At 63.5% G+C, this 56,796-nt stretch carries 56 protein-coding genes (1 of these 56 only partly in view); 18 read left to right on the plus strand and 38 right to left on the minus strand.

All coding sequences use genetic code 11. From position 1 onward, the window contains the following. Nucleotides 1–228 precede the first annotated feature (228 nt). The 16 genes from EZI54_RS12230 to EZI54_RS12305 all read right to left on the minus strand — a co-directional run bounded on the left by EZI54_RS12230 (nt 229) and on the right by EZI54_RS12305 (nt 20,687). Nucleotides 229–516, minus strand: coding sequence for a type VI secretion system PAAR protein (locus EZI54_RS12230; RefSeq protein ID WP_131482177.1), 288 nt, complete (start codon nt 514–516; stop codon nt 229–231). A 107-nt stretch (nt 517–623) separates the two neighbouring features. Further along, nucleotides 624–4,220 carry a type VI secretion system membrane subunit TssM gene (gene tssM / locus EZI54_RS12235; RefSeq protein ID WP_131482178.1) on the minus strand — a complete coding sequence of 1,199 codons (3,597 nt, stop codon included), beginning with the start codon at nt 4,218–4,220 and terminating at the stop codon, nt 624–626. An 81-nt stretch (nt 4,221–4,301) separates the two neighbouring features. Then, nucleotides 4,302–5,735: a type VI secretion system protein TssA gene (gene tssA, locus EZI54_RS12240; RefSeq protein ID WP_131482179.1), complete on the minus strand. Its 1,434-nt coding sequence runs from the start codon at nt 5,733–5,735 to the stop codon at nt 4,302–4,304. Nucleotides 5,736–5,767: 32 nt separating this feature from the next. Beyond that, entirely contained in the window at nt 5,768–6,412 is a 645-nt protein-coding gene (gene vasI / locus EZI54_RS12245; protein WP_242674447.1) for a type VI secretion system-associated protein VasI, read from the minus strand. Nucleotides 6,413–6,414: 2 nt separating this feature from the next. Then, entirely contained in the window at nt 6,415–7,995 is a 1,581-nt protein-coding gene (locus EZI54_RS12250) for a sigma-54-dependent Fis family transcriptional regulator (protein WP_242674448.1), read from the minus strand. A gap of 9 nt (nt 7,996–8,004) precedes the next feature. Continuing rightward, nucleotides 8,005–10,656: a type VI secretion system ATPase TssH gene (gene tssH / locus EZI54_RS12255; protein WP_131482180.1), complete on the minus strand. Its 2,652-nt coding sequence runs from the start codon at nt 10,654–10,656 to the stop codon at nt 8,005–8,007. A gap of 14 nt (nt 10,657–10,670) precedes the next feature. Further along, on the minus strand, nt 10,671–11,465 hold the full coding sequence (gene icmH / locus EZI54_RS12260) for a type IVB secretion system protein IcmH/DotU (protein WP_131482181.1): 795 nt from the start codon (nt 11,463–11,465) through the stop codon (nt 10,671–10,673). A gap of 3 nt (nt 11,466–11,468) precedes the next feature. Next, the gene (gene tssK / locus EZI54_RS12265) at nt 11,469–12,803 is read right to left on the minus strand and encodes a type VI secretion system baseplate subunit TssK (RefSeq protein WP_131482182.1); all 1,335 of its coding nucleotides are present in this window, start codon (nt 12,801–12,803) and stop codon (nt 11,469–11,471) included. Nucleotides 12,804–12,805: 2 nt separating this feature from the next. After that, complete coding sequence (gene tssJ / locus EZI54_RS12270) at nt 12,806–13,336, minus strand: type VI secretion system lipoprotein TssJ (RefSeq protein ID WP_131482183.1); 531 nt, start codon at nt 13,334–13,336, stop codon at nt 12,806–12,808. Beyond that, nucleotides 13,333–14,646, minus strand: coding sequence for a type VI secretion system-associated FHA domain protein TagH (gene tagH / locus EZI54_RS12275; RefSeq protein ID WP_131482184.1), 1,314 nt, complete (start codon nt 14,644–14,646; stop codon nt 13,333–13,335). The genes tssJ and tagH overlap by 4 nt, the downstream gene beginning before the upstream one ends. 3 nt (nt 14,647–14,649) lie before the next feature. Then, on the minus strand, nt 14,650–15,666 hold the full coding sequence (gene tssG, locus EZI54_RS12280; protein ID WP_131482185.1) for a type VI secretion system baseplate subunit TssG: 1,017 nt from the start codon (nt 15,664–15,666) through the stop codon (nt 14,650–14,652). Further along, on the minus strand, nt 15,630–17,408 hold the full coding sequence (gene tssF / locus EZI54_RS12285; protein WP_131482186.1) for a type VI secretion system baseplate subunit TssF: 1,779 nt from the start codon (nt 17,406–17,408) through the stop codon (nt 15,630–15,632). The genes tssG and tssF overlap by 37 nt, the downstream gene beginning before the upstream one ends. Before the next feature lie 4 nt (nt 17,409–17,412). Next, nucleotides 17,413–17,853: a type VI secretion system baseplate subunit TssE gene (gene tssE / locus EZI54_RS12290; protein WP_131482187.1), complete on the minus strand. Its 441-nt coding sequence runs from the start codon at nt 17,851–17,853 to the stop codon at nt 17,413–17,415. Nucleotides 17,854–17,856: 3 nt separating this feature from the next. Continuing rightward, nucleotides 17,857–19,335 carry a type VI secretion system contractile sheath large subunit gene (tssC, locus tag EZI54_RS12295; RefSeq protein ID WP_131482188.1) on the minus strand — a complete coding sequence of 493 codons (1,479 nt, stop codon included), beginning with the start codon at nt 19,333–19,335 and terminating at the stop codon, nt 17,857–17,859. Between the two features lie 120 nt (nt 19,336–19,455). Continuing rightward, entirely contained in the window at nt 19,456–19,962 is a 507-nt protein-coding gene (tssB, locus tag EZI54_RS12300; protein WP_131482189.1) for a type VI secretion system contractile sheath small subunit, read from the minus strand. A 230-nt stretch (nt 19,963–20,192) separates the two neighbouring features. Then, a complete protein-coding gene (locus tag EZI54_RS12305; RefSeq protein WP_131482190.1) occupies nt 20,193–20,687 on the minus strand; it encodes a DUF4442 domain-containing protein in 495 nt (164 codons plus the stop codon). A 206-nt stretch (nt 20,688–20,893) separates the two neighbouring features. Here EZI54_RS12305 and EZI54_RS12310 point away from each other — a divergent pair, with 206 nt between their 5' ends. Further along, nucleotides 20,894–21,160 carry an acyl-CoA-binding protein gene (locus EZI54_RS12310; protein WP_123636586.1) on the plus strand — a complete coding sequence of 89 codons (267 nt, stop codon included), beginning with the start codon at nt 20,894–20,896 and terminating at the stop codon, nt 21,158–21,160. A gap of 147 nt (nt 21,161–21,307) precedes the next feature. Continuing rightward, nucleotides 21,308–21,616: a site-specific integrase gene (locus tag EZI54_RS12315; RefSeq protein ID WP_131482191.1), complete on the plus strand. Its 309-nt coding sequence runs from the start codon at nt 21,308–21,310 to the stop codon at nt 21,614–21,616. Between the two features lie 12 nt (nt 21,617–21,628). Here EZI54_RS12315 and EZI54_RS12320 read toward each other — a convergent pair whose 3' ends face one another. Next, nucleotides 21,629–22,081, minus strand: coding sequence for a hypothetical protein (locus EZI54_RS12320; protein ID WP_223808053.1), 453 nt, complete (start codon nt 22,079–22,081; stop codon nt 21,629–21,631). 237 nt (nt 22,082–22,318) lie between these two features. On the opposite strand from EZI54_RS12320, the gene EZI54_RS24435 reads away from it, so the two are divergent. The 3 genes from EZI54_RS24435 to EZI54_RS12330 all read left to right on the plus strand — a co-directional run bounded on the left by EZI54_RS24435 (nt 22,319) and on the right by EZI54_RS12330 (nt 23,882). After that, on the plus strand, nt 22,319–22,462 hold the full coding sequence (locus EZI54_RS24435) for a hypothetical protein (RefSeq protein ID WP_165495745.1): 144 nt from the start codon (nt 22,319–22,321) through the stop codon (nt 22,460–22,462). 47 nt (nt 22,463–22,509) lie between these two features. Continuing rightward, nucleotides 22,510–22,992 carry a transcription elongation factor GreB gene (gene greB / locus EZI54_RS12325; RefSeq protein WP_131482192.1) on the plus strand — a complete coding sequence of 161 codons (483 nt, stop codon included), beginning with the start codon at nt 22,510–22,512 and terminating at the stop codon, nt 22,990–22,992. A gap of 656 nt (nt 22,993–23,648) precedes the next feature. After that, nucleotides 23,649–23,882 carry a hypothetical protein gene (locus tag EZI54_RS12330; RefSeq protein WP_131482193.1) on the plus strand — a complete coding sequence of 78 codons (234 nt, stop codon included), beginning with the start codon at nt 23,649–23,651 and terminating at the stop codon, nt 23,880–23,882. 25 nt (nt 23,883–23,907) lie between these two features. On the opposite strand, the gene EZI54_RS12335 is transcribed toward EZI54_RS12330, so the two are convergent. The 8 genes from EZI54_RS12335 to ftsY all read right to left on the minus strand — a co-directional run bounded on the left by EZI54_RS12335 (nt 23,908) and on the right by ftsY (nt 32,080). After that, complete coding sequence (locus EZI54_RS12335) at nt 23,908–25,401, minus strand: HAMP domain-containing sensor histidine kinase (RefSeq protein WP_131482194.1); 1,494 nt, start codon at nt 25,399–25,401, stop codon at nt 23,908–23,910. After that, nucleotides 25,388–26,068, minus strand: a complete 681-nt coding sequence (locus tag EZI54_RS12340) for a winged helix-turn-helix domain-containing protein (protein WP_123633755.1) — start codon at nt 26,066–26,068, stop codon at nt 25,388–25,390. Before EZI54_RS12340 ends, EZI54_RS12335 begins: the two co-directional genes overlap by 14 nt. 110 nt (nt 26,069–26,178) lie before the next feature. Next, the gene (hyi, locus tag EZI54_RS12345; RefSeq protein WP_131482195.1) at nt 26,179–26,958 is read right to left on the minus strand and encodes a hydroxypyruvate isomerase; all 780 of its coding nucleotides are present in this window, start codon (nt 26,956–26,958) and stop codon (nt 26,179–26,181) included. 3 nt (nt 26,959–26,961) lie between these two features. Further along, nucleotides 26,962–27,882, minus strand: a complete 921-nt coding sequence (locus EZI54_RS12350; RefSeq protein ID WP_131482196.1) for an NAD(P)-dependent oxidoreductase — start codon at nt 27,880–27,882, stop codon at nt 26,962–26,964. 146 nt (nt 27,883–28,028) lie between these two features. After that, complete coding sequence (gene rpoH / locus EZI54_RS12355) at nt 28,029–28,895, minus strand: RNA polymerase sigma factor RpoH (protein ID WP_131482197.1); 867 nt, start codon at nt 28,893–28,895, stop codon at nt 28,029–28,031. A gap of 229 nt (nt 28,896–29,124) precedes the next feature. Next, on the minus strand, nt 29,125–30,126 hold the full coding sequence (gene ftsX, locus EZI54_RS12360) for a permease-like cell division protein FtsX (protein ID WP_131482198.1): 1,002 nt from the start codon (nt 30,124–30,126) through the stop codon (nt 29,125–29,127). Then, nucleotides 30,116–30,808, minus strand: a complete 693-nt coding sequence (ftsE, locus tag EZI54_RS12365; RefSeq protein ID WP_131482199.1) for a cell division ATP-binding protein FtsE — start codon at nt 30,806–30,808, stop codon at nt 30,116–30,118. The genes ftsX and ftsE overlap by 11 nt, the downstream gene beginning before the upstream one ends. A gap of 75 nt (nt 30,809–30,883) precedes the next feature. Further along, nucleotides 30,884–32,080, minus strand: coding sequence for a signal recognition particle-docking protein FtsY (gene ftsY / locus EZI54_RS12370; RefSeq protein ID WP_131482200.1), 1,197 nt, complete (start codon nt 32,078–32,080; stop codon nt 30,884–30,886). A 179-nt stretch (nt 32,081–32,259) separates the two neighbouring features. Here ftsY and rsmD point away from each other — a divergent pair, with 179 nt between their 5' ends. Then, on the plus strand, nt 32,260–32,889 hold the full coding sequence (gene rsmD / locus EZI54_RS12375) for a 16S rRNA (guanine(966)-N(2))-methyltransferase RsmD (protein WP_131482201.1): 630 nt from the start codon (nt 32,260–32,262) through the stop codon (nt 32,887–32,889). 58 nt (nt 32,890–32,947) lie between these two features. Here rsmD and EZI54_RS12380 read toward each other — a convergent pair whose 3' ends face one another. Next, on the minus strand, nt 32,948–34,126 hold the full coding sequence (locus EZI54_RS12380) for a DesA family fatty acid desaturase (protein ID WP_131482202.1): 1,179 nt from the start codon (nt 34,124–34,126) through the stop codon (nt 32,948–32,950). A 369-nt stretch (nt 34,127–34,495) separates the two neighbouring features. Between EZI54_RS12380 and mutM the strand changes: the two genes are divergently transcribed. From mutM to EZI54_RS12410, 6 genes are all read left to right on the plus strand, one after another. Next, entirely contained in the window at nt 34,496–35,311 is an 816-nt protein-coding gene (gene mutM / locus EZI54_RS12385) for a bifunctional DNA-formamidopyrimidine glycosylase/DNA-(apurinic or apyrimidinic site) lyase (RefSeq protein ID WP_131482203.1), read from the plus strand. A gap of 147 nt (nt 35,312–35,458) precedes the next feature. After that, entirely contained in the window at nt 35,459–35,785 is a 327-nt protein-coding gene (locus EZI54_RS12390) for a hypothetical protein (protein WP_131482204.1), read from the plus strand. Between the two features lie 80 nt (nt 35,786–35,865). Beyond that, on the plus strand, nt 35,866–36,546 hold the full coding sequence (yrfG, locus tag EZI54_RS12395; RefSeq protein ID WP_131482205.1) for a GMP/IMP nucleotidase: 681 nt from the start codon (nt 35,866–35,868) through the stop codon (nt 36,544–36,546). 69 nt (nt 36,547–36,615) lie between these two features. Then, entirely contained in the window at nt 36,616–37,020 is a 405-nt protein-coding gene (gene hslR, locus EZI54_RS12400; RefSeq protein WP_123633767.1) for a ribosome-associated heat shock protein Hsp15, read from the plus strand. A 52-nt stretch (nt 37,021–37,072) separates the two neighbouring features. After that, complete coding sequence (gene hslO / locus EZI54_RS12405) at nt 37,073–37,924, plus strand: Hsp33 family molecular chaperone HslO (protein ID WP_131482206.1); 852 nt, start codon at nt 37,073–37,075, stop codon at nt 37,922–37,924. Between the two features lie 263 nt (nt 37,925–38,187). Further along, on the plus strand, nt 38,188–39,720 hold the full coding sequence (locus EZI54_RS12410; protein WP_131482207.1) for a phosphoenolpyruvate carboxykinase: 1,533 nt from the start codon (nt 38,188–38,190) through the stop codon (nt 39,718–39,720). A 419-nt stretch (nt 39,721–40,139) separates the two neighbouring features. Here EZI54_RS12410 and EZI54_RS12415 read toward each other — a convergent pair whose 3' ends face one another. The 3 genes from EZI54_RS12415 to EZI54_RS12425 form a co-directional block, all read right to left on the minus strand. Then, nucleotides 40,140–42,221 (minus strand): TRAP transporter large permease subunit, encoded by a 2,082-nt coding sequence (locus EZI54_RS12415; protein ID WP_242674449.1) that lies wholly within the window; start codon nt 42,219–42,221, stop codon nt 40,140–40,142. Nucleotides 42,222–42,268: 47 nt separating this feature from the next. Beyond that, nucleotides 42,269–43,288, minus strand: coding sequence for a putative solute-binding protein (locus EZI54_RS12420; protein WP_131482208.1), 1,020 nt, complete (start codon nt 43,286–43,288; stop codon nt 42,269–42,271). Between the two features lie 135 nt (nt 43,289–43,423). After that, nucleotides 43,424–44,494 carry a hypothetical protein gene (locus EZI54_RS12425; RefSeq protein WP_131482209.1) on the minus strand — a complete coding sequence of 357 codons (1,071 nt, stop codon included), beginning with the start codon at nt 44,492–44,494 and terminating at the stop codon, nt 43,424–43,426. Between the two features lie 378 nt (nt 44,495–44,872). On the opposite strand from EZI54_RS12425, the gene EZI54_RS12430 reads away from it, so the two are divergent. Continuing rightward, nucleotides 44,873–45,148, plus strand: a complete 276-nt coding sequence (locus EZI54_RS12430; RefSeq protein ID WP_131482210.1) for an HU family DNA-binding protein — start codon at nt 44,873–44,875, stop codon at nt 45,146–45,148. Between the two features lie 44 nt (nt 45,149–45,192). On the opposite strand, the gene EZI54_RS12435 is transcribed toward EZI54_RS12430, so the two are convergent. The 9 genes from EZI54_RS12435 to gshB form a co-directional block, all read right to left on the minus strand. After that, nucleotides 45,193–46,218, minus strand: a complete 1,026-nt coding sequence (locus EZI54_RS12435) for a putative solute-binding protein (protein WP_131482211.1) — start codon at nt 46,216–46,218, stop codon at nt 45,193–45,195. Between the two features lie 203 nt (nt 46,219–46,421). Beyond that, nucleotides 46,422–46,706, minus strand: a complete 285-nt coding sequence (locus tag EZI54_RS12440) for a hypothetical protein (RefSeq protein ID WP_131482212.1) — start codon at nt 46,704–46,706, stop codon at nt 46,422–46,424. Nucleotides 46,707–46,821: 115 nt separating this feature from the next. After that, the gene (locus tag EZI54_RS12445) at nt 46,822–48,114 is read right to left on the minus strand and encodes a dihydroorotase (RefSeq protein WP_131482213.1); all 1,293 of its coding nucleotides are present in this window, start codon (nt 48,112–48,114) and stop codon (nt 46,822–46,824) included. After that, nucleotides 48,111–49,118 (minus strand): aspartate carbamoyltransferase catalytic subunit, encoded by a 1,008-nt coding sequence (locus EZI54_RS12450; protein ID WP_131482214.1) that lies wholly within the window; start codon nt 49,116–49,118, stop codon nt 48,111–48,113. Before EZI54_RS12450 ends, EZI54_RS12445 begins: the two co-directional genes overlap by 4 nt. 4 nt (nt 49,119–49,122) lie before the next feature. Continuing rightward, nucleotides 49,123–49,650 (minus strand): bifunctional pyr operon transcriptional regulator/uracil phosphoribosyltransferase PyrR, encoded by a 528-nt coding sequence (gene pyrR, locus EZI54_RS12455; protein ID WP_131482215.1) that lies wholly within the window; start codon nt 49,648–49,650, stop codon nt 49,123–49,125. A gap of 65 nt (nt 49,651–49,715) precedes the next feature. Next, nucleotides 49,716–50,138: a Holliday junction resolvase RuvX gene (ruvX, locus tag EZI54_RS12460; RefSeq protein ID WP_131482216.1), complete on the minus strand. Its 423-nt coding sequence runs from the start codon at nt 50,136–50,138 to the stop codon at nt 49,716–49,718. Beyond that, entirely contained in the window at nt 50,131–50,688 is a 558-nt protein-coding gene (locus EZI54_RS12465; RefSeq protein WP_131482217.1) for a YqgE/AlgH family protein, read from the minus strand. Before EZI54_RS12465 ends, ruvX begins: the two co-directional genes overlap by 8 nt. 74 nt (nt 50,689–50,762) lie before the next feature. Further along, nucleotides 50,763–51,626, minus strand: coding sequence for an energy transducer TonB (locus EZI54_RS12470; protein ID WP_131482218.1), 864 nt, complete (start codon nt 51,624–51,626; stop codon nt 50,763–50,765). A 184-nt stretch (nt 51,627–51,810) separates the two neighbouring features. Continuing rightward, a complete protein-coding gene (gene gshB, locus EZI54_RS12475; protein WP_131482219.1) occupies nt 51,811–52,755 on the minus strand; it encodes a glutathione synthase in 945 nt (314 codons plus the stop codon). A 462-nt stretch (nt 52,756–53,217) separates the two neighbouring features. On the opposite strand from gshB, the gene pilG reads away from it, so the two are divergent. The 5 genes from pilG to EZI54_RS12500 form a co-directional block, all read left to right on the plus strand. After that, nucleotides 53,218–53,610 (plus strand): twitching motility response regulator PilG, encoded by a 393-nt coding sequence (gene pilG, locus EZI54_RS12480; protein WP_123633781.1) that lies wholly within the window; start codon nt 53,218–53,220, stop codon nt 53,608–53,610. 33 nt (nt 53,611–53,643) lie between these two features. After that, complete coding sequence (gene pilH / locus EZI54_RS12485; RefSeq protein WP_131482220.1) at nt 53,644–54,006, plus strand: twitching motility response regulator PilH; 363 nt, start codon at nt 53,644–53,646, stop codon at nt 54,004–54,006. Nucleotides 54,007–54,025: 19 nt separating this feature from the next. After that, nucleotides 54,026–54,571: a chemotaxis protein CheW gene (locus EZI54_RS12490; RefSeq protein WP_131482221.1), complete on the plus strand. Its 546-nt coding sequence runs from the start codon at nt 54,026–54,028 to the stop codon at nt 54,569–54,571. A gap of 77 nt (nt 54,572–54,648) precedes the next feature. After that, entirely contained in the window at nt 54,649–56,721 is a 2,073-nt protein-coding gene (locus EZI54_RS12495) for a methyl-accepting chemotaxis protein (protein ID WP_131482222.1), read from the plus strand. 43 nt (nt 56,722–56,764) lie between these two features. Continuing rightward, nucleotides 56,765–56,796, plus strand: the 5' portion of a protein-coding gene (locus EZI54_RS12500) for a CheR family methyltransferase (protein WP_131482223.1). The gene runs 868 nt beyond the window's last position; 32 of the gene's 900 nt are visible here — the first part of the coding sequence; it begins with the start codon at nt 56,765–56,767; its stop codon lies beyond the right edge, outside the window.

Below are 56,796 nucleotides of genomic sequence, written 5' to 3' on the forward strand. Positions count from 1 at the left end.
CGAAGGTGCTGGCCAGCTTGAGGGTCAGGGTAAAGGGCCGGGACAGGTGCTCTTCGAGTTCGAACTCGACCACCGCGAAGGTGTCGTCCGGCAGGCTGCCGAGGCGGGCCGTGAACTGCAGGCCGGTTGGCTGAGACATGAGATTCGTCCTTGATCAGTACTGTGTTGCTCTCTGCAACCCGCCGCAGTCCTGCGCCGGGAGACTACCAAAACACGCGAACCGGCATGTTATCCGCCCGAGCCGGACCCACTGCCAATCATAAAGCCACCACAGGTGACCGCATCGCCGTCCAGGGCAATGGGTTTGCCTTCCACCAGTACGGTGGGGTTGCCGCCGGCAATGGCGCGGGGATGGGTACCGCTGTCGGGCTTGGTGTGGGGCGCCAGTGGATCGCCCTGGCGGGCCACCGGCTTGCCGTCCATCAGCACGGTGCTGCTCGCGGCGATGACCGGCGTGGGCGGGTAGCCTTCATGATCGGTGCCGATATCGCCCAGAAGTACGACTTTCTTACCCATGTTGTCTCTCCCTGATGCGGCATCCCACATGGAATGCCGGTTCCTTCGCGCAGTGTGGCCCGGTCATGCCGGGCCCACAATACGACCTGTTGCCAAGCGCCCGCGCCTCAGTAGAGGCTGCGCGGGATCTGGTAACCCGCCAGCAGCTGCTGGGTGAACGGGTTGACGTTGCCGGCGGCGTGCAGCCGGTACTGGACGCTGCCGTCGTCGATGCGGAACTTGACGTCGATGGCGCTGGGGCTGACACCGGTGATGTCGGCCTTGTCCAGCAGCCGGAAGAACGCCCAGGGTCCGCGTGCAATGCGGCTGCGCGGCGAGCGGTTCACTTCCACCGGCACCAGGGTCACCTCGCTCTCGACGGTGTCGCGCAGCGTGTTCGGCCAGATCAGGGGAATACTCTGCCGTGGTCCATGGCTGAATTCAACCAACTGGCCGTCGATGTTCATGACGCTGCGCCGCTTGTTGGCGGACAGGTTCACCGGCTCCAATGCAAACTCCACGTCCAGGCTGCCGTTGCGGGTGAAGAACGCCTGCCGGATCTGTTTGGCCTGCTCCAGCGCCGTCATGACGTCGCGGCGGATCAGCGTCGCCCGTTTGCTGAGGGCGATGTGCTCCGGATGATCCTCCAGGAACAGTTTCAGCTTGTTCTTGTAGAAGGTATCCAGGATGCCGTCCGGCGCGAAGAAGCGCTCGAAGTCCTGCAGGGCCGCGTCACGACCGGCGTTGCTGTTGAACGGGTAGTTGCGCGCCAGGCCCTGCTGGAACGGCTGGTAGACCTCGTCGTACCACTGCCGCTCGAGCTGGGCGATGGCCTTGTCCAGCACCACGCGCCAGCTTTCCGCGGCGACCTTGTTGAGCATGCGGTCCACCGGCGTCGGCATGGTGCGGGCCATGCGCTGCAGGGTGAAGATCGGGTCGGCGCCTTCCAGGGTCAGCCGGTCGCGGGCTGCGGCCAGGGCCGCCTTGCCGCTGTCCGGGGATTCCTGGATGCCGCGCAGGTAGTCGTGCAGCGAACGCAACACCGTCTGGATCTCCTCGATCTGCGAGGGCGTATCGCCTTCCTTCTGGAAAAGGCCGTTGATGCCGGCGAACTGCTGCTCGATGTCCTGCGCCATACGATACGCCGGCGATTTTTCCAGCGCCTCGCGGGCCTCCTCCGGCTGGTCGGTCTGGGGCGGATAGAGTTGGGTGTTGGCCTTGACCGATTCCAGCAGTTCCACCAGCGGCTCGCGGGTGCCGGTCAGGCTTTCCAGCACACGGACGCCGTCGTTGAGATCCTGGAAGTCGCGGATCGCCAGATGGTTCAGGGCGCCACGCCAGGTCTTGGCGTAATCCTCGGCGTAGTGGCTGCGCAGCTCCGATTGCAGGCGCTGTTCGTCCGCCTTGCTGAAGTCCACGTCGTTGCGGCGACCGAGGACCCAGGCGTCCACCAGGGCCAGTTCGGTGACCTGCTCGGACTCCCGTACGAAGTAGTGCTTCATGCCGTCACTGGTCAGCATACGCGGGATCTGCAGCGGATCGTCCTCGGTGTTCAGGACGCTGTCCACCGGCTTGTCGTGGTCGTCGATCTCGGTGAACACCAGCTGGAAGGCGGGACCGCCCTTGCCTTTCAGGTCCAGCGGTGCGGCCAGGTCACGCCGGCCACGGTGACGCAGCTGATCGTAGACACGATCCGGCGTGGCCATCTGGCCCAGTTCCTTCTGCGCCCACTTCACGCTGTTCTGGAACGGCGCCAGCGCGGTGTCGGCGGCGATGTCGCCCCGGGCCTGGCGGTCCGCCAGGTCGGTGTAGTTCATGGCGTATTCCAGGTGCTGCAGTAGGCGCTCCTGCACCGCGCGCTGGCCGGGATACTGGGACTGCCAGTAGCGGGACATGTAGTCCATGACGATGTCGTTGCGGCGACCGCTGGCGTCGTACAGCATGCGCAGCACCCGCAGGTGGGCGAGGCGATCGGCACTGCCCTCGGGCAACTGGTTCATCTCGTCCATGACGCCTTCCATCAGCGCCGGCAGGAACTGGTAGGAGAGCATGTCGAGATAGGACTTATCGACTTCCGGCCCCACCCTGTCGCCCTGGTAGAGGCCCATGTCGCTGACCGTCGGCCATTTGTTGCGATAGTCGCCGAACGCCAGGGTGGCGTCCCGCAGCTGGTTTAGCGGCGCCAGCAGGTTGCGGCCGGTGGGATCCAGGGTCTGGCCGATGCCGGTGGGCTGCCAGTCGTCCAGGAAGCCGTGCACCCGGTTCTCCACCTGCTGGGCGGCGGTGGCGTTCTTGATGAAGTAGTGGTGCCAGCCGGCGGTCATGCCCAGACCGGCAGCGACCGCAAGTACGGCCGCGGTGGCCATGGCGCGACGGCGCTGTTTGGTGACGCGGATGTTGTCACCCGCCAGCCCGGCTTCCGGATAGATGACCTCCGGGAACAGCCGCTCGCTGAAGAAGGTCATGGACTGGCCACCGCGCTGGGCCGGCTGGATGGCGTCCGCCAGGCCATAATGGCGAGCGGTCGCGGAGATGAACGCGTCTTCCGGCACCCCTTCCTGATAGACGGAGGTGAAGTAGACACCGCGCACCAGCGCCGGCGTGGAGAAGGCGTCCGCCGCCAGCATTTCCGTCAGGAACTGCTGGGTGACCGGCATCAGGCCCGCCACCTGGCGGCTGAAGGAATAGATCGCAGCCCGCTCTTCCGGATCACGGCTCTCGGACAACAGCTGCGGGACCCGCACGTTGATCTGGTCCACCAGCTTGTGGAACGCCGCCTCGAACTGGTCCAGCCACTGATCCGGGTCCTGCAGGGATTCCAGCTCGAAGGTGAAGCCCAGCGGCTGTTCCCGCTCGGCCTTGTTCAGCTTGCGGAAGAACGCGGTAAAGCCGTGCAGCAGGTCCATTTTGGTGAAGCTGACATACACCGGCAGGCGCGAGCCGATCTGCTCCATCAGCTCCCGCAGGCGGGTGCGCAGCAGCACCGCCTGGGTCCGGCGTTCGGCCTCGCCCAGCGAGCTCAGGTGGGCCAGGTCGATGGTCAGGATCACGCCGTTCAACGGCCGGCGCGGGCGGTGTTCTTCCAGCCAGGCGATGAAGTGCTTCCACAGTCGCGCCTGCAGGTTGCCGCCGTTGGCGGAGCCGCTGTCCTGGCTGAGCAGTTCACCGTCCGGGTCGATCACGACGGCGTCGTCGCTGATCCACCACTCGAAGCCGTTCGGGTTGCGCTCGGTCTGGCGGTTACGGGTGACGTTGGTCAGGGTAAAGGTCTGGCCGGAGCGCTGCACCAGGCTGGTCTTGCCGGCGCCTTCCAGGCCCATGGCCAGGTACCAGGGCAGCCGGTAGATGGCGTTGCGCCCACGGATGTTGTTGCGCAGGGACGACAGGTTGCGGTTGAGCAGCCGGGTCTGGCGCCGCTCGTTGACCAGGATCGGGTCTTCCGTCTCCTGGCGCGCCTCGGCCTGGGCCTTGTCCACCTTCTTCAGGCGACGGGACAGTATCCAGCCCCAGAACACGGCCACCAGCAGGACCAGTCCCAGGGTCGCCATGGCGCGGGTCTGCCAGTTGGCCAGCGGCACCTGGCCGCGCCATTCCCAGGTCGGCCCCAGCCACCAGATGGCGGCCACCAGCAAACCAAACCCCAGGGCGAGCGCAATGGGGCCACCGGTACGGATAAACGGCCAGAGCTTCTTGCCGATCTTGACTAACGTGCTTCGGATTTCCATGCCTTTACTTCCTGCTTTCCCTGATGGGTGGCGTTGCGATGCCGCCGGTTAAAACGGTGTCCAGCTTGCGTGTCGGTGCCGTCATGACAGGCGCTCCAGATGCGCCACCAGCGACGGTTCCCAGTCTTCCAGCGTGCGGCCGACGGTCTGGTCCCGCAGGTCGCCCACCTGTTGTTTGGCGAGGGTTTTCAGGCCGCTGTCCCGCAGCAGCTCGGCGCTCATCAGGCGCCAGTAGAACTGGGCCCGCGGTTCCTTGGCCTTGGCCAGGCCGTCTTCCAGTAATTTCATGGCCGGCGCCAGACCGTCCTGTTTGAGGACGTCCTGGGCGGTTTCGTAGGCCTTCTGCCAATCGGCACCCCGTGCCTGCTTGCCCGCGCCACCGGGGCTGCTGGTGAGCAACCACTCACGTACCGGCTTGGGCAGGAACGGCGAGCCGTCCGAAAAGGTCATGTCGGCCAGTGCCGGCAAACGCTCGACGAAATCCTTGAGGGCCGTGCGGATCGCCTCGGCGCACTTGGGATGACCGGTCTGCTCCGCCGCCTGGGCGCTCAGGTAGTGGCCCTCCAGCCAGAACGGGCTGACCGACAGGCTTTGCTCGATGCGGCCCCAGAGCGTCATGTCCGCGCCCCGGCCCAGGCTCTCGCGGTAATCGGACACCCGGTCCGAACTGACGGCGGCCAGGTCGCTGCGCCCGCCCTTGCGGGCCGGCGGTGTGGTGGTGATGCTGTGCCAGATGGCGAAGCGGCGGATCTGGTAACCCAGCGGCGAGCCGGGATCCAGGTCGGTCAGCAGATCCGCCACCCGCAGCAGGCTCTGGCGGGTGGCACGCTCGTCTTTCGGGTCCAGGGTCAGGTGCCCCAGGCCACCTGACGATGAACGGCTGGTCGTGGGGGGCGTCGACCTCGGGCTGGACGTTTCAGGCGGTTTGGCGGCCGGCACCGACTCCTCGCGCACCTGCCCGACTTCCGGCAGGTTGTTGACCGCGTGGCGCAGGTCCATGACTGCCTCGGTGGGCAGCGATTCGTCTTCGGCAAGCGCCAGCAGGCGGTCCAACTGGTCCAGGCAGAACTGGCGGCCGTCGCCGAGGCCGCTGTCGAAGCTGAGCCGGGTCACCTCGGCGCCGGCGCGCTGCATCATCTGGCCGAACAGCATGCGGCGCGGACGCGCGCCCTTGGACCCCGGGTAGGGCCAGGCGTCCTGCCACCAGCCCTGCATCACCTCGCACAGCAGGTGGATCGACAGGGCAAAGCGCTCGCCGCTGCCGCCGCGCTGCAGGGCCAGCAGCAGGAAGCCCAGCACCTTGAGGTCCTTGGTGATGTCCGCCAGCAGGCGCAGGGACTCCTGCTCCACCTTGGCCCAGTCGATGTCGCTGTGGGCCAGCGAGCCCATCTTCATGATTTCGTTGTCGAGGAATTCCAGGGTCGGATCTTCCTCCAGCCTGCTGCCCTGGGGCAATTCACCCGCCAGCGGCGAGAGCACCTGCTCCACGTATGGATGTTGTTCGACTGCCTGCATGCTCGCCTACGTCCTGTGTCGTTCTTGATCGTTTACCAGCCGCACTCGTCGCGCAGCGGTCCCAGGGCCTTGCGGAAGCCACTGAGGTCAAACATCAGCCCGTCCAGGGCCGCCTCGTCCGCCTGCAGGGACAGCTGCCCGGCATTCACCAGTTGGTGCAGGGTGCGGATGGCCGGCAGGCCGCGTCCGCCGCTGACCACATAGCCATCGTCCCGCACGCGCCAGGTCTGGGACTGGGTGCGCCCGTCGGTGTCGAGCCGTAGGGCTACCCGCTCGGCGGAGGTGGCCTTCGGCAGCATCACGGCAAACCGGGTGATGTTATTGTCGCAGCGCACCGTCAGCAGCGGCCGCGGCGGCACGGCCCCCAACGCGGGAACGGTCACCAGGTAGCCCGCATCCCCCTGCCCTTCAAGCGCACCGTCTTCCGGCGTACGTCGGGCTTCCTGATCGTAGGCCGCCTGCCAGACCACCGGCTTGGCCGCCGGTTCGGCGGCGGCCTGCTCGTCCGGGGTGCGGACCGGCGTGCCGAAGACCTCATCGAAGCAGGCCAGACGTTCCAGCCGGGCCACTTTATGGGTACAGGCCGCAGCCGCCGCCAGCGTCTCACCGCTGTTGGCCTGGGCCTGGGCAGAGCACGCAACCAGCGCGATGACTGCCATTAGAAAACGCTGACGCATGATTATCCTGTCTCCGTCACATTGAACTTCTGGCACTTGTGCGCCAGCGTGCGCTTGGGTAGCCCCAGGCTTTCTGCCGCCTGGGCCCGGTTGCCGCCATACTGGCGCAGTCGCGCACTGATGACGGCGGCTTCGAATGCCTGGGCGGCCGCGCGCAGGTCGTCGATGTCGCTCAGGACCGGCACGCCCGGCTGCGGAACGGCCGTGCTGTCAGCCTCGCCGGCCGGCGCTTCTTCCCGGCTGGCCAGGGCATCCAGTCGCAGGTCCTCTGCCTGGATGTCTTCCTGTTCCGGGGTCTGCACGCAGGCAAACTCGATCACGTTGCGCAGCTCGCGCACGTTACCGGGAAAGGCGTACGGCTTGAGGTATTCCAGCGCGTGGCTGCTGATCCCCAGCGGTCCACGGCCCTCGCGCTCACGGTAGCGCTGGATGAAGTGGCGGCAGAGCGGTTCCAGGTCCTCGGTCCGATCCCGCAACGGTGTCACCCGCACCGGGAACTGGCTGAGGCGATAGAACAGGTCGCGCCGGAACTCCCCGTCCTGGATCCGGGTCGGCAGCGGCTGGTGCGTCGCGGCCACCAGCCGGAAATCGGAATGCACTTCCCCGCGGGCGCCGAGTGGACGGAACTGGCGGGTTTCCAGCACCCGCAGCAGCTTGGACTGCAGCGCCATGGGCATGTCGCCGATCTCGTCGAGGAACAGCGTGCCACCGTTCGCCTGGGCCAGCAGCCCCTGCTTGGCGGCATTCGCCCCGGAAAACGCGCCTTTGGTGTGACCGAACAGTTCGTTCTCCAGCAGGCTGTCCGGGATGGCGGCGCAGTTGACGACGATGAACGGCCCGTCGCTGCGTTCCGAGAAATCGTGGATGCCACGGGCCACCAGGTCCTTGCCGCAACCGGTCTCGCCCTGCACCAGTACCGACAGCTGGGTGCCCGCGGCGCGGATCACCTGGGCGCGCAAATCGGCCATGGCGCGCGACGGCCCCACCAGACTCCGGGCCAGCAGGTCGCTCTTCTGGCGCTCGGTCTCGGTGTCCCGCAGGGAACTGAGGGAACGGCTCAACAGGCGCTGCTGCCAGAGCCGGTCGTCCCGGTCCCGGTGCGCTGCCCACTGCAGACCAATCAACGCCAGCAGGCCCTTGTATAAAGGCTGGCCGGCGATGTCGTCCCAGGCCGGATCCAGGCCACACAGCACCAGGACACCGAGAGTGCGGTTATTGCCCGCCTTCAGTGGCTGGATCCAGATGGAGTCCGCGCCCCGGCTGGCGTCGAACAGCCGGCTCAGACCGGCATGATCGAGCCGGGCGCAGGCCACGGACGACAGCGCCAGGGCCTTGCCCTCGCGCAGGACGTGGGCGAACGGGTGCGAAAAATCGTCGCACTCGAAACGCAGCTCCGCGTCCAGCGCCGGGCAGATCAGGGTGCGGCCGCTGGCCTCCAGTTCCAGCACCCAGCTCCGGCTCAGGCCGAAGACCTGTTCCAGTTGGGCGGTGGCACAGCCCAGCAGCGCCGCCCGATCCGGCTGGCGCAGCAATTCCACGGCCAGGTCGATACCGGTGTGCAGTTCCATCTGCATCCGTCCCATAGTGCGTCCTTAGCTTACCGTGCCGGTAAACCGTCCGTCAGCGATGCCCAGCCGGACTTCGCTGACCGTTTCCCGTGCCGCGAGTTTTTCCAGCAGCGCCAGCGATACCGGCGGCAGCAGCTCGCCCTCGATGATCGATTCCAGCATGCGCGCGCCGTTCTCACTGCGCGTGGCGCGGCTGCGGATGGCGGCCACCAGGCCGTCTTCCAGCACCACCTCGGTGCGGTAGCGGTCACGGATCTGGTCCGCCAGGCGCGCCAGCTTGTCGCCGACGATGCGGTCCAGCGTGTCCTCGCCCAGCGGCAGGTAGGGCACCACTTCCATGCGGGCCAGCAGCGCCGGCTTGAAGAAGTCCGCCAACACCGGGTAGAGGTCATCGTCCAGTTCGGCGGCGTCGAACTCACCCTCGCGCTCGGCGTGCTGGACGATGGTTTCGTAGCCCAGGTTGGAGGTGAGGAAGAACACCACGTTCTGGCAGTTGATCAGGCGGCCTTCACCGTCCGCCAGTTCGCCCTTGTCGAACGCCTGGTAGAACAGGTTGAGCACTTCCGGATGGGCCTTCTCCACCTCATCCAGCAGCACCACCGAATAGGGTTTCTGGCGGATCGCCTCGGTGAGGATGCCGCCCTCGCCGAAGCCGACGTAGCCCGGCGGCGAACCGATCAGGCGCGAAACCGTGTGCTTCTCCTGGTATTCGGACATGTTGATGGTGGTCAGGAACTGGCGACCGCCGTAGAGCAGATCCGCCAGTTGGACCACGGTTTCGGTCTTGCCCACGCCGGACGGCCCCACCAGCAGGAAGGCGCCCATCGGCCGGCCCGGACGACGCAGGTCGGCCCGTGCGGTCAGCAGGTGCTGGTGCAGGGCTGCGATCGCCGGATCCTGTCCCTTGATGTGGGCTTCCAGGTGCTGCGGCAGATGGGTAATCTTCTGCAGTTCGTCGGCGGTCATGCGGTTGACGGGAATCCCCGTCCAGTCGGCGATGACTTCGGCGATCTGGCGGGTGTCCACCAGGGCGTGCACCAGCGGTTCGTCCGCCTGGAGCTGGTCCAGCTCCTGTTGCAGGGCCGCGGCTTCCTGGCGCAGCGTGTCCGCATCCACCGTTTCGGTTTCAGCCTCTTCTGCCGTCTCGCCTTCGGATTTCGGCGCTTCCGGGGTCAGCAAACGCTCACGCACGTCGATCAGCTGGGCGACCAGCGCGCGCTGGCTTTCCCAGCGTTCCTGCAATTCAGCGGCTTCCGCTTCCAGCGCGGCCACCTGCGTGGTGACATCGTCCGTGCGTTCGGCATCGGTGTCCTGCCCCAGGTGACTCTGGCGCTCCAGCAGCTCGTGTTCCATCCGCAGCTGGTGCAGCTCGCTGCGCACGTGGCTGAGCCGGCGCGGCGGGGTGCTCAGGTTGAGGCTGACACGGGCGGCGGCGGTGTCCAGTACGTCGATGGCCTTGTCCGGCAGCTGGCGTCCGGCCAGGTAGCGGGCGGACAGGGACGCGGCGGCCGTCAGCGCGGAGTCGTCGATCAGCACCTGGTGGGCTTTCTCGTAGACCGGCCGCAGGCCCCGCAGGATGTGCACGGCCTGTCCGGTGGTGGGCTCGCCCAGCGCCACCGGCTGGAAGCGCCGGCTCAGGGCCGGGTCCTTCTCGAAATACTTCTTGTACTCGCGCCAGGTGGTGGCGGCGACGGTGCAGAGCTCGCCGCGGGCCAGTGCCGGCTTGAGCAGGTTGGCGGCGTCGGAACCGCCTTCGCTGTTGCCCGCACCGATCAGGGTGTGGGCCTCATCGATGAACAGGATGATGGGCGTTGGCGAGGCTTTCACCGCTTCGATCACACCTTTCAGCCGCTTCTCGAATTCGCCCTTGACCGAGGCACCGGCCTGCATGGCGCCCAGGTCCAGCGCCCACAGGGCCACGTCTTTCAGGCGATCCGGCACTTCGCCGGCGACGATGCGCAGGGCCAGGCCTTCCACCACGGCGCTTTTGCCCACGCCGGCGTCGCCCACCACGATCGGGTTGTTCTTGCGACGGCGGCAGAGGATGTCGATCATCTGGTCGATTTCGGCGTCCCGGCACAGCACCGGATCCAGCTCGTCGTTGCGGGCCCGCTCGGTGAAGTCCGAGGCGTAGCGGCTGAGCATGGACTCGTCGGCGGCCACCGCGGCCGGCTTATCGCCGCCGCTGTCCGCTACCGGCTCCTCGATGGACCCGCGGGTCACGGTGGCGAACTGGCGCTTGAGGTGCTCCCGGTTGAGGCTGTCCAGCTCCCGGGCCACACGGGGCATCAGGTAGCGGTCGGCGTTGAGCAGCAGCGCCAGGAAGATCGCGCCGGAACGCAGCTGGCCGTGCTCCAGTTCCGTGGAAGCCAGCAGCCAGGCGTCCTGGATCAGTTCGATCAGCAGCGGCGAGAACGACGGGTAGGCATCGGCCGTCTGCAGGCCACCTTCCAGGCTCTCACCCACCAGCGGCTGCAGGACCATGTGGTCGATCCCGGCCTGGTCCAGCATCAGGCGGATGTCGGAATACGGGGTTTCCAGCAGCTTGAACAGCAGGTGCGCCGGCATGATCTCGGCGCCCTGACGGGCAATGCACAGGGCCGCGGAGGCTTCCAGGCCTTCACGGCAAATCTCGTTGAGGCGCCCGATCAGCGCCGGTAATTCAACCCGAAGCATGTGCTCTCCTTGTCCTAATTCGGGAGTTGCGCCAGCACACTGAGCACGTCCTTGATGCGCTTATCCAGTGCGATGTCGTAGAGGGTGTAGACGGTGACCATGGCGGCCACGAACACGCCGAAGATGCTCCACAGCGGCAGGCCGGTGCGGAACCGGTTGCGCGACGGCGTGACGTGCTCCAGCGCGTTACCCAGGGTTTCCGGGACTTCCTCGTCGTGCAGGTCGGCAATCTGGCGATGCAGGCCGGCGATGATGCGCTCGTATTCGTCACGGCCGTTTTCCATCACCTTGTAGCGGCCCTCGAAACCGAGGCACAGCGCCACGTAGATGAACTCGAGCATATCCCGGTAGCGGTCCGGCTCCCGCTCCATCCGCGAGAGGATGGCGAAGACCTTTTCCCCGCCCCAGGTCTCGTTGTGGAAACGGGACAACAGTGACTGCTGGGACCAGGCGCTGTGGGCGCCCCAGTCCGTGCCCAGCACCGCCTCGTCGATAAAGGCGCAGAGCACGTAGCGGTACGCCACCACCGTCGGCCGTTCGTAGCCCTGCTCGATCAGCTCGCGATCGATGTCGGTGATCTCGTCCACCACCTGCTGGTAGAGCTGGGGGACCCGGCCGAAATCCGCCAGCCGGCGCACCCGGATCACCAGGCCCAGCAGCGGGATGGCGGCGTCCACCAGCCGGTTGTTCTCATAGCCCCGCAGGCGGAAGGTCTCATCGGCGGTCACTTCGCTGTTGGGGTTCTCGTCAAACAGCAGCTTGGCGGAGGTGTCCTCCTGCGGGGCTGCCACTACGCTGGAATCGTCCATGATCTAGCTCCTGATGGCCCAGAACTGCATCTCGATGCCGGGGAAGTCGCCCGCCACGTGGAAGGCAAAGCCACTGGCGTTGTCCAGCATCTGCCACGCCTGACTGCGGGCGTCGAGCTGGAAGTAGGTAAAGCCGGCGTGGTACGGCAACTGGCGCGGTGCCACCGGCAGCGGGACCAGCGGAACACCGGGCAACTGCAGGCTGATGAGGTCGCGGATCTTCTCCACCGAGCCCACCTTGCACTGCTGGATGAACTGCTTGCGCAGGTCGTCGGTCGGCATGTCCGCGCGTACCGCCAGGATGAATTCCGCCTGGCCCATGAGCTGGCTGTCCTGGATCGGCGCCACGGTCAGGCCATACTGGCGCTGCTGCAGCTGGATCGCCATCGCCCGCGGCTCCAGCACCGTACTCAGGGACTGGCGCAGCACCTGCATCAGCGGCGCGAACGAGGCCTCCGGCAGGTCATGGTCGTAGGGGGTGTATTCGCTGGGCAGGCGGCTTTCGTCGGTGAAGGTCACCAGCTCGCCACACAGCTCCAGCAGGGCTTCGTAGAGGCGCTCGGGATGCAGCTGACGCACCCGCGCCAGGTGCATGAAGCGCGGATGGGCCCGGTTGAGCATCTGCAGCAGCATGAAATCAGACACGTCGGCGACGCCTCCCTGGTTCGGCGAACCAACCCGTTCGGCGATGTTTTTCGCACGTTCACGCATCAGGCCGGCCATTTCGCCGACGAAGCGTTGCAGTTTGGGGGCTGCACGCACGCTCAGCATGGTGGGCATGAAGCTGGCATCCATCACCAGGCTCCCGTCCGGCCGCTTCTCCAGGATGCGGCCGATGGCGAGCGCGGCGTAGGCGCTGCGGTCATCCCGCTCCAGCATCAGGCAGGGCTTCACTTTGGCCATGTCGATGGCGTGCTGGTCGCCGTCGATGGAATGCAGGTCGCGGATGTCCTGGGTTTCCGCCAGGAAGCGCGCCGAGACGCCGGACTCCGGCCACTCGATTTCCGGCAGGCTGTCCGAGCCCAGCGGCAGGGCCAGGTACACCACCTGGTTGGCCACCGAGGAATCGGTGATCTCCAGGGGCTCGGGCATGGCGTCCTGCATCGGCAGGATGAAGCTGGTGCCGTCCGGGAAGATACCGTTGGCCCGCACCAGACCGATGCGGCCGAAGCTCAGGTATTCGTCGTTGAGCTGCAGGTCGCCGAACCCGTAGAGGTAGTCGGACACGGCAAAGGCCCGTTCGTTGATCTGCTGCTCGAAGTAACGTTGTTGCTGCTGGAAGTGCTGCGGCTTGATGAACAGCCCATCACTCCAGACCACGCGATTATGTCCCGACATACTTACTGATCCGCCTTCTGCATCATGACTTCGCGTTCACGCAGGTTCACCAGGATGTGGTACTGGCCGCCCTCGGGCTCCACCTTCACCACCTTTTTCCACTGCGACTCGTTGGGAAAGGCGTAGAACGCCACCACGCCGATGTACCGGGTGTCCGAGTCGATCTCGAACGGTTCGATGTACTTGAACTGGCCCGGCACCATCGAATAATCGCTGTGGTCGATGTAGTTGGCGCCCAGGGCTTCTTCGAGATCTTCGGTGATCTGGTCAAAATCCGCCGCCAACATCATCGAACTGTCTTCCATCTGGATGATTTGGAAGTTGATGGGCGCCGGCTGCATGGCGTCGTTCGGGTTCATGTCCGGTTCCGCCAGCATGGTGAGATCCACTTTCGACGGGCGTTCTTCCGGTTCACCCACCGGCGTATCCGGATCCCACATCACCTGGGCGGTCTTGGAGATTGCCTTGAACGGTCCGCTGCAGCCGGTCAGGCCGATCACGGCCGTCAACAGGATGAGATGAGCGATTTTCACAGGGTGGCCTCCCGCTGCAGTTTTCTCAGGTGGTGGTCGTAGGCCTGCTCGAACACTTCCGCGAACAGGCGCTCGAAGCCGCGCTGACGACTGGAGCTCAGTTCCTGGTAATAGTGGGTGTACATTTCCCAGGCCCAGGCCGGCTCGCTCTCGCCGGGCTTCAGGGCACGGCGATAGCCGTGGAAGCGCTTCAGCAGATTGTCCGGCGAGAAGGCGTGGAGGATGGCGTCGAGCGCTTCGCTAATGGCCGCCTGGGTGGCCAACTGGTGGTGACGCAGGCCGGTCAGGCTTTCGGTGACCGCGGCTGGGGCCGACAGGTGCACCGGGCTGCGCTCGCCGGCAAACAGGGTTTCCATCACCTGCGCGTAGTCCTGGCCCAGCCGCAGCGGGTTGTCCTCGATCGGCTGCAGCCGGGTGCGCAGCGCCTGGTGACGACTGTCTTCCCGCTGGTGCAGGTCCAGCAGTCCCTGGATGGTGGCCTTGATGGTGCGCCCAGCCTCCTCCAGGAAGCCCTGCATGGCGTCGCTGTTGTCGAAGCGGATGTCGCTGTCGAGCCCGCGCATCAGCGGCGCACCACTGATGTGCTGTCGGCTCTGCTCCGTGGCGTCGCCACGACTGATGTCAGTGCGGTCGTCTTCCATGCGCCGCTGTCCTCCGTTGATGACGGGCAGGCGCAGGGCCCGTTCCCGTTCGTCCATGTATGGGTCGCTGGCTTCCGGGGGTGTTCCGTACCACTGCGGATCGTCGTCGAGCAGCTTGCGTTCCTGCTCGGCGGCCAGGTCCCGGTCCTGGTAGCTGAAGCCATCCATCGGATCCCGCTGCTCCCGCTCGGTGGGCGTCGGGTCCAGGTGATCCAGCGGGTTGGCCCGCTGCGGTTTTTCCGGCTCGAATTCCGCCAGCTCGCCTTCCGGCGCATTCACCAGCGAGGGATCGTCCGCGGCTTGGTCGAGGGGAATCGAGGTGGGCTCGTCACCTTCGATCAGGTCCACCAGCAGCAGGTAGTTGCCCACCCGCAGCCGGTCACCGTCCGTCAACCGGGCCCGGCGCCCACGCCCCACCGGCATGCTGGCGCTGTTGACGTAGGTGCGCCCGGAACGGTCGATGACGCAGTAGTGGCCATCGATCCAGCGGATCTCGGTGTGGTTGGGCAACACACCGGTGCGGTGCGGCGACAGGCGCCAGGTGTCGCTGTCCGCCGAGCCGATGGAACCGCCGCGTTCGCCGAAGTCGCAGCCCAGGTCAGAGCTGACGCCGACGTCCGCGGGGTTGGAAATGCTCAGCCTGAGGCGTGTCTTGGTTGCTGTGTCCATAATTCACCGCCGGATCTGGAGACGGACGGCCTGCTGCGGCTCGCCCGGCGTTGGGTTAACGAAAGTGGTCCAACCCAGCCGGACATCCTTGCCCAGTTGCATGGGTTCGACGTCGTCGGACCGGATTTCCAGTTCAAGGTCGAAGGCCAACTGCTCGCGCATGCTGAACTCCACCAGTTTGACCAGGCTCTGGTGGTCCTGGCCGTTGGGCAGGAAGTCCATGAAGCGCTCGCGGCTCAAACTCTTGAGCCGCAGGATGAACTTGCCGCTGCGGTCGCGGATACTGTCGCCCACCAGGGTTTCCTGACCCAGGCAGCCATTGGCCCGGCCCAGTTGGGTCTGCTGGTCGGCGGGAATGGCCACCTTGCGCAGCACCCAGGGTTCGATCTCCACGTCCGGCAGGTCGAAACAGTGGGCCACGATACCGCTCACCACTTCCGGCGAGCGGCTGCGCCCGGCCATCAGGCCGGCGTAGGAGAGCATCTTCGACCAGTTGATCGGGGTATCGCCGCGCAGGTCGCTGTCGCCCAGGCCCACCAGCGAGAACACGTGCTCGGAGAAGGCGTCGCTGGCGCCCGGCCGGAAGCGCACGTAGTAGCGGTACTTGCGCCAGACCCGGTGGAACAGGGTCACCAGCCGGTGGTTGAAGAAATCCAGGAAGTAACGCCGCAGCCCCGACTGCTGGCCGTATTCCCAGGCCAGCTCTTCCAGGTAATACCCCGGCAGCGGCGACTGGGAACCGTGCAGACCCAGGAAGCTGACTTCCATCTGGTAGGGCGCGTACTCGTGCTCCGGCAGCCCGGCCGACAGCACGTCGCTGGCCGGGAATCCCAGGCCGGCGGCCGACGAGAAGCGAATCCGTTCGTGCTGCGGCGCGTCGTCGGTGGCCCGTTCCAGATCGTCGCCGTGCAGGCGGTGGATCAGGTCGACCAGTTGAAAAAAGTTATAGCGGCGAGCGTTCCCCAGGACGGGCTGCAGGCCGGCTACATCAGGGGCTGTTGCCCGGTCCGTAACGTCCATGTGTACCGCTCCCGGTTTTCGGAATTCACCACGTCCAGTAGGTGAAACGCGTTGATACTCGCGTAAAGTGCAAAGAAATGACTGAGTACTGTGCCGAACAGGTAGAGATCGCCTTCCGAGGCGAACGACTGCTGGTCCAGCGTCAGCGTCGACTGGATGCCCCGCACCGGCAGGCCGCGATACATGCGATCCACCGGCTTGGTGTCGATCTTCTGGATGCCTGCCAGCCGTTGCTGCGACACCCGCTCCGCCTGGCGGTCCACCAGGGCGCGGAAGTCATACACCCGCAGCACCGAGCGCAGGGCGTCCACGTCCAGCAGCGACAGGTAGTTCAGCGACAGGTTGGACACCAGGGTCCAGAGCAGGCTGCCATCCAGTGTCGGCCGCAGTGTCGCCGTCGGCCGGGTGATATTGCGGAAGGTGGCAAACGACGGCGTGCCCTGGGTCGCCTCGCAGATGTCCCCGATCGCCAACTGGTTCGGCAGTTGCCGGTTGGTGCAGGTGACGGTTACCGAGATGGCTTCGTGCTGGTTGAGACACAGCTGTTCGTCACCACGCACGAAGGAAATGTAGTGATCGAAGCCGTCGCCGCGCACACTCTCGCGCACCCGGACCCGGTAATAGAGGGCCGTCCGGTTGCGATCGCGCTCGATCTGGTGCTGGAAACTCTCGAACGCACTGTAAAGTCGCGGCTCACCCCGTTCCCGTCCAACCGGGTTTTCGAGCCAGCCTTCCACTTGGTCCACACTGAAAATCTCGTAGTGGGACACGAAGCGGCTGGACGGCTGCATACGGTACTCGGTCTGCCGGCCGCTGAGATCGATCGGCTCGGCCTCGTGGCTGAACAGATTGATCGCCGGCGTACAGTAGAGCTGGAAGTTCTCCGCCCGGACCTTCGCATCCGGCGGCAGCGTGCGATTGAAGCGAAAACGCAGCTTGAATTCGTCCGCCTGGACCGCCGGCAGGTACTTCTGCAAACCGATCAGGTCCATGAAATGGAACGACTCGGGGAAGCTCAGGTATTCCTGCAGGATACGGTAGCCCGGGTAGGCGTTCTTGGGGTACGGCAGCATCGCATCCTCAGCCGCAAACCCAACCTGGCGCAGACTGTCCTTGGGCAGTCGGATCACCTTGCCGTCCACTTCCATCTCGACGGCATCGAGGCAGTGGTTCATCCACAGGTAGAGCGTCTGTGCGGTAAAGGTGTCGCCGCCCAGGTAGAAACGCAGGCTGTCCATGCCCAGTTCCGACAGGGGCTGGTCGGTGTGCATCGCCAGGCTCAGTTCCACCGCCGACACTTCCCGTGACAGCTCGGCATGGGCATCCGCCAGCGTCATCGGGTACATGGCGATGTCCCGGCAGGTGCGGAACCGGCACTGGGTCTGGCCCCGACGATCGCCCACCATGCCGCTGCGCACTTCCGTGTGGCTGGGAATGGTCTGTTTCCCGCTGATGGAGTGCAGCTGCGGATCGAAGCGCATGATGGTGGCACTGGGGACCGGACGCAGGTAATTCGGCCAGAGCATGTTCAGCAGCGAGTGCGTCAGCTCCGGGAACTCGTCCTCCACCTTTTCCCGCAGTTTCCCGGTCAGGAATGCGAAGCCTTCCAGCAGCCGCTCCACATCCGGATCGGTACTCTGTTCCGACAGGAAGCGGGTCAACTGAGGATGGGCCTCGGCAAACTCGCGCCCCTGCAGGCGCAGGAAATTCAGTTCATCCCGATAGAATCTGTTTAACTTCACGACGTTACACCACGCGGTAATAGCGTTTGTCGTCCAACAGAAGATCGATCGTGGCTCGCTCTTCGACGTCTTCCACGCGCAGGTGGACGGTGACCTGGAAGCGTAGTTGCAAAGGGTCCGAGTCGTCCGGCAAGGTCGTCACCTCGACGCGCTTTACGCGCGGCTCGTAGTGTTCGATACAGTGCCGGATCGCGCTGCGGATCCGGATGTTCAGGTCCTGGGTACCGAGGGTGGCATCGTTGAAGTCCACCAGCCCGAGGGCCGGTGCACTGGCGCTGTTACCCGGATGGGCATTGAGCAGCCGAACCAGATGCCGTTTGATGGAGTCCACCACACCGGTGGATTCGCCCATTGCAGTCCCTGCGGGCTGGGCAGCCTGGTCGAGTCGTTCGAACAGGCTGCCCCGGGAGGCCTGAACACCATGGTCACCGGTGTCCCAGCTCACGACTTACTCCTTGTCGAGGCGTCCCACCAGAGACAGCTCGAAGTTGGCACCCATGTACTTGAAGTGCGGACGGACCGCCAGGGAAACCTGGTACCAGCCCGGATCGCCTTCCACGTCGGACACGGTCACCTGGGCGGCGCGCAGCGGACGGCGGCTGCGAACTTCCGCCGGCGGGTTTTCCTGGTCGGCCACGTACTGCTTGATCCAGGTGTTCAGCTCGCGCTCGAGATCCTGACGCTCCTTCCAGGAACCGATCTGCTCGCGCTGCAGCACCTTGATATAGTGGGCCAGGCGATTGATGATGAACATGTACGGCAGCTGGGTGCCCAGCTTGTAGTTGGTCTCGGCTTCCTTGCCTTCCTTGGTGTTGGGGAACACCTTCGGTTTCTGCACGGAGTTGGCCGAGAAGAAGGCCGCGTTGTCACTGCCCTTGCGCATGGTCAGGGCGATGAAGCCTTCGTCCGCCAGCTCGTATTCGCGACGGTCGGTGATCAGCACCTCGGTCGGGATCTTGGCTTCCAACTGACCGAAGGACTCGTACAGGTGCACCGGCAGGTCTTCCACCGCACCGCCGCTCTGCGGACCGATGATGTTCGGGCACCAGCGGTACTTGGCGAAGCTGTCGGTCAGACGGGTCGCCAGCAGGTAGGCGGTGTTGCCCCACAGGTAATGCTCGTGGTCGCCGCTGACGTCTTCGGTGTAGTTGAAGCTGCGGATCGGGTTCTCTTCCGGGTCGTACGGCGTGCGCAGCAGGAAGCGCGGCGCGGTCAGGCCCAGGTAGCGGGCGTCTTCGGACTCGCGCAGGGAACGCCACTTGGCGTAGCGCGGACCTTCGAAGACGTCGGCCAGTTCCTTGATGGCCGGCAGTTCCTGGAAGCTGTCCACACCGAAGAAGGTCGGTGCCACGGACGACAGGAACGGCGCATGAGCCATCGCGCCGACGGAGGAAACGAACTGCAGCAGCTTCATGTCCGGCGAGGACGGGGTGAAGGCATAGTTGCCCACCACGGCGCCGACCGGCTCACCGCCAAACTGGCCGTAGCCGTTGGCGTAGATGTGCTTGTAGAAACCGGTCTGGGTGACGTCCGGCGCAAACTCGAAGTCTTCCAGCAGTTCCGCCTTGGTGGCGTGCAGGATATCGACCTTGATGTTCTCGCGGAAATCGGTGCGATCGACCATGAGCTTCAGGCCGCGCCAGGAGGATTCCAGCTCCTGCAGCTCCGGTGCGTGCAAGACTTCGTCCATCTGCGCGCTGATCTTGCGGTCGAGCTCGACCACCATCTGGTCCACCAGGGCCTTATTGACCGGCTGACCTTTCTCGTCGCTTTTCAGCAGGTTGGCGATAAACGTCGCGACGCCGCGGCGCGCCACATCGTATCCTTCGTCCGCCGGTTGCATCCGGCTGTTGGCCATGACCTGATCGAGGAGGGAACCCTCGGCGGCTTCGGTCGCGGCGGACTGCTGTACAGCTGTATCAGACATACCACATCCCTTCAGTACGTATTGGGTCTTCGGATAAAGGCGAGCCGGCCTACCCGCATCCTGCGGTCAGAGATTGGGGGCTTCAGTCCGGTCGCCGGTTCAGTGAGACGTCGGCTCGAATCAGCCGGCTTCCGGCTCGCTTTCGCCCGTGGCCAGTTCCAGCTCAGCCAGCAGCTTCTCGCGCGCTTCGTTGTTGTCGAGCAGTTCCTGCAGCTTGGTGCGGAATGCCGGCACGTTGCCCAGCGGACCCTTGAGCGCCATCAGCGCTTCGCGCAGCTCGATCAGCTTGCGCAGCTCAGGCACCTGGCGGGCGATGCTGTCCGGGGAAAAGTCGGAAAGACTGCTGATTTCGAGGTTGACCGGCAGGTCATCGGCCTCGTCGTCGAGGCGGTTGGACACCGTCGTGGACAGCTTCAGACCGGCTTCTGTCATCACGGACTGGAAGTTGTTCTTGTCGACGGAAATGCTCTGGCGTTCTTCGAGCGAGGTTTCTTCGGGGTGGCCCTTGAAGTCACCAACAACAAACATCTTCAACGGCAATTCCATTTCCGCCTGTTGGTCGCCAGTTGCAGGGATATACTTGATATTGATGCGCTCTTTTGGCGCAACGGAACCTTCCTTAGCCATGAGGACTCCTAACTCCGTTTAGCGTTCTACTCTCCATGTGCGTACCGTCAGGTACGCTGTACGGTCGAAACTCTACACACCAACCCAGTCCCCCTCAAGCAAAAATTCGCCACTTTTTGGTTAACTTATGTACGCCGGGCAAGTTGTTGCCAGAGAGGGACATGAAAAAAACGTAATAATCAGTACGTTGGCGACATGTACGTAGTTGCCGCAGTCGCCAAAAGTGTGACTTACTTCCGCTTCCTGGGGGTCCAGGCCCAGATCATCTCGATGGTGATGGGCTCCTTGCCTTCCGCATCCTGGATGGTGACCTGGATCGGTGCTTGGCCCTTGTCTTCCTCACGCATGCGCTGCTGCTGTTCCGGCGTGACGCTGGCCTCCACCCGCATATCGCCGCTGGCGCGTTTGGTGTAGTCGGCATGGACCGTCTTGATGACCGGCACCTTGTCGTCCGGCACGTTGAGACCGACCAGGAAACCGGTGGCGGATTCCGCCAGCAACAGGGAGGCCACGGCATGGACGCCACCGATGTGGTTCTGCACCCGGCGTTTGTTGGCCAGGCTGATCACACAGCGGTTCTCATCCAGGCTTTCGATACGGATGCCTACGGTGCCGGTAAACGGCACGGCCCTGCCAAAAAACAGCGACAGGGCGCGGGACCGGGCAAATTCCGGCAACTGGTTGATGCGATTGACGATGCCGTGCAATCGGTTGTTCGCTTTCATGGGATCGATCTCCAGTGTCTGATAACACCTCTTTGGGCGTTGGTTTGCGGGCCCTTCATAGAGCCTCTGTGGTGATGGTTTGAAAACCAGACGCGACATTAGCCGATCCGGCGCTGCGGGGAAACAAAACGGCCATAGGACGAGCCGTTTCGGGGCAGTTATACTCATGTTCCAAAGGTATGCCACTTGAAAAAGAAGGGACAAGCATGAGTGATCTGAAGACACAATTCGACGAAGCCGTGAACTACATCCAGACCGCCGAGGGCGACTTCAAGCCGTCCAACGAGCTCAAACTGGAGTTCTACGCACTCTACAAGCAGGCCACCGAAGGCGACGTAAGCGGCAAGAAACCCGGCATGCTCGACGTGGTCGGTCGCGCCAAGTACAACGCCTGGGAAGAGGTGAAGGGCATGTCCAGCGAACAGGCCATGCAAAAATATATTGATCGTCTGGAATCCCTGAAAAACGGCTGATTCCAGTCACATAGCCAGCGTCACAGGGCCATGTGGCGCTGGCTCCCCCCCATTTTGGCCTTTCCGCACGTGAATCTTTCAAACGCCTGTCATAGAATGCGCGCACTCTAACAACAAGAACACACGTCGTACTGCGAGTAATCTTTCATGAGCATGACCAAAGCGCTGGACCAGAGTCAGTCCGGCCTGCTGTCGCGCGTTCGTCGCGCCATCCAGACCCACAAACTCAACCTCCGCACCGAGCAGACGTACCTGCACTGGATCACCCGGTACATGCTGTTCCACGATCTGCGCGATCCCGCCGAACTGGGCGAGAGTGAGCAACAGCTTTTCCTGGGGTATCTGCAGGAGCGCGTGCGCGTGTCCCAGGCCCGTCTCAACCAGGCGCGTCAGGCGCTCGCCTTTTTCTATGACGAAGTGGTGGGACAGAACTCCGTGAGTGCCGCCGCCAGTTGACCCGGCGTTGCCTCACCGTCCCTGAACGTTGGTGTTGAAGCTGTCGTAGGTGCGGTTTTCCGGCGGGCGGATCACGTAGTTGTTACCGAACGTTTGCCCGGGGACTTCCTTGGGCGCACTGAAGCGGATTTCGGCAGGAATTTCGTGGCGCCCCAGATCCGTGCGGTCGTCGCGCGGTTGCAGCGCCAGGGGATCCAGGTAGTAATCGTCGTCCGGACTGCTGACCGGCCGGGCCGGCACGCCGGCGGCGGGGGCCGCCAGCCCGCCCTCGATGGCGGTGTTGGACAGGGTCTCGGAATCCAGCGACTCAAACGGGATGGTCTTGACCGTGGACCGCTCCTCATAGCCAAAATCCTCGCGGGCCTGCTGGTCGGCGCCTTCCTGCTGCGCATGGGCCAAGCCCGTCACAAGAAGCGACAGCATGAAGGCGCGGGCAAGCAATTTGTGACAGCGGGCGGATAACATGGCCAAATCCCTGGAACCGATGTTGATTGGGGTCGCGTGGCGACTGTCTCCTATGGCGTCACGACGACAATAATTGGACAGTTTATCGCCAATTAAAGCAACAGTTTTAATTATTCGCCCATTTTGTGACGGTTATCACCGATGCCGATCCCCCCCCGCCTTAACCCGGCGTTAACCCCCGCTTCGATACGCTCACCCTATCCGAAACCGCCCGATAGCCCGAGGAGTCCCGTTACCGTGGCGCATCCCACATACCCCTGCCTGATGGCGATCGTCCTGGCGACCACCCTGACCGAACGCCTCGGCTGGCATTACCGCAACGATGCGGTTTCCGGCGGCCATTGCGTGACCTTCAGGCTGGGCGCTGCCAGTACCGACTGATCTGGTAGACTGGCGCCAACAGCCACAGCTCCGGGACAAGAGAGGGTATGCGCGCAAAACTGATTACCCGCGAGGGTTTCAACGCCCTGCAGAAAGAACTGGACTACCTCTGGCGCGAACATCGACCCGAGATCACCCGCAAGGTGCAATGGGCCGCTAGCCTCGGGGATCGCAGCGAGAACGCCGACTACCAGTACAACAAGAAGCTGCTGCGGGAAATCGACCGCCGGGTGCGTTACCTGAGGCGCTCCCTGGCCGAGCTGAAGGTGGTCGACTATGCCCCGGAGCAGGAAGGCCGGGTGTTCTTCGGCGCCTGGGTCAGCGTCGAGAACGAGGACGGCGAAACCCGCCGTTTCCGCATCGTCGGCTACGACGAGATCTTCGACCGCAAGGACTACATCTCCATCGACACGCCCATGGCCCGTGCGCTGCTGAAGAAGGAAGTGGATGACGAGGTGGAGGTGCGCACGCCCAAGGGGCCAGCTTATTGGGTGATTACGGAGATTGAGTATGTGCGGGATGTGGAGTGACTGAGGAGCTCGCTTCCTTATAAAAAACCGCCTTGGAGTCTGAAACCCATGGAGCCCACCGCTTCCGTCGCCCAAGAGGGCCGTCCATGGCCGCTTATGCGATGAGGACATCCTGTCCTCGGCTCCAGCGATGGACGCCATGGGTTTCGATCTGGCTCTTGGGGACGCCGCCGGGGTTTAGGTACTCATGGATGTGGCATCCCGGATCGTGGGCGCCAACGGGCGCCTCAGAAGCTAAAGCATCTGCTACATGCTCGAGTCGGCACCGAAATGTCGCCGACGCTTCAGCTTCGCAGCAGCCGTCAGGCTGACTTTATTTTCCATCGGCAACGCACGCCTCAAACCTTTTCCCGGCCATAAAAAAACCCCGCAAATTGCGGGGCCAAGGCTAGCGCTGTGCTGGAGGGAACAATACCTGGAGCGCTTGGCGTTCCAGATATTGTCTTACTCGACACTTTCCATTCTACATACCCGGGGTTACACCCAAGTGGCCCCGCAATTACACTTTTTTAAGGGGATGGCCGGGAACTTTCCGGCCATTCTAGGTTGAGCATTCTAGAAACCCGCCCTAGATTCAGCGCTCAGGTATGAAAGCGCCGTCGGCCGGGTTTCAGGCCCTCTGGCGACGACACACACGTAATGCGAGGTGCTCCCGGATGAATGTGAAAAAAGCGATCGACCTGGCCCTGAACGGGCTGGACGCCGTCGGCTACCGACTGGACCAGTACGGCGTGACCAGCAAGGTAAACCGCCACACGCTGATTGCCCTGGCCATGGCCGAGCAGAAACACCTGGAAGGGGAATGGGACAGCCTGCAGGCACGCTACGGCAGCCAGATTCGCCGGATCGAAGGGCTGGTCAGCCGCGCCCGGGGTCTGGCACGCATTTGATCGACCCAGCCCCGGGTCCGGCCTCTCACGATTGTGTCAGGCTGGACTCCTGGGGCGATTCCTTTTCCTCGGGCTCCACCGCCCCCGCCTGTTCGGCCTGCTCCTGGACCCGCAGCGCCTTGCCGCGAATCGGACGGTACAGCGGCAGGAAGACCTGGACGCACAGCCCTGGATTTTCCTCGCCCGGCCGGCGGTCACTCAGCTCGATACGGCCCTGGTGGATCTCGGTGACGGCGCTCACCAGACTGAGCCCCAGACCATTGCCCGGCTGCGATCGGCTCTTACCCACCCGGTAGAAACGCTGGAAGACATTGTCCTTCTCGCTGTCCGGGATACCGATGCCACTATCACTGACTTCCAGCACCGCCTCGCCGCCCAGTTCCTGCACCGCGACCCGGATATCACCCTGCTCCGGCGTGTACTTGATCGCGTTATCGATCAGGTTGCTGACCATCTGGAACAGCAGGTCGCGGTCCCCCTCGATCTTCACTTCCATGCTGATGGCCTGTTCGAAGGCCTGATCCTTGTCCTCGGCCAACGCTTCGTAGAGTTCGCAGGCATCCGCCACCAGCTCACCCAGCGAGATCACGGTCTTGTCGGCCGCATTACCGCGGGTTTCCAGACGTGCAATCCGCAGTAGGGCGTTGAAGGTGGCCAGCAGCTGGTCGGCTTCCGACACGGCTTTGGCCGCCTGGTCGCGAGCCTCGTCGTTGTCCACCGCCATCAGGGTGTTCTCGAGCTGGTTGCGCAGGCGGGTCAGCGGCGTGCGCAGGTCGTGGGCGATGCTGTCGGACACGTGCCGAATGCCTTCCATCAGGTACACGATCCGGTCCAGCATCTGGTTGAGGTTGTCCGCCAACTGGTCGAAATCGTCGTTGGTGCCGCGGGTGGGAATCCGCAGGGACAGGTGACCGTTCATGATCCGCCGGGAGATGGCGTTGATCACCTCGATCCGTTTGGTGGTGCTGCGACTCATCATGAAGCCGCCCAGCAATGCCAGGGCCAGCGTGATGCCCATACCCCAGTTGATGGCCCGCTCGATCAGGCGCTTGAGGGTGGTCAGTTCCTGGACATCCCGACCGACCAGCAGGCGCAAGCCACCCTGCACTTCGAACACGCGAGCCCGGGCCAGACGCTCGGAGCCCTTCCAGCCCACCTTGTCGTCCAGGGTGAAGTTGATCCAGCCGTTCTGGATCTGTGCTTCTTCCGGCCAGGTACTGAGGTTGCCGGCCAGCTTGAGGTAGTCGTCCGTGGCCAGCAGGTAGAGGGATTTGGCGTTGGGATCGCGTGAGACCCGCTCCCGGATGATGGTGATGAGGCCGTTGACGCCACGGCCCCGGTACTGCTCGGCCAGACCGGCGATTTCAGCCTCGATGGTTTCATCCGTCTGCTCGGTCATGAAACCGGCAGTTCGCCAGTAGATAAAGGCCAGCAGCAGGAATACGGAGGTGGCAAAAACCACCATGTAGAGAAGTGCCAGCTGAAAGGTGGAGGTTTTAAGCTGACTAAGTATCTTCACGCAACATGTATCCTGCGCCCCGCACCGTTTGCAGCAACGGCGTATCGAATTCCTTGTCGATCTTTGCGCGCAGCCGGCTGATGTGGACGTCGATCACGTTGGTCTGGGGATCGAAATGGTAGTCCCATACCTTTTCCAGCAGCATGGTCCGCGTGACCACCTGGCCGGCGTTACGCATCAGGTACTCCAGCAGGCGGAATTCCCGGGGCTGGACATCAATGTTCTGGCCGGAGCGCTTGACCGTGCGGGCCAGCAGGTCCATTTCCAGATCCGCCACGCGCAGGACGGTTTCCGTCTCCGGCGACTGCCGGTTGCGACGCACCAGGGCGTCGATCCGGGCCAGCAGCTCGGTGAAGGAGAAGGGCTTGGTGAGGTAATCGTCACCGCCACCACGCAGACCTTCCACGCGGTCATCCACGTCGCCCAGGGCGCTGAGAATCAGCACCGGTACGCTGTTGCCGGTCGCCCGTACCGTCTTGATGATGTTCAGACCGTCCATGCCCGGCAGCATCCGGTCGACAATCATGATGTCGTAGTCTTCGCTCGCTGCCAGCATCAGCCCATCCTTGCCGTCGGCCGCATGATCGACAACAAAATCGGACTCTTTCAGCCCCTTGACGAGATAGGTTGCAACATCATGATCGTCTTCAATTACCAGCGCTCTCACCGGTCAGGCCTCCCGCAATGCGTGAATGGAATGACTACAGAGTACGAACCGCTACATTAAACAGCCAGTTAACATCTTGTAAGAGGGTGTCGCAAATGGCGACGGTCAGCTCATGACGACGCACCCAGCCAGGACAGACTGGCCGAGGTCGCACCGCTGGGATGGTACTCCGCGCTGACCCACCCACTATAGCCCATTTCGTCCAGAGCACTGAAAATTCGATCAAAATTTATCTCACCAGTTCCCGGTTCATGCCGTCCTGGGTTGTCGGCGAACTGGATATGGCCGATAAAGGACAGATAACGCTGCAGGGACCGGATCAGGTCGCCGGACATGATCTGCATGTGATAGAGATCATACTGCAGCGCCAAATTCGGTTCATCAGCCGCGGCCAGGACATCCAGGGTTTTTTCCGCCGTATCCAGGAAGAAGCCGGGCATGTCCACCCGGGAGTTGATCGCCTCGACCGTCAGGGTAATGCCCGCCGGGGCCAGCTGCTGCGCCGCCCAGCGCAGGTTGGCCACGAGGGTGTCCCTGGCCACCCCCTCGTCCAGCCCCACCGGCTTCACCCCGGCCAGGCAGTTGAGCCGGGTGCACTCCAGTGCCCTGGCGTATTCCAGCGCCCGGCCGACGCCATCGCGGAATTCCTCAACCCGATCAGGCAGACAGCCAATCCCCCGCTCGCCGGCCGCCCAGTCGCCCGGCGGGAGGTTGAACAGCACCTGGGTCAGGTGACGGTCTTTCAGACGGGTCTGCAACTCGTGGGCGGGCCACTCGTAGGGAAACAGGTACTCGACGCCCCGAAATCCGTCGGACGCCGCCGCTTCAAAGCGGTCCAGGAAAGGCAGTTCCGGATACAGTAGAGTCAGGTTGGCGGCGAAGCGTGGCATGGCTTACTCCCGATTGGCCCGGGCCCGTGGCGGCAGGTCCGGATCGGACATCTGCACGCCATTGAGATGTTCCAGCGCCAGCAACAGGCCGCTGTGGTCGGCTTCGCCCTGGCCGTTGGCGATCAGGGACAGGTACTCGTCATGGGTGCGCTGGGCCAATGGCAGGGTCAGGTTCTCGGCCCGGGCCTCATCCAGGATCATGCGCATGTCCTTCAACTGGATGCGCGAGGGCGCCCCCGGTTCGAAGCAGCGATCGATCATGCGCTGGCCATGCAACTCCAGGATCCGGCTGCCGGCGAAGCCCCCCATCAGCGCCTCCCGTACCGCCGCCGGATCCGCCCCGCCCCGGGCCGCCAGCATCAACGCTTCGGACACGGCGCCAATGGTAATGCCGACGATCGCCTGGTTGGCCAGCTTGGCCAGTTGCCCGCTGCCCGCCGGACCGATGTAGGTCACCTTGCCCAGGGCCTCCAGCACCGGGCGCGCCTGATCCAGGGTCCCAACGGCGCCGCCTGCCATGATGCTCAGGCTGGCAGCCTCTGCCCCGACCGTCCCGCCGGAGACCGGTGCATCCAGATAGCCAACGTTACGGGCTGCACAGCGCGCGGCATGGTCCCGTGCCAGCGACGGCTGAACCGAACTCATGTCGATCACGATGCTGCCCGGCCGCAATGAATCGACCACGCCCTGGTTCACCAGGACGTCATCCACCACCGGGCCGTTCTCCAGCATGGTGATCACGATGCCGGCTTCGGTAACGGCCGCCGCTGGGGAATCCGCGATCGTGGCGCGCTCGGCGAAGGGATCGCACTTGCTGCGGGTCCGGTTCCACAGGGTCATGGCGTAGCCGGCCTGGAGCAGGTTCTCCGTCATGGGTGCGCCCATCAGGCCGATACCAAGGAAAGCGATATGGGGTTGTGTCATAGCAGCGGATGTTCCGGACAGTGGAAGACACTCGATGATAACGGATTGGCGAGCCTTCTGCCGCCGGCGACCTTAACCGGCACCAACAAAAAACGCCGCAGCCCTGTGGGGTTGCGGCGTTCGGTCGTTTCCAGCAATCGCTCAGATCAGGCGACTTCAGGTTCGCCCATCTGCAAGCGGATCTTCTTCATCGCATTCTTCTCAAGCTGGCGAATCCGCTCGGCAGATACGCCGTACCTGTCCGCCAACTCGTGCAGCGTGGACTTGCTTTCGCTCAGCCAGCGCTCACGCAGGATATCCTGGCTGCGCTCGTCAAGGTCCGACAGTGCGCTCATCAGGCGGCTGTTGGAATCCTCGGTCCAGTCGGACTGCTCCAGCTGTTTGGCCGGGTCGCTGCGCCGGTCTTCCAGGTAGTAGGCCGGTGCCTGATACGCGGTGTCATCGTCATCATCCATCGGACCGTCGAACGCCGTGTCCTGGGAGGCCAGACGCCCCTCCATTTCCCGCACGACCCTGGGCTCAACACCCAGTTCCGCCGCAACGGCGTTCAACTCGTCCTGATTCAGCCAGGCCAGACGCTTCTTCTGGCTGCGCAGGTTGAAGAACAGCTTGCGCTGCGCCTTGGTCGTCGCCACCTTCACGATGCGCCAGTTGCGCAGGATAAACTCGTGAATCTCGGCCTTGATCCAATGCACGGCAAACGATACCAGACGCACCCCGTATTCCGGGTTGAAGCGCTTGACCGCCTTCATCAGGCCGACGTTACCTTCCTGGATCAGATCCGACTGTGCCAGTCCGTAACCGGAGTAGCTGCGGGCAATGTGCACCACAAAGCGCAGGTGGGACATAACCAGACGACGCGCCGCTTCCAGGTCATTGTCCTGATGCAGGCGTTCGGCCAGTTCCTTCTCTTCAGCGGCGGACAGCATCGGGATGCTGCTTGCGGCCTGGATGTAGGCCTCAAGGTTCGCACCCGGAACCATTCGATCTGTCAGCTGTAAGCTCGTACCCATGCTTCTCCTCCGCAACGTGACGACCCGCTACTATAGCAATCATTGACTATGACCGCCAGATCGCCAGAAAGTTCCAGTTCCTGGGAATGAAACCTTCAATATCAATGTGTTGGCTCAGTTTCGACGTATCGGATCGACAATAAACCGGTCACCACCAACACTTTCGTCACTCTTTTGTACCGGTCACCGGAGAAATCGACTATACGGTGAACCCGAAACGGCTCCCGGATCAACCCGCCGTGCCGCGGGCTTCAATCTGATTGGGCTCGATCACCTCCAGATGGCGCTTCACCGCCAGCCAGGCGCCCATCCACCCCAACAGTACCGACACCGTCAGCAGGCCCAGGGTTCCATCCCAGGACAGGCCGCTCAGCTCAAATTCACTGCGGTACAGACTCGCCAGTCGCTGGACCGGACCACTCATCCACCACAGGGTCAACTGCAACAGGATGAAGGCCACGATACCGCCGCCGAGGCCATACCAGATGCCGGTATACAGGAACGGCCGCCGGACAAAGGCGTCGGTACCGCCCACCAGTTTGGCCACCAGGATCTCATCGCGCCGGTTTTCGATGGCCAGGCGGATGGTATTGCCGATCACCAGGATCACCGCCGCCGCCAGCAACAGCCCCAATGCCCACACGCCCCGGCCCAGCAGGTCGGTGATGGTATTGAGCCGCTGCAGCCAGCCCAGATCCACTTGGACCCGGGCCACGTCCTTCAGGTCTTCCAGCGCCACCATCAGCTTCTGCATGCCGATCTGGTTGCGGATGGACTCGTCCGGCGTCAGCAGCAGCGTATGCGGCAGCGGGTTTTCATCCAGGTAATCCAGTGCATCCGCCAGACCGGAAGACGCCCGGAATTCCTTCAGGGCCTCGTCCTTGGTGATCACGGTGACGTCGGTGACGTCCGGCCGGCTGGCCACTTCGGCGCGCAGGCGACTCAGGTCATCGGTGGTCGCGGACTGATCCAGATAGACCGTGACGCGGGCCGTGCTCTCCCAACCGGCGCTGACGCCCTGCAAACTGGTCAGCAACAGCAGCAGCCCTACCGGCAGCGCCAGCGCGATCCCCATGACCAACCAGGTCATCAGGCTGGCGACCGGTGCCCGCCACAGGCGCTCGGCGCTGTCACGGGCGGTCTTGCGATGGTGCAACAGGTAGCTGCCCAGCAGCTCCTTCCAGGCGGAACCTCTGGCAGCCGCGCCACGGGTCCGGCGTTCAGTGGCCATACAGCGCCTCCTCGTCCGGCATGGCGTCGCCCGAGGTCAACTCGCCATTGCGCAGGGTGAGTACGCGCCGGCGCATGTGCCGGATCAGGGCGATGTCGTGACTGGCGATCAGCACGGTGACGCCCACCTGACTGAACTGCTCGAACAAGTGCATGATGTCCGCCGACAGTTCCGGATCCAGGTTACCGGTGGGCTCATCCGCCAGCAGGAGCGGCGGCTTGTTGACCACGGCGCGGGCGATACCCACCCGCTGCTGCTCCCCGCCGGAGAGCTGGATCGGGTTCATCTTCTCTTTATTGAGCAGACCGACCTTGTCCAGCGACGCCCGCACCCGGCGGCCGATCTCGCGGTGCGGCACGCCGGTCACTTCCAGCGGCATGGCCACGTTATCGAAGACCGTGCGGTCGAAAAGGAGCTGGTGATTCTGGAACACGACGCCGATGTGGCGGCGGATGAAGGGAATCTGGCGGCGCGGCAACTGGTTCAGGCGCTGCCCCCCAACGACCACATTGCCGCCGGTGGGCCGCTCCATCAGCATGATGAGTTTGAGCAGGGTACTCTTGCCGGCGCCGGAATGACCGGTCAGGAAAGCCAGCTCACCCCGGTCCATGGCGAAGCTCACCGCCTTCAGGGCCGTGTGCCCGCCTTCGTAGCGTTTGCTGACTTTCTCGAACTGGATCAACTGCTTCGTCCTGTCTGGAAATACGTGCCCGGCCGGTCATCCAGGGACGACATCGTCGCCGGGGCACTCCCCCGTTTATTCGTCGAAAAGCGCCTCGACAAAGGATTCGGCCTCGAATGGTCGCAGGTCTTCGGCCTGCTCGCCCACACCGATATAGCGGATCGGCAGTTTCAGCTGGCGGGCCACGGCAAAGATAATACCGCCCTTGGCAGTGCCGTCGAGTTTGGTCAGGGTGATGCCACTCACGCCCACGGCCTGCTGGAACACCTGCGCCTGGCTCAGGGCATTCTGACCGGTTCCGGCATCCAGTACCAGCATGACTTCGTGTGGGGCCGAGTCGTCCAGTTTCTTCATCACGCGGACGACCTTTTCCAACTCCGACATCAGGTTGTCCTTGTTCTGCAGGCGGCCCGCCGTATCGGCGATCACCACGTCCACACCCCGGGACTGGGCCGACTGCACCGCATCGTAGATGACCGAGGCGCTGTCGGCGCCGGTGTGCTGGGCCACCACCGGCACGTCGTTACGCTCACCCCAGACCTGCAACTGCTCCACGGCGGCCGCTCGGAAGGTGTCGCCGGCGGCCAGCATGACGGATTTGCCCTCGGCCTTGAACTTGCGGGCCATCTTGCCGATGGTGGTGGTCTTGCCCACGCCATTGACGCCGACCACCAGCATTACGAACGGCTTCTTGCCGGTGTCGACGCTCAGCGGTTCGGTGCTGTCCACCAGCAGGCCCCGCAATTCGTTCTTCAGCGCCTCGCGTACCGCCTGGCCGTCCTTGAGCTGCTTGCGCTCCAGCTTGTCGGTCAGGGACTCGATGATCTCGGTGGTGGCGGTAATGCCCACATCCGCCGTCAGCAGGGTGGTCTCGATCTCCTCGAGCAGGTCCTCGTCCACCGACTTGCCGGCGCTGAACAGGTCGGAGAGACCGGACGTCAGGTTCGCGCGGGTCTTGCCCAGGCCGCTCTTGATGCGCTGGAAGACACTGGCGGACGTTTCCGCTTCCGGCTCGGGAGCCGGGGCCGGCTTCTCCGGTTCGGCAACCGGCTCAGGTGCGGCGGCCGGTGCCTCGGCCTCGACGGTTTCAGTGGCCGCCGGAGCTTCTCCGGCCGACGATGTTTCGGCGGGCGTGGCTCCGGCCTGGGGCCGGGGTTGACGCTGGGGAACGGCCTTGGGGCGCGGCAGCGCCCGACGGCGGTTCACCAGTTCCACGACAAATACAAGCACCAGCAGGACCAGAAGTCCTGTCATTATCCACTCTGCCTTCATCTTTGCAGTTCCGTCGGTCAAGAGGTGAGAAATCGAAGGTGTCACAACACCGGACGCGATGCCCGGGAACACGCCGTCAAAGCCGCGTATTCTAGCGACCCGACCAATGATCGTCCAAATTGGCGGCGGTTTTGGGTAGACTGCGCGCATCAAAGCAACCGGCGGAGCAGTACACCACCATGCCACGCAAGCCTAACCGAAAGAATGGCCGTCCCCCGGCCCGTCGCCGCGCCATCCAGGCTACCGTACAGGATACCGGTGAACTCCGTCTCATCGGCGGCGACTGGCGCAGCCGACGCCTGACCTTCCCAGCCGTTGGCGGCGTCCGCCCCACACCCTCACGGGTTCGCGAGACCCTGTTCAACTGGCTGATGCCGGTAGTGCCCGGCGCCCGCTGCCTGGACCTGTTCGCCGGTAGTGGCGTCCTGGGCCTGGAAGCACTGTCCCGCGGAGCCCGGGAAGCCGTTTTCGTGGATCATACCCGAGCCCTGTGCAATGCCCTGACGACCAACCTGGGCCTGCTCAACGCCGATACCGGCCGGGTACTCTGCCAGGACGTTGCCGGGTTTCTCTCCCAGGCTGCCGAAGCCCCTTTCGACCTGGTCCTGATGGATCCGCCGTTCCGGGAGAACTGGCTGGACCGGCTGATCCCGCTGATTGCCGACAACGGCTGGGTCGGCGAAGGCAGCTGGGTGTATATCGAACACGAGAGTGAGCGGCCACAGGTCGTCGTGCCGGCCAACTGGTCGCTGCATCGGGAGAAGGTCGCCGGACAGGTGTGCTACCGGCTCTATCAGGTCGGCGGATGATCCCGCACTGCGGTTCCGGCAGGCCCCGCTGAGGCAGTCTGCCGGAACCGCGCGCCGCTCAGATGGCCGGGCGCAGGGCGTAGGATTTCAGGTGTGCGGCGAAGTCTTCCAGGTAGCGGATGCCACTCTCTTCAGCCTCACGGCACCATTGGGCCAGCGCATGCAGCTTGTCCTGCGGCTTCAGGCCGCGCCGGCGCCACAGGGCCTGCAGTTCGTGGCTCTTATCGTAGATCTGGCGCAGCACAGCGTTGCGCTCCAGCAGCGATTCCAGCTTTTTCTGGTCATGCGGCTTGATCAGCGAACTCTCCCGCGACAGCAGCTTGCGGGCCCTGCTGTACAGCGGCTTGATGTCTTCTTCCATCACCTGCTTCTGCTGGCGCAGAACCGGCTCGAGCACACGCTTGCGATACTGGCGCATGATGTCGAACCGGTTGTTGGCAATCGCCTGCACGGTTTCCACATCCATATCCAGCTTGCCCGGTACGCGGTGGGCGATCGGGCGATAGCCTTTCGGCTTGGCCAGCCCGAAGAGCTGGAACAGGCGGATATAGCCCCAACCGATATCCACTTCGTACCAGCGACGCGACAGCTTGGACGAATTCGGATAGGTGTGGTGGTTGTTGTGCAGTTCCTCGCCGCCGATGATCAGCCCCCAGGGCACGATATTGCGGGCGTTGTCGCTGCACTCGAAGTTGCGGTAGCCGAAATAGTGGCCAATGCCGTTGATGACGCCGGCCGCCCAGACCGGAATCCACATCATCTGCAACGCCCAGATCCAGATACCGTTGACGCCGAACAGCGCCAGGTCGATCACCGCCATCAGCACGATGCCCAGCATGCGGTGAGGCGTGTAGATCTTGCGCTCCACCCAGTCTTCCGGCGTGCGCTGGCCGAAGCGTGCGAGGGTCTCCGGGGTGGCGGCTTCCTGGTACAGCTCGGCGCCTTCGGCCAACACCTTTTTCAGGCCTTTCACCACCGGGCTGTGGGGATCGTCTTCCGTCTCGCAGGTCGCGTGGTGCTTGCGGTGGATGGCGGTCCATTCCTTGGTGTTCTGGCCGGTGGTCAGCCACAGCCAGAAGCGGAAGAAATGCGCCAGCACCGGATGCAGGTCCAGCGAGTTGTGCGCTGAATGCCGGTGCAGGTAGAGCGTCACACTGACGATGGTCACGTGCGTGAGTCCCAGGACGACCAGAACCAGCTGCCACGCCGGCAGGTCCAGGAGACCGTTGTACCACATAGGATGTTTCCTCGAAGAAATAACGCGGGCGAAAAGACGATCCGTATCTCTCCGCGATGGAACCTGACAAATCCGAGACCGTGCGAAAGCGCGCCAAACGCCTTTGTCTCCGCACCGTCTCGCGCTCAGGAGCCTTTCTTATACTGCCTATTTGAGGAACTCCTGGACGTTCGCAGTCTAGCGTACAGCTGTAAGCTACAACAAGCCTCGCAGCCCAATCCATGTCTATTTTGTGACCAGTCGCGAGTGTTTGTAAGTCTCGATTACAGTCGGTACGAAAAGCCGGCCATGGGGCACCCGGGCGTTTGACTTCCCGCCCCCGTAGGCGACAATCCGCATCCTGAACTGCCCGTGACCGAGGAGTCGACCTTGCCTGAACTGCCCGAAGTGGAAACCACCCGACGCGGTATTGCCCCTTTCCTGGAAAACCGGGTGATCCGCAGTGCCCGGGTGCACGAGCCACGCCTGCGCTGGCCGATTCCCGACGATCTGGCCCAGCGTCTGACCGGCGCTACACCGCGGCAGGTAGACCGGCGCGCCAAGTACCTGCTGGTGCGGTTCGACGACGGTACGCTGATGATCCACCTGGGCATGTCCGGCAGCCTGCGCATCGTCAACGACGGCTCCCCCCGCCTGACCCACGACCACGTGGAACTGGACCTGGGCGACGACCAGTGGCTGCGCTACAACGATCCACGCCGGTTCGGCGCCTGGCTGTGGAGCGACGATCCCGAGGCCCACCCCCTGATCAGCCACCTCGGCCCGGAACCGCTGGATCCGGTGGCGTTTACCGGTCATCAGCTCTACCGCCAGTCACGCGGTCGCAGCACCGCCATCAAATCCTTCATCATGGACAGCCGGATCGTGGTCGGCGTGGGAAACATTTACGCCAACGAGGCGCTCCACATGGCCGGCATCCATCCCGGGCGGGCGGCCGGTCGAGTCGGACGGGACCGCATGGTGCGCCTGGTGGAAGCGATCCGGGAGATCCTCACCGCGGCCATCCTGATGGGCGGCACCACGCTGCGGGATTTCGTCAACAGCGACGGCAAGCCCGGCTACTTCGCCCAGTCCCTCAATGTCTACGGGCGTGGCGGCCAGCCCTGCCGCCAGTGCGACACGCCGTTGAAGGAAATTCGCCTGGGGCAGCGATCGACGGTCTTCTGTCCGCGCTGCCAGCACTGAGTCGCCGTTCGTGACACGGCACACCGGGTGACACAAAAGCGTTTGAAATCACCGCCCCTTGAGCCATAGTTACTGCATCCGAACCAGAAAACCGGCGTCCCGCCCGGATGGCCGGACGGCATTCCGGCCTTTTCAGGAGAAACAGCAATGTCCAAGTTGGCGCGTACCTTTGTCATGACCCTGGCCGTCAGCCTGATGGCCTTTTCCTCGTTGAGCTATGCCAATCCGGTCGAGGAGAAACCCTCCGCCTTTGCAATGACGGCCGATGCCCTGTTTGCCCGCCCCATGCTGCTGGCCACGACGATCGTGGGTGGCGCCGTCTATGTGGTCTCGCTGCCATTCTCCCTGTTGGGCGGCAACGCCAAGGAAGCCGGCCAGACGCTGTTCCTGGGACCGGCGGAGGCCACGTTTGTCCGCTGCCTCGGCTGCACCCAGTCCGGCCGCAAGCAGGAGACCGTCAGCAGCACCGAGTAACGTCGCGGCAAGGCCTTATTGCCCCAGCCCGCGATCTGCGTCAGGCTTGAGTATCATTCTCTGATACCGGGCCTGCCGCCATGATCGACTGGTCAGCACTGGACACCGTGTTCCTGGACATGGACGGAACACTGCTGGACCTGCATTTCGACAGCCATTTCTGGCTCGACCACCTGCCCCGCCGCTACGCCGAACTCAAGTCCATGAGTCATGAGGCGGCGCGCGAGCACATCATTCCCCAGATCGAATCCGAGAAAGGGTCACTGCAGTGGTACTGCGTGGACTACTGGAGCGATCGCCTGGATGTGGACATTACCGCCCTCAAGCTCGAAGTGGCCGATCGCATCGACTACCGCCCCCACGCGGAATCGTTCATGGGCGCGCTGCGCGAGAGCGGTCGCCGCAGCGTGATCGTCACCAACTGCCACCCCAAACCGCTGGCCCTGAAACTTGAAAAAACCGGCCTCGACCGCCATGTCGATCGGATCCTGTCGACCCACGACTTCGGGCGCCCCAAAGAGGACATCCGGTTCTGGGCCGATCTGGCAGCGGTCGAGCCCTATCGGGCCGAACGCACGCTGATGGTGGACGACAATCTGTCGGTCCTGGCCAGCGCCCGGCAAGCCGGCATTGGCCAGCAGCTGGCCATCCTGGCGCCCGACAGCCGGGAACCGGTGCGCGCGGCCCATGTCGGCACACCGTCGATTGCTCACTTTGATGAAATCCTGGCGGATATTTCACCCGTCCCCATGCCGGGTTGATCGCGTTATAATCAAGTAAGGATCGTCGGCGGGCACACCGACACAGATACACCCGGCAACCGGAGCATCATGAGTTCAGCAGAAACCAATGACCGGGTGCGGCTCGACAAGTGGCTCTGGGCCGCACGCTTCTACAAGACCCGAACCATCGCCAAGGAAGCCATCGAAGGCGGCAAGGTTCATTACAACAGTCAGCGCACCAAGCCGGGTAAACCGGTGGAGGTGGGCGCGCGGCTGCGGCTGAGACTGGGTCATCAGGAAAAGGAAGTCATTGTCGACGACATCAGCGACCGTCGGCGCGCGGCTCCGGAAGCGCAGAAGCTCTACCACGAGACCGCGGAGAGCGAGAAGAAGCGCGAAGAGATCGCCTGGCAGCGCAAGACCATGCAGGCCGCCCAGTTGCCACCGGCACGGCGCCCGACCAAGAAAGATCGCCGGGACTTGCAGCGTTTCCGGGATCAGCACGGGCTCTGACAGCAATCATTTGACGCCTTTTACCCCCTACTCAAGATGAGGTCTTGATTCCATGGCATTGGACGACCAGTTCCAACGATTCCTTTTTGAAGACAGCCAGGTCCGCGGCGAGTGGGTCCGCCTGTCCGGCAGCTTCCAGGAGATCATCTCCCAGTCCGCCTACCCCGAGCGCATCCAGCACCTGCTGGGGGAAACCCTGGCGGCCAGCGTGCTGCTGTCCGGCACCCTCAAGTTTGAAGGGACCCTGTCCATCCAGGCCCAGGGCGAAGGTCCGGTCCGCATGCTGATGGCCGAATGCAGTCACGACCGCGCGATTCGCGGCATTGCCCGCTACGACACCCAGCCGGCCGGCGAGAGCCTCGACGAGCTGCTGGGCGAAGGCCGCATGGCGATCACCATCACCCCGGACCAGGGCCAGCGCTACCAGGGTGTGGTGCCGCGGGAGCACGACAACCTGTCGGCCTGTCTGGAAGAGTATTTCGAGCGTTCGGAGCAGATCGACACCCGTCTGTTCCTGTTTGCCGACGGCGAACAGGCCGCCGGCCTCATGCTGCAGCGCCTGCCGGGCGACAAGGCGCTGGACGACGACCTGTGGCAGCGCGTCGGTCACCTGGCCAGCACCGTCAAGGCGGATGAAATGCTCGGACTGGACAGCCAGACCGTCCTGAATCGCCTGTTCCACGAAGAAACCCTGCGTGTGTTCGATTCGGAAACGGTGCGCTTCCAGTGCAGCTGCTCGAGGGAGCGGACACTGGCGGCACTGGAATCCGTCGGCCAGGACGAGTGCTACAGCATTCTCGATGAGCAGGAGACCATCGAAATGGACTGCCAGTTCTGTCACGCGCAGTACCGCTTCGACCGCAACGATATCGACCAGCTGTTCCATGGCCACTCGCTGCACTGATCACGGCAGGCTGAACCCCATCGAATCCGCCTGTTGCGGAATGTAACAAAACCGTTGCAAACCGGCTCCCCAAAGTTGTGCAAATTGGCCGTAAAGCCCTCAACCATGCACCTTTGAGGGCAGTCGTTTTTTAAGCAGGTCTCTGGCATAATAGCGCGCCTGTGCGAACCCGATTGTTCATAAAACCGTCAGTTTCTGAGCCGGGCCGTTCCCGGGACGACGTCGGATCGAACAATGCCGAAACCACCTAGGGCGAGGTTGAAGTGAGTAACACCTACACTGATTTGAGTGCAGCAAGACTGGTCGAACTGGCGCTGGAGCGCAACGAAGGCCGCCTGGCTGCGAACGGGTCACTGGTCGTCAAGACCGGCAAACGGACCGGCCGTTCTCCGATGGACCGCTTCATCGTCGAAGAACCCAGCACCTCCGACGCCATCCACTGGGGCCCGATCAACCGCCCGTTCGATGCCGACAAGTTCGACGCGCTGTGGGACCGGGTGGAAGCCTACCTGGCGGACAAGACCCAGTTTGTTTCCAACCTGCACGTGGGCTCCGACCCGGAGCACTACCTGCCGGTCAAGATGATCACCGAAACCGCCTGGCAGAACCTGTTCGGCCGCAACCTGTTCATCCGTCCGGACGGCTTCAATCCGGCGGACAAGCAGGAATGGCAGATCCTCAACGCCGCCAACTTCCAGTGTGACCCGGAGCGTGACGGCACCAACAGTGACGGCTGCGTCATCATCAATTTCGCCAAGCGCAAGGTGCTGATTGCCGGCATGCACTACGCCGGCGAAATGAAGAAGGCCATGTTCTCCGTGCAGAACTTCCTGCTGCCGGAAAAAGATGTGCTGCCGATGCACTGCTCCGCCAACGTCGGCGAAGACGGCGAAACCTGCCTGTTCTTCGGCCTGTCCGGCACCGGCAAGACCACACTGTCCGCCGATCCTGATCGTTTCCTGATCGGTGACGACGAGCACGGCTGGGGCCCGGGTACGGTCTTCAACATCGAAGGCGGCTGCTACGCCAAGTGCATCGACCTGAGCCGGAAGAACGAGCCGATCATCTGGGACGCCATCCGCTTCGGCGCCATCGTCGAAAACGTGGTGATCGATGACGAGACCCGCGAGCCGGACTACACCGACGTCTCCCTGACCGAAAACTCCCGCTGCGCCTACCCGCTGGAGCACGTGGAGAAGCGGGTCATCGAGAACCGCGCCGGTGAGCCGTCTGCCATCGTCTTCCTGACCTGCGACATGACCGGTGTCCTGCCGCCGGTGTCCCTGCTCAACAAGGAGGCGGCGGCCTATCACTTCCTGAGCGGCTACACCGCGCTGGTGGGCTCCACCGAAATGGGCTCTTCCTCCAAGCTGAAGTCCACCTTCTCCACCTGCTTCGGCGCGCCGTTCTTCCCGCGCCCGGCCGGCGTCTACGCCGAGCTGCTGATGAAGCGGATGGAAGAGTTCGGCAGCAAGGTCTATCTGGTCAACACCGGCTGGACCGGCGGCCCCTACGGTGTCGGCGAGCGTTTCAGCATCCCGACCACCCGCGCCATCATCAGCGCCATCCAGAACGGCGACCTGGAAGGTGCCGAAACCGAGCACCTGGACAAGCTGAACCTGGACGTGCCGAAAGAAGTCCCGGGCGTGGACAGCAAACTGCTGAACCCGCGCAACACCTGGAGCGACCCGGCCGAATACGACGCCAAGGCCCAGGAGCTGATCAACCAGTTCGTCGACAACTTCACCAAGTTCGACGTCTCCGACGCCATCGTGGCGGCAGGCCCCAAAGCCTGATCGGAAGCTGGTTTACGAGAAAGGCGCCCGTCGGGCGCCTTTTTTGTGCGCGGGTTACAGGAACGCTCTCAGGGGCAGGTCGGTTGGCGCGGACAAGGAAGCTCAACGGGCACAGCTATAAGTCGATCCCTCGTCCATACCTGATCGTTTATTGCGTTGGTCTGCGTTAACGCCGAGGTCTACTGGAAGCGAATGGATGCTCTTGCTGGAGGAGGGACAAGGACGTCCCGGTCGTATTAGCCGGCCATGGATGGCCGTCTAATACAGCGTAAGCAAGGGTATTCCTGCGTTTCCCTGGCACGAGCTGGCAACCCTGGAATTTGACTCACCACATTTGAGAGAGGCATGTCGGGGCCCTTACGGGCCCTCCGAAGCTAAAGCGTCGGCTACACAAGAGTCACTCCCGAGGAATCCTTGAATCACGCATAAAACGCCAACGGCACAAACGCCACCAACAGCAACGCAATGCCCATGACAATCAACGGCATAATGATCCGTTCATGGCGCTGGTAGAAGGTGCCGGTCTGGGCCATAGCCGCCGAGACTTCCGCTTCGCCCACCACCTGCCGGGTCAGCAGATGGTTGAGCGCCACCGGCGGACTCAGGTAGCCCAGCTCGAAGGCCACCAGCGTGGTCATCCAGAAATGGATCGGGTTGATGCCGCTGCTGTAGGCGATCGACGCCACGGTCGCACTGACCAGGATCACGGCACCAAACGCATCCATGATCATCCCCAGCACCACCAACACCAGCACCATCAGCACCATCGCCGCCCAGGGGCTGGCGAAGGATTGCGGGAACAGGGACATGATCTCGGCCCGCTCGATCACCCCGCCAATACTGACCGACAGCCCCAGCAACAGCAGCAACGCCCCGATTTCCGACGTCGTATCGTTGGTGGCCCCGCGGATACTGCGCTCGATGCCCTGATGGTTCATCCGCTCGCCGTCAGTGTGGCGGGCCCGTTTCAGGGTGATGTGCTCGTAGACCAGGATCGCCAGCATGATCACCGGCAGGATGCGCGGCGCCGAGAATTCGTCCATGCCCACGTCCAGCGCCCAACGGTAGAACAACACCACACCGGCGATGACCAGCACGTAGGGCACCAGCGGCACCAACTGGCGCAGCATGGCGGGCAATGCCTCGCCGGCCGGCGCCAGCTTGAGCGGGCTTTGCCGGTTGGCGCTCAGGGAAATGGCCAGGAACAGCACGGCGGTCAGCAGGAATACCCAGACGCCCCAGCCGAACAGATCGTCCGTGGTCACCTCCCGGTTCAGGTAGGCGATCACCACCACCAGCAGGCAGGGCCGCAACACCACGCCCAGCGAGCCGGACATGGCCGTGGCGGCCAAAGCCAGATGACGCCGCGCCCCGGCCGCCCGCAGTTCGCTGTAGATCACCGCACCGGCCGCGATCACGAAGATCCCGGACGCCCCGGTGTAGGCCGTCGGCACCGCCGCCACGATCACCGCGACCACCGCCAACATCTCCGGCGGCATGCGCCAGGGCCGGAAGACATTGAACACCAGCGTGGCCAGCCGCGTCTGCTTGAGCATCATGCCCACCCAGACATACAGCGCCACGTTCAGGAACATGTCCGACAGCTCCATCATCTTGTCGAGATAGACGCCGATGCCTGCAGCATGGCCCACCAGCGCAAAGTAGGTGCCCGAGATCAGGCACATGCCGGTATACAGGGGGACGGCCAGCCCGGCCTTGATCAGGTCGCCACCCGGCTGCAGATCCGCCGGCGGTCGGGCCAGGCGGTAGAGGCTGACCATCGTCAAGGCCAGGAAACCGGCGATCCACAGGTCGTGCAGGATTTCCCGCTCCAGGGTGATGTCGGCGCCCGCATCATGGGACGTCTGGCGATACAGCAGGCTGGAGCCCAGCAACATCACATTCGCCACCGTTTGCAGGAAATACGACAGGGTGTAGTCCAGGCGCGTCTCGATCGCCCGCATGGCGATGTGATGGCGGGTGAGCGTGGCGGTGGCGGCGCACAGCATCACCAGCACCACCAGGATATAGCGCTGGGACGTCAGCCCCAGGGCAATCAGGTCGGCGACGAAGCCTTCCACGGCCCGATAGGCCTTCAGTCCCGGCGTGATCTGCCCCTGCAGGCTGGCAAACTCCGTGTGCTTTTCCCGGCACAGGGTGACGGCGTTCTCCACCGCTGCCCGTACATCCGCCGGGTTGACCGTCTGCTCGCCTAACAGGCCCATCAACGGATCGTCCGCCGCCTGGCGGGACTCGGTCAGCTTGCGCTCAACCTCGGTGTCGATGTCCCGGTTCGGATTACAGCCAGGCTCTACCGGATCGGACCGCAGCTTGTAGTACCCGCTCCAGAGCTGCTCGCCACCGCGCAGCATCTGGTTGTGGATATCGCTGCTGGTGGAGAAGATCACCACCAACAACAACAGCAGGCAGGCCGGGAAGGAAGAAAACCACTCCAACCCCGTGCGCGTTGCTGTTCGTCGGGTCATCACGGTTGCAGACATCGAGATCGAGCCTTATCGGGTTTACGGTATTGTTCTGGCGGCACGCCCTATTCGGCAGCGAGGGCGCATTCCGCCCGCGTCGCATCGTCCTTGCAGCGGATCGCCCGCATCAGCTTGAGCGCCCGGGCGTCATAGGTGCCGGCATCGCGCAGGCTGACACGCACCTCGCCCAGCATGCGGTCGTAATCCGCCACCTGCTGCTGGGTCGGATGCATCCAGGTGGACGCCGGAATGTCCTTCTCCGCCTGCCGGATCAGGCCGTAGGCCTCGTCCACCCGGGACAGGGCGTAGGCCCGCATCCGATCGCCGTAGTCGTCCGGGAAACGGTCGCGGTGGTCGATCATCTGGAACGTCATCTGCGCCAATCGATACTGGTAGATGCCGCCATCGGGATTGACGCCCTTATAGAGCTCCAGCGGCTGGTAGGCCACGGCCGGTGCATAGGCCAGGTCGACGCTGCCGTTGTTGAACTTGCCGGCAAAGTTGGCGGAGTTGGCGCCCACCACGGAGGCGCCGACGTGGCGCACCATGGTGACGGCGGCATTGTCGTAATCCAGGGTGGCGATTTTCTTGCCCTGCAACTCTTCCACGGTATCGACGTTGCGGTCGCGGATGAACAGGTAGATGGAGCCGGCGGGTAGGATGCCCACGACTTCGTAGTTGTCCTTCTGCAGCAGGCTGGCGGCGGACGGCTGGGCCAGGGTCTGTAGCAGGATCCGCATCTGCGCCTCGCTGGTCAGCGCCCCCAGCGCCTCGATACTGCCGGTGAACTGGTTGTATTCCCGCGCCCGGGTGCCGGTGAGCAGCACCGAGTCGCACTGCCCCGCCTTGAAGTCTTCCGAGGCGATCTTCTCGTCGGTATAGGCGCGCAGGTCCAGGTCCACGCCCCAGCCCAGCGCCGTCGGCCGGACCGATTTCATCACGTTGAACAGGGGGCCGTTGGAGCCTACCGGGTCGAAGACGCAGAAGGATCGCTTGATCACCTCCGCATTGGTGGCGTGAACCAGGCCTGCGCCCAGCCAGAGTGTCAGGCCAAGGGCCGCCAGGGCCCGCTTTCCGAGTTGCATGTTGAGTGTCTCCGTCATTGTTATCGTTATGCGCTGCAGATGGGCTACAGCGGTGTCCCTGCATCACGACCGCTCAACGTGATGCCGGCGGGTCTTGCGGCGCCCGCCGACGGATTCCCCAACAGCCCGGTCGGACTACAGCAGGGAATCCAGGTCGATCACCTCACCCACCGGGGCCTCGTCGTCCCAGAAAGTGCCGAGACCGCCCATGGGTGTGCGGTGACCGGTGTTCTCCATCCACAACCGGTCGGAAATGGCCAGGATGTTGTGGGTGGCCAGTTCGTCGACCAGCGCCCACTCCGGATCGGCCGGCCGTTTCTCGATGGCGTCGGCATGGCGACGGATGACCGCCTTCACCCGCTCCGTGTCACCCTTGTTCCAGGCGGCGATGGCGTGGAACACGTGACTGATCCGTACGCCCTCGGCTTCCCCGATGGCATCGGAAGCCTGCAGCCGCTCGAAGGCATCCTCGCCGTCCGGCTGGGCACCCGGGATCATCGCCCACACGGTCGCCCGCAGGGCCATCGGCGCCCCCCACCATTTCTCGTTATCCAGGCAGCCGGAGGCGCGGGCGACGATCGAGCCAATGTTCTTGGGCACGCCCACCGGCGCGGTGGACTGGATTTCCGCGTTCAGCGCCTGCAAACCGGACAACAACCCGGCCAGGTAGATGAATTCGTCCATGTCCTCATCGAAGTCAGGACACTCTTCGGCCTCCGGGTCGCCATAGAAGGTTTCGAAATGGCGCCAGCCCTTGAAGTAACGCTGGGCCGCCAGGGCGTAATAGCGTTTCTGCAGGATGATGGCGTCCTCGGCCTGCTCCGGCTGGCGGGCCCGCAGGGCGGCCATGCTCCGGAGCTCCGCTTCCCGCGCCCGGTCCTCGGCACAGCCACCGGCCTGCAGGCTCATCATCACCGCGAGCTGGTCCGGATTGTCGGTGACCCGTCCGAAGGACATCAGCAGCGGCTGCACCGACTCGCTCATGGCGCAGGCCATCTCCAGGTCCCGGGTCTCCAGCAGGTAGGGCATGGTGTGCTCCCTGGAGAACCCCTGCATCACATCGCCGGTGGTGGAGTAGATCATGTGGTTGACCACGCCACAGCCGCCCAGGGAAGCGGCCGCCAGCACGGACAACACCGCGCTGCGGGTGCGGCGCACGATCGCCTGGCGCCAGAATGAACGGGAAGCATCAGCACGTGTTGTCATACTGCCTGTCACCTTTTGGGTTCGCGGGAGCGTCTGTCGACTCCCCTGTTTTTATTGGAGAGGTTGCGGAACCGCTACGAGGCTGCTGCTGTCCGACACTTCCGCGCCGTTTTTCAGCACCGTCCAAAGGCACCCTGACATGGCACCACCTGTAACGATTTGTTACAGACCGGAATTATCCTCAAGTCCGCAACGCTTTTGTGAGACGGACGCCTCAAAGCCGCGATGACGGCCGGGGCTCCGCCCGACTTCGGGATTGACAGCCTCCGCTGAAACGCTATATCTGTAGGGAGCCTATGGCCGGGCCGGTGTGCCCGGCAGCAGTCGGCGGCGCGTCCCACAGGGAACACCGCCTGTCCATCATCGAAGGAGAATTTCATGCGCAAACCCGAACTTGCCAGTGCCATTGCCGAACAGACCGGTCTGACCAAGGAAAAAGCCGCCGAGGTCATCACCGCCTTTACCGATCAGGTCTCAGCCGCCGCCGCCAAGGGCGACGACATTTCACTGATTGGCTTTGGCACCTTCAGTGTCCGTAAGCGCGAAGCCCGGACCGGTCGCAACCCGCAGACCGGCGCCACCATGAAGATCGCCGCCAGCAAGACGGTGGGCTTCAAGGCCGGCAAAGCGTTGAAAGACGCCGTCAGCAAGTAAGCGCCAGCGGCCGGCTGCCTAACCGTTAGCCGGCCCGCTTCCCCTCAACTGGATGCACACTCTGCCCGGGAGGCATCCACGCGACAGCGAATGGCTTTCATCAACTTGATTGCGCGCGGGTCGTAGACGCCCTGATCCAGCAGCGACAGGCGCACCTCCCGTAGCATCTGGTCATACTCCCGAACATCCTCTTTCGGTGGATACATCCACTCATCCTCGGGAATCCCGGCTTCGGCCTGGGCAATGATCTGGTAGGCCTCATTGATGCGTTTGGACGCCTCGTCACGCACCATCTGCCCGGCATCCTCGGGGAACCGGTCGCGGTGCAGGATCACCTGGAAATTCATGTAGGCCACCGCGTACTTGAACACGCCGCCATTGGGTTCGACGCCCTTGTAGAGCTCCAGGGGCGTGTAGGCCACCGCCGGCGCGTAGGCGATGTCGACGCTGCCGTTGTTGAACTTGCCGGCGAAGTTGGCGGAATTGGCGCCCACCACCGACGCCCCCACATGACGGACCATGGTCAGTGAGGCGGTGTCGTAATCGAGGGTCGCGATCTTCTTGCCCTGCAGTTCCTCCACCGTGTCGATATTGCGGTCGCGGGTGAACAGGTAGACCGCACCCCCCGGGAAAATACCGGCCACTTCATAGCGCTCGTTGGTCAGGAAGGGCTTGGCCTTGGGTTGGCTCAGGGTATTGAACAGCAGGCGCATTTCCTTTTCGCCCGGAATTGCGCCCATGGCTTCGAGACTGCCGGTGAATTTGTTGAACTCCCGCGCCCGGGTGCCGGTCAGCAGGACCGCATCGCACTGGCCGGCCTTGAAGTCCTCGGCGGCGACCTTCTCATCGGTATAGGCGCGCAGGTCCAGTTCGACACCTTCGCGCAGCGCGACCGGACGGAAGGTCTTGGTGATAGCGAACAGGGGGCCGTTGGCGCCCACGGGGTCGAAGACACAGAAGCTGCGTTTGATGACCGACTGCTCGTCCGCCTGAGCGGTTGCGGTCGCCAGCAAACTGAACGACAGGGCCAGGCCACCAACGAGATGACGCAGCCGGTATGGGCTGAACATGGGCGCACTCCTGCTTATTCTTGTCATGCTTCGTGCCCCGGCCGGGGGTTCGCTGACCAGCCGGGGTACCAATGGCATCAGAATAGGAAGGCCCCGCGGGGGTTTCGTTGGCAGGAGCGCCCGGGCCGGTGGGGCATTGTTGCCACCAGCCTGCGGCGACAGATCACAGCAGCCCGGATTGGCCGGCCTGCGGCGCCATCGGGCTATTCGGCGTTCTTGGAAGCGCCGGCGCCAGAACCGCCGGCTTTTGTGCCGGTCTTTGAACCAGTTCCGCTTTTCCGGGCCGATGAGCGCCGGTTGGGTGAGCTCCGGGTGGTTGTTTTCTTCTGCTCGGCCAGCTGTTCAAGCAACGTGTCCACCCGCTTTTCCAACGCCACCAGTTGGTGCTGCAACGCCGTCTGCTTGTCGAGGGAATCGGTGGAATTGCGGGAGATGGTCCAGAGCAACCAGACAATCGCCAGCAACAGCAGGAAAGACAGGAATCCCATGGTGATCTCCGCCAGTTTGGGTCAGAAACAGCCGGCCCTCGTGAGCCGGCCCATAAGCCAATCAGAGGCTTACTAAGTGTAGCAGGCCCGGAAGAAACGGCAGCCCGCGCTCCTCTCAGTCCTGGCGGGTGTACACCGCCTCCCCGTCGACCCAGGCCTGGTTCACCACGCCGGGCAGCTCGGTGCCCATCAGGGGTGCATGCTTGCCGACGGACAGCAGCGTCTCGGCCGTTGCTGTCCAGCGCGCCTGCGGATCGATCCAGCACAGGTCGGCCACCTGCCCCACCGACAGCGACGGCGGCGTCAGCCCCAGCACCTGCGCCGGACCGGTCGTCAGGGCGCGGATCAGGGCGGGCAGCTCGAGCTCGCCCCGCTCCACCAGGATCAGTCCCATGGACAGGACGCTCTCGACGCTGGACAACCCGGCCTCGGTGTCACCCAACGGCGCATTCTTGGCCGCCGGATCGTGGGGCTGGTGCTGGCTGACGATGGCGCCGATGGCACCGCTGCGCACGCCTTCGATCAGCCCCTGGCGATCCTCTTCGGAACGCAGCGGCGGCTGCAGGTGGTAGCGGCTGTCGAAATCGGCCAGCGCCTGCTCGGTAAACAGCAGGTGGTGCATGGCCACATCCGCCGTAACCGCCACACCGCGACTGCGGGCCTGGGCGACCATGTCGACACTGCGGGCGCAGGACAGCTGGCTCAGGTGCAGGCGCACGCCGGTTTCCTCGGCCAGCAGGATCATCTCCATCACGGCGGCAGTCTCGGCCACCTCGGGAATGCCCAGCAGACCCAGGCGCGCCGTCACCAGGCCATCGTGGGCGAAGCCGTCCGCCGCCAAGGCCTGATTCTGTGGGTGCAGCATCAGGGTGATGCCGAAGGTCCGTGCGTACGCCATGCAGCGGCGCAGCACCCGGGCGTTGACCAGGGTCTCCGAGCCATTGCTCAGGGCCACACAGCCGGCGCCGGTCAGGCCCACCATGTCGCTCAGCAGCTCGCCGGACAGCCCCTTGGTCGCGGCGCCCAGTGGCAGCACCCGAATCGGCGCGTCACGCTCGGCGACATCGCGAATGAGGTGGGTGATGGCACTGGAATCGTTGACCGGCGAGGAATCCGGAGCCGCGCAGACAGTGGTGAAGCCGCCACGCGCCGCCGCCCGACTCTCGCTGGCAATCGAGCCCTTCTGGCCGTTGCCGGGCTCGCGCAGGTTGCAATAGAGGTCGATAAAGCCAGGGGTCAGCAAGCCGCCCGCGGCGTCCAGAACCGAATCCGCCGCGGCGGCATCCGCCTCGCTGCCGGTGGCGGCTATGAGCCCATCCCGGATCAGTAGCGACTGCTGTTCGTCCCGACCGGTATGAGGGTCGATCACGCGGCCGTTCTCTATGCGCAGTGCCGGTGTGCTGCTCATGCCTGTCCCTCCGCATCCTGTCCACGCTGGGCCCGCTGCCCGCCCATCGCCATGGACATCACCGCCATGCGGATGGCAATGCCGTTGGTGACCTGGTTGAGGATCACCGAGCGCGGCCCGTCGGCCACGGCGGATTCGATTTCCACACCCCGGTTGATCGGACCGGGGTGCATGACGATGGCATCCGGCTTGGCGTAGGCCAGCTTTTCGGTGTTCAGACCGTACACTTTGTAGAACTCCCGCTCACTGGGCAGCAAGGCGCCTTCCATCCGCTCACGCTGCAGGCGCAGCATGATGATCACGTCGATGTCCTTGAGCCCCGAGCGCATGTCGTAGGCCACAGTGCAACCCAGGCTTTCCACGTCCGTCGGCAGCAGCGTGCTGGGGGCAATCAGGCGTACCTCTTCGGCACCCAGGACATTCAGCGCCTGGATCTGGGAGCGAGCCACCCGCGAGTGCAGGATATCGCCGACAATCGCCACTTTTAGCCCTTCGAAACCGCCCTTGTGCTGGCGAATGGTGAGCATGTCCAGCATCGCCTGGGTCGGGTGCGCGTGGCGGCCGTCGCCGGCGTTGATGATGGCCACGCCCGGCGTCACCGACTGGGCGATGAAATGCGGCGCCCCGCTGCGGGAATGGCGCACCACGAACATGTCGCTGGCCATCGCTTCCAGGTTGAGCAGGGTGTCGGACAGGGATTCGCCCTTGGAGGTCGCCGAGGTGCTGATGTCCAGGTTCAGCACGTCCGCCGACAGGCGCTTGGCCGCCAGTTCAAAGGTGCTGCGGGTGCGGGTGCTGGATTCGAAGAACAGGTTCACCACCGTGCAGCCCCGCAGCAGCGGGACTTTCTTGATGCGGCGCTCGCCCACTTCGATGAAGGAGTCGGCGGTGTCCAGGATGCGGGTGAGCAGCTCCCGGTCGAGGCCGTCGATGGTCAGGAAATGGCGCAGCTGACCCTGGTCGTTGAGTTGCAGCGCGCGCGCTGAGGCGTCCGTTGTCGTCATCGGATCAGGCTCCTTTTGCCGGCGTTGCATCGGCCTGGCGCAGTTCCACGCTCAGCGGATCCGGGCCCTTGAGCTTGACCCGCTCATTGGCTTTCAGCGTCAGGGTCTGCCCCACCACGTCCGGCTGGATCGGCAGTTCCCGGGCGCCCAGGTCGATCAGCGTCGCCAGGATGATGCCGGCGGGGCGGCCGTAGTCAAAGATCTCGTTCATGGCAGCGCGGATGGTGCGCCCGCTCATGATGACGTCGTCCACCAGGATGATGTGGCGGTCCTCGGTCTCGAAAGGCAGATGGGAAGGCCGGACTTTCGGATTCAGCCCAATCCGGGAAAAGTCGTCCCGGTAGAAGGAGATATCCAGCTCACCAAAGGGCTCGTCCAGGCCCAGGCGCTTGTGCAGGATATCGGCGAGCCAGACACCGCCGGTACGGATGCCGATCAGTACCGGCTGCTCAATGCCACGCTCCCTGAGGAGGCGGCGCAGGCCCTGCTCGAGATCGTCGAGCAACGCGTCCACGTTCAGCAATGCCGTCATTGTAGTCCCCCGTGCGAACAGCCGCGGTAGTCTACCACGAGGGCCATTGGAAGGTCAGCGCAGGCTCAGGCGGAGAACCAGGTCTCCAGGATGATCACCGCCGCCAGGTCATCGACGCCGTGGGTACCGAAATCGCGGGAGCCGCCCCGGGCCATGACCGCGCCCTTGGCTTCGAAGCTGCTGAGACGCTCATCGACCATTTCCACGGGATGATGGAAGCGGCCGTGCAAACGCTTGCCGAACTTGCGGGCGCGCAGGCACATCTCGCTCTCGGTGCCGTCCATGTTGAGCGGCAACCCCACCACGAACAGGTCGGGGCGCCACTCCTCCACCACCTTGGCAATCTCGTCCCAATCGGGCTGGCCATCCCGGGCCTTGAGCATCGCCACCGGCTTGGCGGTACCCAGCATTTCCTGGCCCACGGCGATGCCGATCCGGCGGGTACCGAAGTCGAATCCCATGACCCGGCGCTGGCCCACCTCAGGCATGGCCCACCGTGTCGGTCAACTGGTTCAGGTCGATGCCCATGGTGCGCAGGACTTCGGCATAACGCTGGTCGCTCTCCACGCGGAACAGCAGGTCGTGATGGGCCGGGCATACCAGCCAGCTGCTGGTGTTGAGTTCCTCCTCAAGCTGGCCGGAGGACCAGCCGGAATAGCCCAGCGCCATCAGGAATTCGGACGGCCCCTCGCCTATGCCGATGGCCTCGAGAATATCGCGGGACGTGGTCATGGTGAGCTGATCGGTAATCGCCATGGAACTCTGCCATTCGCCGAAAGGGCGATGCAGGATAAAGCCGCGCTCGGGCTGCACCGGGCCGCCCGCGTAGACTGGCTGGGTGATCTCGACGCCGTCCATGTCGAGCTGCTCCAGCACTTCCCCGACGGAAATATCCAGCGGCCGGTTGATCACCAGCCCCATGGCCCCCTCGTCATTGTGCTCACACATGAAGATCACGGTCCCGTGAAAACCCGGGTCCTCGAGATAGGGCGAAGCCACCAGCAGGCGGTTGCGGAGTGAATCGTCAGCAGTTGTCATAGGATCTAGTATTCGTGCGGATGCGCGCCGGTGCAAGCCTGGAAACGTGACAGGCCGCCGCCGGCAACGCGGGATCAGCCGGAAGACAGGCCCCGGCGCTGGAATGACCAGGTACGGATAATTTCCAGTTGGTCGAACTGGTCGCGCATTTTCTGGGAAAACGGGGCAAAGGGGGCGGACAGCCGCACGATCCGGATGGCGGCGTCATCCAGCACCTTACTGCCGGAGGAGTTCAGGATCTGGACGTCCTTCACGCTGCCGTCCTTCTGCAGCACCACCACCATGCGCAGGGAACCGTATATCCCGGCGCGACGGGCCTCCGGCGGGTAGTTGAGGTTGCCTACGCGGGTCACCTTGCTGACCCAGTTCTGGACATACCAGGCGTTGTCGGATTTGAGCGTGGAGGCCGCGGTCACCCGCTTGATCCGCGGCTTCCTGGCATAGGCGCGCTGCTGCTGGTCCAGGCGGGCCTCGAGACTGGCGATCTCCAGACTGCGGTCCATCAGGCTCTCTTTCTTCACCGGAGCCTTGTCCACCGGTTTTTCCTTCTTCTCTTCCTGCGCCGCCGGCCGTGACTTGGCCGTGGTGGTGACCACCTGTTTCTCAGGCCGGGGCTTGGGTTCCGGCTGGGTCTGCTGCACCGGACGGGGCTGGACGGGCTTGACCTGGCTGTTCTGTACCGGCGCCTGGTGCGTGGTGGTCAGCTCCTGCTTCTCCTGCTCGGTGCCGCTGCCTTTCTGGTTGGTCTGGGCGAGGAAATCGGCTTTGTCGGGGGCTTTTTTGTCATCGTGCTGGGCCAGGGTGATTTCCAGCGTCTCGGCGGCCGGTGCCGGGTCGTCCGGGGCAAACGAAATCCCCAGCACGATGACGGCATGAAGCGCCAGTGCCATAAAAAAGGTAAAGGAAAACCGATCGAAATCACTGACCTGGACAGCCATGCTCGCCACTTAATCAACCACTGACCACTGCATGAGACGCGAAGGTGCGACAGGACACACCTTCAGATGAGGTCCCAAGTTTGCTGCCTTCGCCCGCGCTTGTCCATCCTGCGCACAAAACGTCACAGGATGTAACCAGGGGGAGGTGGGCGCATTCACCGCCTGCGCTCCTCCCCAATCGGCCTCAGAGCCGCGCTTCGATGGCGTCCAGCAACTGGGACGAAATATCGATCCCGAACTCACGATCCAGCTCACGCACGCAGGTCGGGCTGGTGACGTTGATCTCGGTGAGGTAGTCGCCGATCACATCGATGCCGACGAAAATCAGCCCTTTCTCTTTCAGCGTGGGCGCTATGCGTTCGCAGATCTCCCGGTCGCGCTGGGTCAGCGGCCGCCCCTCGCCCCGGCCACCGGCCGCCAGGTTGCCCCGGTTCTCGCCCTGGGACGGAATGCGCGCCAGCGCATAGGGAATCGGCTCGCCGTCGATCATCAGGATGCGCTTGTCGCCGTCCTTGATGTCCGGCAGGAATTTCTGCGCCATGATCTGGTGGTTGCCGTCGTTGGTCAGGGTCTCGATGATCACGCCCAGGTTGGCGTCGCCTTCCTTCACCCGGAAGATGGATTTACCGCCCATGCCGTCCACCGGTTTCATGATCACATCGCCGTGCCGGGTGTAGAACTCCCGCAGGCGGTCGGCGGAGCGGGTCACCACCAGCGGCGGCGTACAGTCGATAAAGCGGGTGGCGAACAGCTTTTCGTTACAGTCGCGCAGCGCATTGGGCGGATTGACCACCAGGGCCCCCTGGTCGGCCGCCGCATCGAGGATATAGGTGGCCATCATGAACTCCCGGTCCACCGGCGGATCCTTGCGCATCAGGATCACATCCAGCTCCCCCAGGGCCATCTCGAATTCATCGCCAAAGCTATACCAGTCTTCGGGATCCATGCGGACGGTCAGCTCGCGTACCCGGGCGCGGGCTTCGCCGCCGTCCAGGAAGAGGTCGGGCTGTTCCATGTAGATCAGTTCCCAGCCCCTCTTCTGGGCCGCCCACAGCATCGCCAGCGACGTGTCCTTCTTGTAGTGGATGTCCTGGATGGGATCCATGACGATACCGAGTCTGACTGTCATAACGCGACTTCAACCTCTTTCTGGAAACAGGAACGGGTCAGCAGAGCAGCCCGACGCCCAGGTGCTATGCTGGCAGGCACAGCGGGCGCTTCCGGCGCGGGACCGATAGTAGTGCACAGGCATTCAGTATGCATTACCCAAAACTGCCGAATCACTACGCAAAAGCCGGCCCCACAAGCCCTCTTGTAAGCATAAGAGTACATTTGGTCACAAACTTATGCTTTTTCTCAAGCGACCTATAATCTATAAATAGTCAGGCTTTATAGAACGCCCCTTGAATGTGTGTTAAAAAGGCCCGTCAAATCTCCCGCTGGTCTCGTAAACCGGTCTGACGGCGCCAACGAAGCCGGGCTGGAAGCAAGGCCAGCTGCCGACTCGACTGTATGACCGGCTGGAATAGCCAGAGTGGTTCGAATCGGAGCTGAACAACAACGATCCTGTAGAGCGCAAGGCTGTTGGATAATGGATGACAACTTCGAAAACCTGAAGATTATGGTGATTGACGATAGCAAGACGATTCGTCGCACCGCCGAAACCCTTCTCAAAAAGGTTGGCTGTGAAGTCATCACCGCAACGGATGGATTCGATGCCCTGGCCAAGATTGCCGACACCCAGCCTGACATCGTGTTCGTCGATATCATGATGCCCCGCCTGGACGGCTACCAGACCTGCGCCCTGATCAAGAACAACTCCGCGTTCAAGAAGACTCCCGTCATCATGCTTTCCAGCAAGGACGGCCTTTTCGACAAGGCCAAGGGACGTATAGTCGGTTCCGACCAGTACCTGACCAAGCCCTTCAGCAAGGACGAACTGCTGAACACCATACGTCAGTATGTTCCCACGGCGGAACAGTAAACCGATTAATACAACGCATTTATCGAGGAACTCATGGCCCGCATCCTGATTGTCGACGACTCCCCGACCGAGGTTAAGAAAATCTCCAGCATCCTGGAAAAGCACCAGCACGAAGTGCTCTCCGCGGACAACGGTGCCGATGGCGTCGCCAAGGCTCGTGCCGAGCAACCGGACCTGGTCCTGATGGACGTCGTCATGCCCGGGCTCAACGGTTTCCAGGCAACCCGTCAGCTGACCCGCTCACCGGACACGGCTTCCATCCCCGTGGTGATCGTCACCACCAAGGATCAGGAAACCGACCGCGTCTGGGGGACCCGTCAGGGTGCCAAGGGTTATCTGGTCAAACCCGTCAACGAAGATGAGCTGATCAAGACCATCAACAGTCTGATCGCCTGACCGTTCCTATGGAGTAAGCATGTCCGCCCAGGCTGCCCCCTTTGCCGTACTGACGGATATCGCCCGGCGTAGCAAGGCTCTCGCTTCGGGCCTGCCGGCCCAGCAGGAAGCCATCGAACTGTGGAACGGTATCGGCTTCACGCTGGCTGGACAGCGCTACGTCGCTCCCATGGGCGAGGTTGTCGAAATTCTTCACGTCCCCCGGTACACCCATATACCGGGGGTTCGTCCATTTATGCTGGGTGCGGCCAACGTCCGCGGCCGGCTGCTGCCCCTGATTGATCTCGCCCACTTCTTCGACCTGGGCCGCAGTTCCCGCAGTCACCGGGAACGCCGTGTGCTGGTCATCGAGCGGGGCGACCTGTTTAGCGGACTGGTCGTCGACAGCGTCTCAGGCATGCAGTATTTCGCGCTGGAAAGCTTCACCGAAGATCCCGCGCAGATTCCAGACATCGTTCAGCCTTTCGTCCAGGGAGGCTATCGACGCAACGAAGAAACCTGGAACGTCTTCTCGACCTTCGCCTTGATGGACGATGAGCGTTTCCTGGATGTTTCTCAATGGTGATCAGGACGGCAGGGCCTGCTCACTGAATCCCCAGACCCGAAGGACCAACTTGCCGACATAAGGCCGGGAGCCAGAAAATGAAGAAAAGAGCCGGAAGATTCAATGCGGGTCAGGGTGCCAACAAACTGGTTGGCGGCCTGATCGGTGCATTGATCGTACTGACCGTCCTGCTCGTTGCTGTGCTGTTCATCATCAACCGCGACAGCCGCCACGACCAGGAATACATCGCCCACGCCAGTGAGCTGCGGGTCCTATCACAGGAGATCGCAAAGAACGCCTCGGAAGCGGCCGGCGGCACGCCGGAAGCCTTCGACCAGTTGCAGAGCTCCCGTGACCAGTTCGCCAAACTCTGGGGATACCTCACCGAGGGCCATCCGGAGACCGGCCTGCCGCCGAGCGACCTGGCTGCCAAGAGCGGCGTACAGGCCGACTGGAACGCCGTTCGTGAACGGGCCGACACCATCATCTCCACCCGCAAGGCGGTACTGGGCCTGCACAAGGTCGCCCAGACCCTGAACGAGAACATCCCCCAGTTGCAGGTGGAATACGACGATATCGTCCAGATCCTGCTCGACAACAACGCCCCGGCCGAGCAGGTCGCCCTGGCCCAGCGCCAGTCCCTTCTGGCGGAACGGATCGTGCGCTCGGTTAACAACGTCCTCTCCGGTGACGAAGACGCGGTCATCGCCGCCGACCGTTTCGGTCGCGACGCCAAGCTGTTCGGTCGCGTCCTTGACGGCGAGACCAATGGCAACGCTGCCATGGGCATCTCCAAGGTAAAGGATGACGACGCCCGCTACGGTCTGGACGCGGTTTCCGAACTGTTCGAGTTCGTCTCCCAGAACGTCGACGCCATCCTCGACGCCTCGCCGGACCTGTTTACCGTCCGCCGCGCGTCTAACGAGATCTACCAGAGCTCCCAGGCCCTGCTGAACGAAACCTCCACGCTGGCCGACCAGTTCCGTGACCAGGCCGACTCACGCCTGATCAGCCCGGCGCTGGCCTACATCCTGCTGGCTGCCCTGGCGGCCGTTATCGTGGTGATCGGCCTGACCATCTACCGGACCTCCCAGGCACGACTGGCTTCGACCCAGGACCAGAACGAACAGAACCAGAACGCGATCCTGCGACTGCTGGACGAGCTGGCCGACCTGGCCGATGGTGACCTGACCACCGAGGCCACGGTAACCGAGGACTTCACCGGCGCCATCGCCGACTCCATCAACTACGCGATCGACCAGATGCGCGGGCTGGTACAGTCGATCCGGGGTACCGCCGTCCGAGTCTCCTCAGCCGCCCAGGAAACCCAGGCGACTGCGATGCACCTGGCCGACGCCTCCGAGCACCAGGCCCAGGAAATTGCCGGTGCCTCCGCGGCCGTGAACGAAATGGCCGTGTCCATCGACCAGGTTTCCTCCAACGCCGCCGAATCCTCCGCGGTTGCAGAGCGGTCGGTTGCGATCGCGAAGAAAGGCGCGGAAGTGGTACAGAACACCATCCGCGGCATGGACAACATCCGTGAGCAGATCCAGGAAACCTCCAAGCGGATCAAGCGACTGGGTGAATCCTCCCAGGAAATCGGCGACATCGTATCCCTGATCAACGACATCGCCGACCAGACCAACATCCTGTCCCTGAACGCCGCGATCCAGGCCTCCATGGCCGGTGACGCGGGTCGGGGCTTCGCGGTGGTTGCGGACGAGGTTCAACGCCTTGCGGAACGCTCCTCTGCCGCCACCAAGCAGATTGAAGCCCTGGTCAAGACGATCCAGTCCGACACCAACGAGGCGGTTATCTCCATGGAGCACACCACCGCCGAGGTGGTCCGTGGTGCCCGTCTGGCCCAGGATGCGGGTGTTGCCCTCGAGGAAATCGAGAACGTATCGATGAACCTCGCGGAACTGATCCAGAACATCTCCAACGCGGCTCGCCAGCAGGCGTCGTCCGCGGCTCACATCTCCAACACGATGAACGTTATCCAGGAGATCACCTCGCAGACCTCCTCCGGTACCAACGCGACGGCCAGGTCGATCGGTAACCTGGCCGAAATGGCCGGTGAGCTGCGTTCCTCCGTTGCCGGCTTCACGCTGCCGGAGGAAGATCTGCCGGAAGAAGAAGAGGAAGACAGCGACGTTCCCGTAGTGAGCTGATAGCAGGGGTGCAAGTGACGACGCCGGATAGCACGGCCGAATCATGATCATGACCGAAACGCGCGACGACAGGTC

The sequence above is a fragment of the Marinobacter halodurans genome (assembly GCF_004327985.1).
GTDB lineage: Bacteria > Pseudomonadota > Gammaproteobacteria > Pseudomonadales > Oleiphilaceae > Marinobacter_A > Marinobacter_A halodurans.

Coding starts and splice junctions, on each gene's coding strand:
- pilG (WP_123633781.1), top strand. CDS start 53,218: ATGGATGACAACTTCGAAAACCTGAAGATTATGGTGATTGACGATAGC.
- EZI54_RS12450 (WP_131482214.1), bottom strand. CDS start 49,118: ATGACGACAACGGACGCCTCAGCGCGCGCGCTGCAACTCAACGACCAG.
- EZI54_RS12420 (WP_131482208.1), bottom strand. CDS start 43,288: ATGCAACTCGGAAAGCGGGCCCTGGCGGCCCTTGGCCTGACACTCTGG.
- EZI54_RS12465 (WP_131482217.1), bottom strand. CDS start 50,688: ATGACAACTGCTGACGATTCACTCCGCAACCGCCTGCTGGTGGCTTCG.
- EZI54_RS12495 (WP_131482222.1), top strand. CDS start 54,649: ATGAAGAAAAGAGCCGGAAGATTCAATGCGGGTCAGGGTGCCAACAAA.
- tssB (WP_131482189.1), bottom strand. CDS start 19,962: ATGGCTAAGGAAGGTTCCGTTGCGCCAAAAGAGCGCATCAATATCAAG.
- ftsY (WP_131482200.1), bottom strand. CDS start 32,080: ATGAAGGCAGAGTGGATAATGACAGGACTTCTGGTCCTGCTGGTGCTT.
- EZI54_RS12490 (WP_131482221.1), top strand. CDS start 54,026: ATGTCCGCCCAGGCTGCCCCCTTTGCCGTACTGACGGATATCGCCCGG.
- pyrR (WP_131482215.1), bottom strand. CDS start 49,650: ATGACGGCATTGCTGAACGTGGACGCGTTGCTCGACGATCTCGAGCAG.
- EZI54_RS12230 (WP_131482177.1), bottom strand. CDS start 516: ATGGGTAAGAAAGTCGTACTTCTGGGCGATATCGGCACCGATCATGAA.
- tssH (WP_131482180.1), bottom strand. CDS start 10,656: ATGCTTCGGGTTGAATTACCGGCGCTGATCGGGCGCCTCAACGAGATT.
- EZI54_RS12310 (WP_123636586.1), top strand. CDS start 20,894: ATGAGTGATCTGAAGACACAATTCGACGAAGCCGTGAACTACATCCAG.
- EZI54_RS12380 (WP_131482202.1), bottom strand. CDS start 34,126: ATGTGGTACAACGGTCTCCTGGACCTGCCGGCGTGGCAGCTGGTTCTG.
- vasI (WP_242674447.1), bottom strand. CDS start 6,412: ATGCGTCAGCGTTTTCTAATGGCAGTCATCGCGCTGGTTGCGTGCTCT.
- gshB (WP_131482219.1), bottom strand. CDS start 52,755: ATGACAGTCAGACTCGGTATCGTCATGGATCCCATCCAGGACATCCAC.
- EZI54_RS12315 (WP_131482191.1), top strand. CDS start 21,308: ATGAGCATGACCAAAGCGCTGGACCAGAGTCAGTCCGGCCTGCTGTCG.
- EZI54_RS12320 (WP_223808053.1), bottom strand. CDS start 22,081: ATGTTATCCGCCCGCTGTCACAAATTGCTTGCCCGCGCCTTCATGCTG.
- pilH (WP_131482220.1), top strand. CDS start 53,644: ATGGCCCGCATCCTGATTGTCGACGACTCCCCGACCGAGGTTAAGAAA.
- EZI54_RS12330 (WP_131482193.1), top strand. CDS start 23,649: ATGAATGTGAAAAAAGCGATCGACCTGGCCCTGAACGGGCTGGACGCC.
- greB (WP_131482192.1), top strand. CDS start 22,510: ATGCGCGCAAAACTGATTACCCGCGAGGGTTTCAACGCCCTGCAGAAA.
- EZI54_RS12305 (WP_131482190.1), bottom strand. CDS start 20,687: ATGAAAGCGAACAACCGATTGCACGGCATCGTCAATCGCATCAACCAG.
- tssK (WP_131482182.1), bottom strand. CDS start 12,803: ATGTCGGGACATAATCGCGTGGTCTGGAGTGATGGGCTGTTCATCAAG.
- EZI54_RS12250 (WP_242674448.1), bottom strand. CDS start 7,995: ATGGGACGGATGCAGATGGAACTGCACACCGGTATCGACCTGGCCGTG.
- yrfG (WP_131482205.1), top strand. CDS start 35,866: ATGATCGACTGGTCAGCACTGGACACCGTGTTCCTGGACATGGACGGA.
- EZI54_RS12425 (WP_131482209.1), bottom strand. CDS start 44,494: ATGACAACACGTGCTGATGCTTCCCGTTCATTCTGGCGCCAGGCGATC.
- EZI54_RS12470 (WP_131482218.1), bottom strand. CDS start 51,626: ATGGCTGTCCAGGTCAGTGATTTCGATCGGTTTTCCTTTACCTTTTTT.
- EZI54_RS12390 (WP_131482204.1), top strand. CDS start 35,459: ATGTCCAAGTTGGCGCGTACCTTTGTCATGACCCTGGCCGTCAGCCTG.
- EZI54_RS12415 (WP_242674449.1), bottom strand. CDS start 42,221: ATGTCTGCAACCGTGATGACCCGACGAACAGCAACGCGCACGGGGTTG.
- hslO (WP_131482206.1), top strand. CDS start 37,073: ATGGCATTGGACGACCAGTTCCAACGATTCCTTTTTGAAGACAGCCAG.
- hyi (WP_131482195.1), bottom strand. CDS start 26,958: ATGCCACGCTTCGCCGCCAACCTGACTCTACTGTATCCGGAACTGCCT.
- hslR (WP_123633767.1), top strand. CDS start 36,616: ATGAGTTCAGCAGAAACCAATGACCGGGTGCGGCTCGACAAGTGGCTC.
- icmH (WP_131482181.1), bottom strand. CDS start 11,465: ATGGACGATTCCAGCGTAGTGGCAGCCCCGCAGGAGGACACCTCCGCC.
- EZI54_RS12445 (WP_131482213.1), bottom strand. CDS start 48,114: ATGAGCAGCACACCGGCACTGCGCATAGAGAACGGCCGCGTGATCGAC.
- tssC (WP_131482188.1), bottom strand. CDS start 19,335: ATGTCTGATACAGCTGTACAGCAGTCCGCCGCGACCGAAGCCGCCGAG.
- rsmD (WP_131482201.1), top strand. CDS start 32,260: ATGCCACGCAAGCCTAACCGAAAGAATGGCCGTCCCCCGGCCCGTCGC.
- tssG (WP_131482185.1), bottom strand. CDS start 15,666: ATGGACGTTACGGACCGGGCAACAGCCCCTGATGTAGCCGGCCTGCAG.
- rpoH (WP_131482197.1), bottom strand. CDS start 28,895: ATGGGTACGAGCTTACAGCTGACAGATCGAATGGTTCCGGGTGCGAAC.
- EZI54_RS12435 (WP_131482211.1), bottom strand. CDS start 46,218: ATGTTCAGCCCATACCGGCTGCGTCATCTCGTTGGTGGCCTGGCCCTG.
- EZI54_RS12440 (WP_131482212.1), bottom strand. CDS start 46,706: ATGGGATTCCTGTCTTTCCTGCTGTTGCTGGCGATTGTCTGGTTGCTC.
- tssM (WP_131482178.1), bottom strand. CDS start 4,220: ATGGAAATCCGAAGCACGTTAGTCAAGATCGGCAAGAAGCTCTGGCCG.
- tssA (WP_131482179.1), bottom strand. CDS start 5,735: ATGCAGGCAGTCGAACAACATCCATACGTGGAGCAGGTGCTCTCGCCG.
- ruvX (WP_131482216.1), bottom strand. CDS start 50,138: ATGCCTGAGGTGGGCCAGCGCCGGGTCATGGGATTCGACTTCGGTACC.
- ftsX (WP_131482198.1), bottom strand. CDS start 30,126: ATGGCCACTGAACGCCGGACCCGTGGCGCGGCTGCCAGAGGTTCCGCC.
- EZI54_RS12430 (WP_131482210.1), top strand. CDS start 44,873: ATGCGCAAACCCGAACTTGCCAGTGCCATTGCCGAACAGACCGGTCTG.
- tagH (WP_131482184.1), bottom strand. CDS start 14,646: ATGGACACAGCAACCAAGACACGCCTCAGGCTGAGCATTTCCAACCCC.
- EZI54_RS12350 (WP_131482196.1), bottom strand. CDS start 27,882: ATGACACAACCCCATATCGCTTTCCTTGGTATCGGCCTGATGGGCGCA.